Annotated in this window: 48 protein-coding genes, 7 pseudogenes and 1 other annotated feature (2 of these 56 running past the window's edge); of the genes and pseudogenes, 28 read left to right on the top strand and 27 right to left on the bottom strand. The window is 66.4% G+C overall.

The annotated features are described in order from the left end of the window. Positions 1-67 carry the 5' end (the start) of a hypothetical protein gene (locus tag AZL_RS37655; protein WP_162471001.1) on the bottom strand. Its footprint begins 77 nt before the window's first position, so only the first 67 of its 144 coding nucleotides appear in the window; it begins with the start codon at positions 65-67; the stop codon falls past the left edge of the window. A gap of 406 nt (positions 68-473) precedes the next feature. Between AZL_RS37655 and AZL_RS19330 the strand changes: the two genes are divergently transcribed. Further along, entirely contained in the window at positions 474-761 is a 288-nt protein-coding gene (locus tag AZL_RS19330) for a hypothetical protein (RefSeq protein WP_042444273.1), read from the top strand. A 155-nt stretch (positions 762-916) separates the two neighbouring features. Here AZL_RS19330 and AZL_RS34520 read toward each other — a convergent pair. Continuing rightward, positions 917-1,135, bottom strand: a pseudogene (locus tag AZL_RS34520) (IS701 family transposase); the annotation flags it as partial. A gap of 84 nt (positions 1,136-1,219) precedes the next feature. Here AZL_RS34520 and AZL_RS19325 point away from each other — a divergent pair. Beyond that, entirely contained in the window at positions 1,220-2,041 is an 822-nt protein-coding gene (locus AZL_RS19325) for an IS5-like element ISAli1 family transposase (protein WP_012976163.1), read from the top strand. A 102-nt stretch (positions 2,042-2,143) separates the two neighbouring features. Here AZL_RS19325 and AZL_RS19320 read toward each other — a convergent pair whose 3' ends face one another. Continuing rightward, entirely contained in the window at positions 2,144-2,374 is a 231-nt protein-coding gene (locus AZL_RS19320; RefSeq protein WP_148219497.1) for a hypothetical protein, read from the bottom strand. Between the two features lie 116 nt (positions 2,375-2,490). On the opposite strand from AZL_RS19320, the gene AZL_RS19315 reads away from it, so the two are divergent. Together AZL_RS19315 and AZL_RS37080 are read left to right on the top strand one after the other, a co-directional pair. Then, positions 2,491-3,003 (top strand): winged helix-turn-helix domain-containing protein, encoded by a 513-nt coding sequence (locus AZL_RS19315; protein WP_012976161.1) that lies wholly within the window; start codon positions 2,491-2,493, stop codon positions 3,001-3,003. Beyond that, positions 2,988-3,368 carry a transposase gene (locus tag AZL_RS37080; RefSeq protein ID WP_247894420.1) on the top strand — a complete coding sequence of 127 codons (381 nt, stop codon included), beginning with the start codon at positions 2,988-2,990 and terminating at the stop codon, positions 3,366-3,368. The genes AZL_RS19315 and AZL_RS37080 overlap by 16 nt, the downstream gene beginning before the upstream one ends. Positions 3,369-3,517: 149 nt before the next feature. On the opposite strand, the gene AZL_RS19305 is transcribed toward AZL_RS37080, so the two are convergent. Both AZL_RS19305 and AZL_RS19300 read right to left on the bottom strand, forming a co-directional pair. Continuing rightward, on the bottom strand, positions 3,518-4,594 hold the full coding sequence (locus tag AZL_RS19305; RefSeq protein ID WP_012973766.1) for an IS5-like element ISAzs10 family transposase: 1,077 nt from the start codon (positions 4,592-4,594) through the stop codon (positions 3,518-3,520). Between the two features lie 303 nt (positions 4,595-4,897). Then, a pseudogene (locus AZL_RS19300) lies at positions 4,898-5,278 on the bottom strand (IS256 family transposase); the annotation flags it as partial. 216 nt (positions 5,279-5,494) lie between these two features. On the opposite strand from AZL_RS19300, the gene AZL_RS19295 reads away from it, so the two are divergent. After that, positions 5,495-6,280 carry an FkbM family methyltransferase gene (locus AZL_RS19295; RefSeq protein ID WP_012975321.1) on the top strand — a complete coding sequence of 262 codons (786 nt, stop codon included), beginning with the start codon at positions 5,495-5,497 and terminating at the stop codon, positions 6,278-6,280. A gap of 123 nt (positions 6,281-6,403) precedes the next feature. Further along, a complete protein-coding gene (locus AZL_RS33525) occupies positions 6,404-7,084 on the top strand; it encodes a class I SAM-dependent methyltransferase (protein WP_052293677.1) in 681 nt (226 codons plus the stop codon). Positions 7,085-7,125: 41 nt separating this feature from the next. Here the strand turns inward: AZL_RS33525 and AZL_RS19285 are convergent. After that, positions 7,126-7,272 (bottom strand): annotated as a pseudogene (locus AZL_RS19285) (ISAs1 family transposase); the annotation flags it as partial. 217 nt (positions 7,273-7,489) lie between these two features. Here AZL_RS19285 and AZL_RS19280 point away from each other — a divergent pair. The 3 genes and pseudogenes from AZL_RS19280 (at position 7,490) to AZL_RS34510 (ending at position 9,581) form a co-directional block, all read left to right on the top strand. Further along, a complete protein-coding gene (locus AZL_RS19280; protein WP_148219333.1) occupies positions 7,490-7,864 on the top strand; it encodes a hypothetical protein in 375 nt (124 codons plus the stop codon). Positions 7,865-7,914: 50 nt separating this feature from the next. Continuing rightward, positions 7,915-8,285 (top strand): annotated as a pseudogene (locus AZL_RS19275) (transposase); the annotation flags it as partial. After that, positions 8,199-8,291 (top strand) — a sequence feature (AL1L pseudoknot). It overlaps the preceding pseudogene by 87 nt. Before the next feature lie 63 nt (positions 8,292-8,354). Beyond that, positions 8,355-9,581 (top strand): IS110 family transposase, encoded by a 1,227-nt coding sequence (locus tag AZL_RS34510; protein ID WP_012976159.1) that lies wholly within the window; start codon positions 8,355-8,357, stop codon positions 9,579-9,581. Here the strand turns inward: AZL_RS34510 and AZL_RS19265 are convergent. Continuing rightward, positions 9,520-10,596 (bottom strand): IS5-like element ISAzs10 family transposase, encoded by a 1,077-nt coding sequence (locus AZL_RS19265; protein ID WP_012973766.1) that lies wholly within the window; start codon positions 10,594-10,596, stop codon positions 9,520-9,522. The genes AZL_RS34510 and AZL_RS19265 overlap by 62 nt on opposite strands. A gap of 80 nt (positions 10,597-10,676) precedes the next feature. Here AZL_RS19265 and AZL_RS33880 point away from each other — a divergent pair. Continuing rightward, positions 10,677-10,817: pseudogene (locus tag AZL_RS33880) on the top strand (IS110 family transposase); the annotation flags it as partial. A 302-nt stretch (positions 10,818-11,119) separates the two neighbouring features. After that, positions 11,120-11,980 (top strand): annotated as a pseudogene (locus AZL_RS19255) (IS3 family transposase); the annotation flags it as partial. Positions 11,981-12,085: 105 nt separating this feature from the next. Here the strand turns inward: AZL_RS19255 and AZL_RS19250 are convergent. From AZL_RS19250 to benA, 5 genes are all read right to left on the bottom strand, one after another. Further along, entirely contained in the window at positions 12,086-13,486 is a 1,401-nt protein-coding gene (locus AZL_RS19250; protein WP_012976156.1) for an MFS transporter, read from the bottom strand. Between the two features lie 138 nt (positions 13,487-13,624). Next, positions 13,625-14,410 (bottom strand): 1,6-dihydroxycyclohexa-2,4-diene-1-carboxylate dehydrogenase, encoded by a 786-nt coding sequence (locus tag AZL_RS19245; protein WP_012976155.1) that lies wholly within the window; start codon positions 14,408-14,410, stop codon positions 13,625-13,627. Further along, positions 14,407-15,432 carry a benzoate 1,2-dioxygenase electron transfer component BenC gene (benC, locus tag AZL_RS19240; RefSeq protein WP_042444269.1) on the bottom strand — a complete coding sequence of 342 codons (1,026 nt, stop codon included), beginning with the start codon at positions 15,430-15,432 and terminating at the stop codon, positions 14,407-14,409. The genes AZL_RS19245 and benC overlap by 4 nt, the downstream gene beginning before the upstream one ends. Before the next feature lie 115 nt (positions 15,433-15,547). After that, positions 15,548-16,039 carry a benzoate 1,2-dioxygenase small subunit gene (benB, locus tag AZL_RS19235; RefSeq protein ID WP_012976153.1) on the bottom strand — a complete coding sequence of 164 codons (492 nt, stop codon included), beginning with the start codon at positions 16,037-16,039 and terminating at the stop codon, positions 15,548-15,550. A 14-nt stretch (positions 16,040-16,053) separates the two neighbouring features. Then, positions 16,054-17,412, bottom strand: a complete 1,359-nt coding sequence (benA, locus tag AZL_RS19230; protein ID WP_042444266.1) for a benzoate 1,2-dioxygenase large subunit — start codon at positions 17,410-17,412, stop codon at positions 16,054-16,056. A gap of 259 nt (positions 17,413-17,671) precedes the next feature. Here benA and AZL_RS19225 point away from each other — a divergent pair, with 259 nt between their 5' ends. Further along, positions 17,672-18,586: a LysR family transcriptional regulator gene (locus AZL_RS19225; protein ID WP_012976151.1), complete on the top strand. Its 915-nt coding sequence runs from the start codon at positions 17,672-17,674 to the stop codon at positions 18,584-18,586. Between the two features lie 93 nt (positions 18,587-18,679). Here AZL_RS19225 and AZL_RS34505 read toward each other — a convergent pair whose 3' ends face one another. From AZL_RS34505 to AZL_RS36370, 7 genes and pseudogenes are all read right to left on the bottom strand, one after another. Next, positions 18,680-19,003, bottom strand: coding sequence for a TnsA endonuclease C-terminal domain-containing protein (locus tag AZL_RS34505; RefSeq protein WP_012976150.1), 324 nt, complete (start codon positions 19,001-19,003; stop codon positions 18,680-18,682). 10 nt (positions 19,004-19,013) lie between these two features. Further along, a protein-coding gene (locus AZL_RS34500) for an IS630-like element ISAzs14 family transposase (protein ID WP_148219284.1) occupies positions 19,014-20,110 on the bottom strand; the annotation gives its coding sequence in 2 pieces (ribosomal slippage) (positions 19,014-19,594 and positions 19,594-20,110; 1,098 coding nt in all). Between the two features lie 9 nt (positions 20,111-20,119). Then, positions 20,120-20,467, bottom strand: a pseudogene (locus tag AZL_RS37075) (TnsA endonuclease N-terminal domain-containing protein); the annotation flags it as partial. A 15-nt stretch (positions 20,468-20,482) separates the two neighbouring features. Continuing rightward, positions 20,483-20,698: a hypothetical protein gene (locus AZL_RS37070; protein WP_012976148.1), complete on the bottom strand. Its 216-nt coding sequence runs from the start codon at positions 20,696-20,698 to the stop codon at positions 20,483-20,485. Positions 20,699-20,857: 159 nt separating this feature from the next. Continuing rightward, a complete protein-coding gene (gene glmS / locus AZL_RS19205; RefSeq protein ID WP_012976147.1) occupies positions 20,858-22,684 on the bottom strand; it encodes a glutamine--fructose-6-phosphate transaminase (isomerizing) in 1,827 nt (608 codons plus the stop codon). A 52-nt stretch (positions 22,685-22,736) separates the two neighbouring features. Then, on the bottom strand, positions 22,737-24,089 hold the full coding sequence (gene glmU, locus AZL_RS19200; protein ID WP_012976146.1) for a bifunctional UDP-N-acetylglucosamine diphosphorylase/glucosamine-1-phosphate N-acetyltransferase GlmU: 1,353 nt from the start codon (positions 24,087-24,089) through the stop codon (positions 22,737-22,739). Between the two features lie 629 nt (positions 24,090-24,718). Next, a complete protein-coding gene (locus AZL_RS36370; protein WP_158305996.1) occupies positions 24,719-24,889 on the bottom strand; it encodes a hypothetical protein in 171 nt (56 codons plus the stop codon). Between the two features lie 238 nt (positions 24,890-25,127). On the opposite strand from AZL_RS36370, the gene AZL_RS19195 reads away from it, so the two are divergent. After that, positions 25,128-26,474 carry a nitrate regulatory protein gene (locus AZL_RS19195; protein ID WP_042444264.1) on the top strand — a complete coding sequence of 449 codons (1,347 nt, stop codon included), beginning with the start codon at positions 25,128-25,130 and terminating at the stop codon, positions 26,472-26,474. A 52-nt stretch (positions 26,475-26,526) separates the two neighbouring features. Here the strand turns inward: AZL_RS19195 and AZL_RS19190 are convergent, their stop codons facing one another. After that, positions 26,527-28,026, bottom strand: coding sequence for a CoA-acylating methylmalonate-semialdehyde dehydrogenase (locus AZL_RS19190; RefSeq protein WP_012976144.1), 1,500 nt, complete (start codon positions 28,024-28,026; stop codon positions 26,527-26,529). A gap of 117 nt (positions 28,027-28,143) precedes the next feature. Beyond that, a complete protein-coding gene (locus tag AZL_RS19185; protein WP_042444261.1) occupies positions 28,144-29,520 on the bottom strand; it encodes an aspartate aminotransferase family protein in 1,377 nt (458 codons plus the stop codon). Positions 29,521-29,644: 124 nt separating this feature from the next. On the opposite strand from AZL_RS19185, the gene AZL_RS19180 reads away from it, so the two are divergent. Beyond that, positions 29,645-30,544, top strand: coding sequence for a LysR family transcriptional regulator (locus tag AZL_RS19180; protein WP_012976142.1), 900 nt, complete (start codon positions 29,645-29,647; stop codon positions 30,542-30,544). Between the two features lie 3 nt (positions 30,545-30,547). Here the strand turns inward: AZL_RS19180 and AZL_RS19175 are convergent, their stop codons facing one another. The 3 genes from AZL_RS19175 to galE are packed head-to-tail and all read right to left on the bottom strand — an operon-like array spanning position 30,548 to position 33,447. Beyond that, positions 30,548-31,753: a DUF2336 domain-containing protein gene (locus AZL_RS19175; RefSeq protein WP_012976141.1), complete on the bottom strand. Its 1,206-nt coding sequence runs from the start codon at positions 31,751-31,753 to the stop codon at positions 30,548-30,550. A gap of 53 nt (positions 31,754-31,806) precedes the next feature. Next, positions 31,807-32,367, bottom strand: coding sequence for a winged helix DNA-binding protein (locus tag AZL_RS19170; protein ID WP_247894355.1), 561 nt, complete (start codon positions 32,365-32,367; stop codon positions 31,807-31,809). Between the two features lie 51 nt (positions 32,368-32,418). Beyond that, a complete protein-coding gene (galE, locus tag AZL_RS19165) occupies positions 32,419-33,447 on the bottom strand; it encodes a UDP-glucose 4-epimerase GalE (RefSeq protein WP_012976139.1) in 1,029 nt (342 codons plus the stop codon). Between the two features lie 589 nt (positions 33,448-34,036). On the opposite strand from galE, the gene AZL_RS19160 reads away from it, so the two are divergent. Then, a complete protein-coding gene (locus AZL_RS19160; RefSeq protein ID WP_012976138.1) occupies positions 34,037-35,761 on the top strand; it encodes a type I secretion system permease/ATPase in 1,725 nt (574 codons plus the stop codon). Beyond that, positions 35,758-37,113, top strand: a complete 1,356-nt coding sequence (locus tag AZL_RS19155) for an HlyD family type I secretion periplasmic adaptor subunit (protein ID WP_012976137.1) — start codon at positions 35,758-35,760, stop codon at positions 37,111-37,113. Before AZL_RS19160 ends, AZL_RS19155 begins: the two co-directional genes overlap by 4 nt. A gap of 454 nt (positions 37,114-37,567) precedes the next feature. On the opposite strand, the gene AZL_RS19150 is transcribed toward AZL_RS19155, so the two are convergent. Beyond that, positions 37,568-38,908 (bottom strand): IS1380-like element ISAzs3 family transposase, encoded by a 1,341-nt coding sequence (locus AZL_RS19150; protein ID WP_012973088.1) that lies wholly within the window; start codon positions 38,906-38,908, stop codon positions 37,568-37,570. Between the two features lie 475 nt (positions 38,909-39,383). Here AZL_RS19150 and AZL_RS19145 point away from each other — a divergent pair, with 475 nt between their 5' ends. The 8 genes from AZL_RS19145 (at position 39,384) to AZL_RS19110 (ending at position 50,531) form a co-directional block, all read left to right on the top strand. Further along, positions 39,384-40,202, top strand: a complete 819-nt coding sequence (locus tag AZL_RS19145) for a calcium-binding protein (protein WP_012976136.1) — start codon at positions 39,384-39,386, stop codon at positions 40,200-40,202. 129 nt (positions 40,203-40,331) lie between these two features. Continuing rightward, positions 40,332-42,674 carry a glycosyltransferase family 2 protein gene (locus AZL_RS19140; RefSeq protein WP_148219496.1) on the top strand — a complete coding sequence of 781 codons (2,343 nt, stop codon included), beginning with the start codon at positions 40,332-40,334 and terminating at the stop codon, positions 42,672-42,674. Further along, complete coding sequence (locus AZL_RS19135) at positions 42,671-43,498, top strand: class I SAM-dependent methyltransferase (protein ID WP_012976134.1); 828 nt, start codon at positions 42,671-42,673, stop codon at positions 43,496-43,498. The genes AZL_RS19140 and AZL_RS19135 overlap by 4 nt, the downstream gene beginning before the upstream one ends. Continuing rightward, positions 43,495-44,877 carry a glycosyltransferase family 4 protein gene (locus AZL_RS19130; protein WP_148219495.1) on the top strand — a complete coding sequence of 461 codons (1,383 nt, stop codon included), beginning with the start codon at positions 43,495-43,497 and terminating at the stop codon, positions 44,875-44,877. Before AZL_RS19135 ends, AZL_RS19130 begins: the two co-directional genes overlap by 4 nt. Continuing rightward, positions 44,874-47,060, top strand: coding sequence for a hypothetical protein (locus tag AZL_RS19125; RefSeq protein WP_042444259.1), 2,187 nt, complete (start codon positions 44,874-44,876; stop codon positions 47,058-47,060). The genes AZL_RS19130 and AZL_RS19125 overlap by 4 nt, the downstream gene beginning before the upstream one ends. A gap of 54 nt (positions 47,061-47,114) precedes the next feature. Further along, positions 47,115-48,428 carry a glycosyltransferase family 4 protein gene (locus AZL_RS19120; protein ID WP_012976131.1) on the top strand — a complete coding sequence of 438 codons (1,314 nt, stop codon included), beginning with the start codon at positions 47,115-47,117 and terminating at the stop codon, positions 48,426-48,428. 68 nt (positions 48,429-48,496) lie between these two features. Continuing rightward, a complete protein-coding gene (locus AZL_RS19115; RefSeq protein WP_012976130.1) occupies positions 48,497-49,684 on the top strand; it encodes a polysaccharide pyruvyl transferase family protein in 1,188 nt (395 codons plus the stop codon). 40 nt (positions 49,685-49,724) lie between these two features. Next, positions 49,725-50,531 (top strand): hypothetical protein, encoded by an 807-nt coding sequence (locus AZL_RS19110; RefSeq protein WP_012976129.1) that lies wholly within the window; start codon positions 49,725-49,727, stop codon positions 50,529-50,531. Positions 50,532-50,695: 164 nt separating this feature from the next. Here the strand turns inward: AZL_RS19110 and AZL_RS36365 are convergent, their stop codons facing one another. After that, positions 50,696-50,836 carry a hypothetical protein gene (locus tag AZL_RS36365; protein ID WP_158305995.1) on the bottom strand — a complete coding sequence of 47 codons (141 nt, stop codon included), beginning with the start codon at positions 50,834-50,836 and terminating at the stop codon, positions 50,696-50,698. 311 nt (positions 50,837-51,147) lie between these two features. On the opposite strand from AZL_RS36365, the gene AZL_RS19105 reads away from it, so the two are divergent. Genes AZL_RS19105 through AZL_RS19090 form a run of 4 tightly spaced genes read left to right on the top strand, consistent with a single transcriptional unit; the run spans position 51,148 to position 55,006 of the window. Further along, complete coding sequence (locus AZL_RS19105) at positions 51,148-52,155, top strand: sulfate ABC transporter substrate-binding protein (RefSeq protein ID WP_012976128.1); 1,008 nt, start codon at positions 51,148-51,150, stop codon at positions 52,153-52,155. A gap of 3 nt (positions 52,156-52,158) precedes the next feature. Further along, entirely contained in the window at positions 52,159-53,061 is a 903-nt protein-coding gene (gene cysT, locus AZL_RS19100) for a sulfate ABC transporter permease subunit CysT (protein WP_012976127.1), read from the top strand. Next, positions 53,051-53,938 (top strand): sulfate ABC transporter permease subunit CysW, encoded by an 888-nt coding sequence (gene cysW, locus AZL_RS19095; RefSeq protein WP_012976126.1) that lies wholly within the window; start codon positions 53,051-53,053, stop codon positions 53,936-53,938. The genes cysT and cysW overlap by 11 nt, the downstream gene beginning before the upstream one ends. A gap of 30 nt (positions 53,939-53,968) precedes the next feature. Continuing rightward, a complete protein-coding gene (locus AZL_RS19090) occupies positions 53,969-55,006 on the top strand; it encodes a sulfate/molybdate ABC transporter ATP-binding protein (protein WP_012976125.1) in 1,038 nt (345 codons plus the stop codon). Between the two features lie 6 nt (positions 55,007-55,012). Here AZL_RS19090 and AZL_RS19085 read toward each other — a convergent pair whose 3' ends face one another. Next, on the bottom strand, positions 55,013-56,010 hold the 3' portion of the coding sequence (locus AZL_RS19085) for a monovalent cation:proton antiporter-2 (CPA2) family protein (RefSeq protein ID WP_012976124.1). Its footprint extends 700 nt past the window's final position; only the last 998 of its 1,698 coding nucleotides appear in the window; the start codon falls outside the window, past its right edge; it ends in the stop codon at positions 55,013-55,015.

Genomic DNA, 56,010 nt, shown 5'->3' with positions numbered 1-56,010 from the left:
CGACGAGACCCTGCGGCGCCCGCTGCGCCAGTTCCGGCATCCGCGGCGTCACATTCCGTGACGGCATCAAGGTCACCGATGCCGTGTCACAGCACGCCGCCTGATCGGCCTATCACCCATTTCCCCTTATGCCCCGGCCAGCCCGAACTTGACGGTATCGCTCAAACCTCATTTTTCCTTGGGTCCAGCGGTGTTCACACATGACGGTTTCCACGGCAACGGACAAAACAAGCAAATGATAAATCTCATCCGTTCAACAGAACGGTAAATATAATTTTGACCGCTATATAATATATGTGCTGCAACGGATCAAAATCCTTTGAAAATTCTCCGCCGGTCCACTATGATTTACGAGAGCTAATAGGGGTGTTCTGCGGTTGACGTGCCTTGGCTTCGTTATTATCATTCCTCACCAACTATGCCATTTGCCATCACGCCTTAAACCCGTAAACGATTCGCTGTGGAGAAGACGTATGCAGAAGATTTCGTGGCGCCGGTACAGGCTGGATGCGCTTGATGGCCTTCGCTGCCGACGCGCCACCATCCATGGCGTCGAAGCAGAAGTGGTTGAGATGGATTACCACGAGGGTTGCGGCTGGATCTGGTCCGTCGTGGTGCCGCTGGATCCGGATCGCGTCCCGCGGGAAAGCGGGATCGCGGCCACGGAGGAGCAAGCTATGGCCGAGGCCGTTTCGGCGGCGGACCGCTGCGTCAGCGCGCATGAACGTGCCGTGCTCGTTGCGGCTAAACCTCGGTCTTAACATTACAGTTGCGATGGATTGACCTCCCGCCTGTTGAGCAGGCTTTGGGCATTACAGTTGCGCTTTTTTACGGTGAGCTTGGCAGGCGAGTGCTTGATGGCATCGCCTCGCAGTTGACCATGCGATGACGTCGGCGGGCTCGATCCGCCGTTGGGTCAGGCGGTCGGCAACACGACGGATCTCCTGCATCGACCAATGGACCATGAGCGAGGAACTTTCCTCATCGTTTTTGGGGGCGTTGCAAGGGTATCGGCCTTGTGTCGGACCACGACCAGCAGGGCGAAGGCGAGCATGACCAGTGAAACGTGTCGGTGCCAGCCGTGCCAACTCCGCGTCTCGTTGTGATCCAACTCCAGCCCGGTCTTCGCCGTCTCTAAGAGCCTGACCCGAAAAGAATTGAGTGATTTCAGTCTCTTGTGATTCGATCGATGTTGCGAAGCATGACGAATGACAAGACAATGTGGACTGAAATCACCCGAGCGCAGTATCAGCGAAAAGGATTGAGGTATTCAAGCGACACGACGGACGCGGAGTGGGCGGTGCTCGAACCACTCCTCCCGGCGGCTCGACGCTTGGGACGGCCGCGAACGGTCAACGTGCGCGAGATCGTGAACGGCATCCTCTTTCTGGCGACCTCCGGGTGCCAGTGGCGGCAACTGCCGAAGGATTTCCCGCCGATGACGACGGTCCAGCGCTATTTCTACCGCTGGCGCGACGATGGGACCTGGGAGACGATCAATCACGCCTTGGTGGCGATGGTTCGGGAAAGCATGGGACGGGAGGCCAGCCCGACAGCGGGGGTGATCGACAGCCAGTCGGTCAAGACGACGGAAGCAGGTGGCCCCCGTGGCTACGACGCGGGCAAGTGCATCAAGGGGCGCAAGCGGCATGTGTTGACCGACACCAATGGCTTGCTGGTCGCCGCCATCGTTCATGCCGCCGACATCCAGGACCGTGATGGCGCCCCGGCGCTCCTCGCCTCCGTTCGCACGCTCTTCCCCTGGCTTCGCCACGTCTTCGCGGACGGCGGCTACGCTGGACCCAAGCTGGAAACCGCTTTGGCTCAGATCGGGACATGGACTCTGGAGATCGTCAAGCGGTCCGACGCCGCCAAAGGCTTTGAACTGCTGCCTCGGCGGTGGGTCGTTGAGCGTACAATCGCTTGGCTTAACCGCAATCGCCGCCTCGCCAAGGACTTCGAGGCCACCGTCGAGAGTGCCGTCGCATGGGTCTTCATCGCCAGCGTCAAACTGCTCTCAAGACGGGTGGCTCGAACATAGACACAGCTTTGCCGATTCCGAGTCGGACTCTAAGGCGTCCTCGATCAACCAGCGTTGTCCCTCGACTCGGACTAATGTGTCCACCGGCGTACCGTGCCGGCACTAGGTTGTGAAGAATGAAAGTTTTTCATCAACGGGGCGTCGCATCAACAGCAGGTCGCGCGTCGAGAGGACAAAACTGGTCGGCACTACAACTATCTCAGGATCGAAATCGGCCAATTCCAGGTAGGGCCAGTCATAAAGCCGCAGCCCCTTGGTGCCGTTGCCCGCCGACAAGCGAATCCAGCTCTCCGCCGGCAGCTCCCTGGCGACCTTCTCGGCGGTGCCAGACACCGACAATGTCGGGCTCCAGGAATTGATACCGGTGAGCGGAGCCGCTGACTCACTGAGAGGGATTCCCAAGGCCGGCAATCCGTGATTCGATACCCCATCGCGATGGGGAGGAGCGAATGCCAGCGGCGTTGCCGATCCGGGAAGACTTGAGCGCGAGCGAATTGCGTGCCTTGGCGCGGCGGGAGCACAAAGGGCGGGTGGCGGCCCGGATGTTCGCCATCGCCCATGCGCTCGACGGGGTGAGCCGGGCGGAAGCGGCGCGGTTGGCCGGCATGGACCGCCAAGCCCTGCGCGATGCGGTGGTGCGTTACAACGCCGAAGGCGTCGCCGGGCTCTATGATCGTCCACTGCCCGGCCGGCCGGAATGGCTGAGCGAGGGCGAACAGGCGACGCTCAAGGCCATCATCCTGGCCGGCCCCGATCCGAGACGGCACGGCTGCGTGGAATGGACCCTGCCGATCCTGTGCGAGGTGATCGCCGAACGCTTCGCCAAGACGCTGCATCCGGCCAGTCTGTCGCGCATCGTGCGTCGGCTGAACCTGTCGAAGCAGAAGACGCGGCCCCGCCATCCGCAGTCCAACGCCAAGGCCCAGGCCGCCTTCCAAAAAAGGGGCTGCGCGAAGCGCTGAAGGCCGCGGCCGCTGCGCATCCGGAGCGTCGCCTCCAACTCTGGTTCCAGGACGAAGCGCGCATCGGCCAGAAGGGCCGCACCGCGCACCGCTGGTGGGAGCGCGGGCAGCGTCCGGCCGGGCTGTGCGACAAGCGCTTCACCTCGGCCTACCTCTACGCCGCTGTCTGCCCGGCCAGCGGCGCCGACTTCGCGCTGGTCATGCCGACCGTCTCCACCACCGCCATGAGCCTGTTCCTGGGCGGCTTCTCCCGCAGCCTGGAACCGGACGTCCAGGCGGTGCTCGTGCTCGACCAGGCCGGCTGGCATGGATCGCGGGCGCTCGTCGTGCCGGGCAACATCACGCTGGTGCCGCTGCCGCCCTAACAGGACGCGGAAAAAGGCTCGTGTATGGCGTCCTTGCCTCTGCGGAGGCTCGAAATTTGGGCCTTTTGCACCCGCTTTGGTCGAAATCAGCGGGTGCACCCCCGGCCTGGAGCGCCCAAGGCCGCCTTTTGGGCGGACTCCGGGCGTGATTATGCCGCCGCCAGTAGCTTTGGCAGGCGGATCAGGTTGTAGGCGGCGGCGGTCAGGGTGAACATCCAGCCGACACGGGCCGTGCCGCGATGGCGGGTCTTGCGTAGCCCGGCCCCTTTGATCCAGCCGAACACCTCCTCGATGCGCTTGCGGATTCGTAGGCTGACTGCATAGCCGGGGTGGCGGGTGGTTCGGCCGTCGATGGCCGAGCGGCGGTTGCGGGTGTTCTGGGCGACGTGCGGGGCGGCGCCCAACTCGCGCATGTTCGCCACGAAATCCTTGGTGTCGTAGGCCTTGTCGGCGCCCACCGTGATGCGGTGGCGGCCGGGGATGGCCTCGACCATGGACACCGCCGCCTCGCGCTCGGCCAAGCCGGTCGCCGCGGTGAGCCGGACATTGACCACCAGGGCGTTCCGGTTCTCCATCAACGCATGACCCATGAAGGCCAGCTTCGCCGGCTGCCCGTTGCCCTTGCGGTACAGCCGCGCCTCGGGGTCGCTGGTCGAGGCATGGGTCTCGTTGGACCGCTTCTCGCCGTGAAAGTCGCGTTCGCCGTTGCGTCCCGGCCCCGGCGGCTCACCGCTGCCATCTTTGGGCCGGAAGCTCTTCACGCTGGCCCAGGCTTCGATCAGCGTCCCGTCCACCGAGAAGTGCTCGTCCGACAGCAGCGCTTTCACCTTCGGCTGGCCCAGCACGGTGGCCAGGAACTTGGCCGCCACATCCCCGGCCAGCAGACGCTCCCGGTTCTTGGTGAACACCGTCACGTCCCACACCGGAGCGTCCATCGACAAGCCGACGAACCAGCGGAACAGCAGGTTATAGTCGAGCTGTTCCATCAGCTGGCGTTCCGAGCGCACCGAGTAGAAGGCCTGGAGCAGCAGCGCCCGCAGCAGCTTTTCCGGCGGGATCGACGGCCGGCCGATCTTGGAGTACAGCCCCTCGAACGCCGGTGACATCACCTCCAGCGCTTCGTCCACGATGGCCCGGATCGGCCGCAATGGATGGGTCGCCGGAACCCGTGCCTCGCAGCTCACGTAGCTGAAAAGACCTTCGCTGCGTTCGTCCGAGCCCCGCATCATTCCCTCAACGGTCGCCTTTGCCCTCACTGGAGGGAATCACGACACGACAGCCGTGCACAGCCCTTTTTCCGCGGCCTGCTAATTCATAACTCGGGCTGTCTCACAGTCGTTGACACGTTCCGCACCCGATCAGCGTCGACGGAAACCCGGTCGACGACAAGGCCGGCTGGGAGCAACGAAAGCAGTGATTTGGACAAGGAAACCGGAACTCTGGAGGGAAAAGTGTTCCCTCTATGTGCTCATCCTCGCGTCGATCTGCACCGAGAATGCGGATGGGCCAAACTTCATTCGGCCTTTACAGGTGGAGACGCCGCGCAGATAGAGCACCGGCAGCAGCGCGTCCAGGCTCTTGGTCCGCCGCGCCCAGCGGGGCAGGATCGCCGAGGTGAAGCGGACCCGCTCGCCAGCCTCGGCGCCGCCACGGTCGCGCACCTTGGCGCGACGGACCGGCACTGGACCGATGCCGGTCTGGATCGTCCATTCAGGACCATGGCCGTGCCGCACGACCCGCTCGCGGCCGTCCGGCAACGTGACGGCCTTCATGGAGGCCAGAAAGCTTTCCACCTCCGCCTCGATCGTCTGCTCCAGCAGCCGGCGGGCACCAGCCCGTAAGATGGCGGTCAGCGGGTCGTCGATCTCCTCCGGCTGACGCAGCCAAACAACCTTGCTATTCTCATCCATGGCGTATCGCTGCCTCGTGGAGGTTCGGGCAGGTTTCGTCACCAACCTCGATACGCCGCCCTCTTCAGACCGTCATCACCCAGTTTCCCGCATAGCTCAGCGGTGATCCTTGAGCTTTTTGCGTAGCGTCCATGACAGGGTGGTTGAGCGGCGTGGCGCGATGGGATAAGAAGGCGGAAGCCTGAACTTTCATGCGTCTTGACGCGGAATTTCAAAATGAACTCCTATAAAAAAATCCAGTTCCCGCATAATGGTGATGTGGCATCGTTTCTTTTGTCGCCCCCACTGGGACGGGCGTTGGAGTCCGGATTTTTCCATGAGCAATTTACATCCTTGACCTTTCTTGAGCTTCTTCGCCCCGGCGACACGGTGATCGATGTCGGGGCTTGCGTTGGCTACTACTCCCTCCTGTCCTTTGCGGCCATGCGCGGCCAGGGGCGGATTTTGGCATTCGAGCCGAATCCCCAGACCTATGTCCGTCTGGCCCGCCATATTGCCGCCAATGGCGCCTCCTGCATCATGGCCTTCAATGCCGCATTATCGGACAAGGTTGGTGCCGGCCGCATCCTGGCCAACAGCCAGGACATTGGGCTGTCCCGCGTTTTGGGAGCGGAGGACACGGTGGGGCAGGAGGACGCCGTCTTCCCCTGCACGTCCCTGTGTCTGGACGATCTTGTCGAGGATTTGCAGCTCACCACAATCCGTCTCATGAAGATCGATGCCGAGGGCCATGAGCAGCATGTGATGAAGGGAGCCCACCGCACCTTGTCGCGCCGCCTGCCCGATTACGTCGTGTGCGAGATCAACCGGGGGGAGCTGCTGCGCAATGGGTTCGGCGAGATCCCGCTCCGCAAGACCTTTGAGGAGTATGGGTATCAGACGGAGCTGATCAACAACGTCGGTGTCGACCTGTGTGGCGGGCGGAACCGCAAGCCCTATCCGCTGCCTGAGGTTGTTGAAACTAACACTGTTTTCAATCTCTTGTTCCGCCGTGTTCCATGATCGCTGGGATTTCTGCTTTCTCTTCGATGAAATCCGCTTCCGTATGGCCGGTGATTCTCTTGTGGACCGGCTGTGCCGCCATGATGGCGGACGGCGTCCAAGATCGCGCTGAGTGGGGTGGTGATGGACGCGGTTGTCCTTGACGGCGAGCGCGGCGATACCGCCTCGTGCCTGACCTACGTCCAGTCGCTCGGGATCGATCCAGGCGCCCGGATCCTTGATGTCGGCTGCCGTCATGGCAGCTTTCTTGAAAATCTGCGCCGGCGTGGGTATGGCGACGTCTATGGGGTGGAGGTGGACGCCGCCGCCCTCGCCAAGGGAGAGGCCGCCTACCCCGCGTTGAAGGGGCGGATGCAGGCCTATGACGGTACGACCCTGCCTTTTCCCGACCAGAGCTTCGACGTCATCACCATGTTCGATGTCATCGAGCACATCCCCGAGGTGGAAGCCTATCTGGCCGGGCTGCGCAGGGTGTTGCGGCCGGGGGGACGCCTTGTTTTCCAGACGCCGAACCTGCTGATCGATGCGCCCTATTGGATCCTGGCGCTGCGCGCCTTCAATCGCGAGAAGTTGGCCCTGATCTTTCGTGAGCATTGCTCGCTCCAGACCTATGGCAGCCTGCACCGGCTGCTCAAGCGCTCCGGATTCCATGACGTGACCATCGAGCGCAACCACAGTGACACCGAATTCAAGAAGGATTTGGTGCGGGAATCGCTGGGCTGGCCCGGTCTGCTTATCCTCCAGGCCTCCAACCATTTCCCGATGGTGCTTTGCCCAAACTTCTGGGGCCATGCCCGAGCATAGGGGACTGTCGGAGTTTCCGCTATCCTCAGGGCAATCGCATATCAGATTTGGGCGAGCAGTTTTCGGAGGAAGGCGGAATTCCAGGCGGCTCGCAGCAGCTTGACGCGGGTGGCCCCCTTGGAAGCATCCTTTGAGACGAGGTTGATGGCGAGCCGGAGGACGGCAAGGTTTTCGGGGCCGTTGTCCTTGTGTGCATCGGCGTGGAACAGTAGGCCAGTTTCGGGGGTGATCGGCGTCCCAAACCCATCCACCTCCTGATCTGGCAGACTTCCACTCTGGGTTGTGCGACAGGGTGGCCAAGCGAGGATGCTGACGGTGGAGACGATAGCGCGGATCCGACGGGAGCACGCAAAGGGGAAGAGTGAGCGGGCGATCGCCCGGTCGCTGAAGGTGTCGCGGGAGACGGTGAGCAAGTACCTGCGCTCGGGGGAGACGGCGCCGCGGTATGAGCGGCAGGTGCAACCCTATCCGCAGTTGGGAGCCTTCCAGAAGGAGTTGGAACGGCTGGTCGAGGAGAACGATCGTCAGCCGGCGCGGGACCGGCTCGATTACCTGGGCCTCTTCAAGCGCCTGCAGGCGGCGGGCTTTCCGGGCGGCTATGATGCGGTGCGCCGCTACATCAAGCGCTTCCGGCAGCGCCAGCCGGTAACCACGCCGGCGCAGGCCTTTGTGCCGCTGACCTTCGCGCCGGGTGAGGCCTATCAGTTCGACTGGGCCGAGGACTGGATCGTCCTGGACGGCGTCACCACCAAGGTGCAGGTGGCGCACGTCCGGCTGTGAACCGCACCGGGTTTGCTGGAGGCCCCGTTTCTTGAGAGACTGGGTTCAACATGACGAAGCAAGCATCACCCAAATACGCCCCTGAAGTGCGCGAACGCGCGGTTCGCATGGTGTTTGACCACGAAGGCGAACACGCGTCGCAGTGGGCGGCGATCAGTTCGATCGCTGCGAAGATCGGCTGCAATCCCGAGACGCTGCGGAACTGGGTCCGGCAGGCCGAGCGTGACCAGGGCAAGCGGCCCGGTCCGACGACGGACGAGCAGGAAAAGATCAAGGCGCTGGAGCGTGAGGTGCGGGAGCTACGCCAGGCGAACGAGATTCTGCGCAAGGCGTCGGCGTATTTTGCTCAGGCGGAGCTCGACCGCCCGTTCAAGCGATGATCGCCTTCATCGACGCGCACCGCGCTGTCCACGGGGTCGAGATCCTATGAGGTGAAGAGCGACTGGAACCGGGTCAGAGTTCTGGTCCAGCACTGAACCCGGAGGCCGTCATGTCCAGCACATCCAATTCCACCGCCATTCGTGTCGATCTCGGCGCGATCTTCGTTTCGCTTGAGCTGAGCCAGTCGAAATGGCTGGTCACATCACTGACGCCGGGTGGTGGCGAGAAGATGTCGAAACATCTGGTCAAGGCAGGGGATATTGGTGACCTGCTTTTGCGATTTGCGGAATTACGACGCAAGGCTCTGGTTCGGACTGGGCAAATCTTTCCAATTGTTGTGATCCAGGAAGCAGGGTTGGACGGCTTCTGGATTCATCGGGTCCTACTCCAGGAAGGGATCGAAAGTCACGTTGTCGACCCGGCATCGGTAGCGATTTCGCGCCGCCGTCGTCGGGCAAAGACCGACAGGATTGACGGCGAGGCGCTCGTCCGAACGTTGCTGGCCTACAAGCGGGGCGAGCCTCGCGTTTGTGCAATGGTAAGGCCGCCAACGCCTGAAGAGGAAGACCGGCGGCGGATCGCGCGGGAACGCAAGGTACTGGTCAATGAACGGGTAGCGCACGTCAATCGGATCAAGGGGCTGCTCTACAGTCATGGCGTCGGAGCTTATGAACCGCTGCGGCGCGATCGCCGGGAGCGGCTTGATGAGCTCCGTACCGGAGATGGCCGCCCATTGCCACCCCACCTGCAGGCGCAGATTTCGCGGGAGCTTGACCGCCTTGAACTGGTGCTTGCACAGATAAAGGACATCGAGCGGGCGAGTACCGACATGCTTACCGCAGAGGCGCTCGCATTTCCCGGCGCCGCTCTGTTGCTGGGCCTGAAAGGGATTGGAGCGGCGGCCGCGGCCGTGTTGTGGGGCGAAGGGCTTTGCCGGCATTTCGACAACCGCAGACAGGTCGCCGCCTACGCGGGCCTCGCGCCGACACCCTGGCAGAGTGGCCAGGTGGATCACGAGCAGGGAGTTTCAAAATCAGGTAATCCACGTCTGCGCACGACGTTGATCCAGATCGCCTGGCTGTGGAACCGCCACCAGCCGGATTCCGCACTGACGCTTTGGTTTAACAGGACGCGGAAAAAGGCTCGTGTATGGCGTCCTTGCCTCTGCGGAGGCTCGAAATTTGGGCCTTTTGCACCCGCTTTGGTCGAAATCAGCGGGTGCACCCCCGGCCTGGAGCGCCCAAGGCCGCCTTTTGGGCGGACTCCGGGCGTGATTATGCCGCCGCCAGTAGCTTTGGCAGGCGGATCAGGTTGTAGGCGGCGGCGGTCAGGGTGAACATCCAGCCGACACGGGCCGTGCCGCGATGGCGGGTCTTGCGTAGCCCGGCCCCTTTGATCCAGCCGAACACCTCCTCGATGCGCTTGCGGATTCGTAGGCTGACTGCATAGCCGGGGTGGCGGGTGGTTCGGCCGTCGATGGCCGAGCGGCGGTTGCGGGTGTTCTGGGCGACGTGCGGGGCGGCGCCCAACTCGCGCATGTTCGCCACGAAATCCTTGGTGTCGTAGGCCTTGTCGGCGCCCACCGTGATGCGGTGGCGGCCGGGGATGGCCTCGACCATGGACACCGCCGCCTCGCGCTCGGCCAAGCCGGTCGCCGCGGTGAGCCGGACATTGACCACCAGGGCGTTCCGGTTCTCCATCAACGCATGACCCATGAAGGCCAGCTTCGCCGGCTGCCCGTTGCCCTTGCGGTACAGCCGCGCCTCGGGGTCGCTGGTCGAGGCATGGGTCTCGTTGGACCGCTTCTCGCCGTGAAAGTCGCGTTCGCCGTTGCGTCCCGGCCCCGGCGGCTCACCGCTGCCATCTTTGGGCCGGAAGCTCTTCACGCTGGCCCAGGCTTCGATCAGCGTCCCGTCCACCGAGAAGTGCTCGTCCGACAGCAGCGCTTTCACCTTCGGCTGGCCCAGCACGGTGGCCAGGAACTTGGCCGCCACATCCCCGGCCAGCAGACGCTCCCGGTTCTTGGTGAACACCGTCACGTCCCACACCGGAGCGTCCATCGACAAGCCGACGAACCAGCGGAACAGCAGGTTATAGTCGAGCTGTTCCATCAGCTGGCGTTCCGAGCGCACCGAGTAGAAGGCCTGGAGCAGCAGCGCCCGCAGCAGCTTTTCCGGCGGGATCGACGGCCGGCCGATCTTGGAGTACAGCCCCTCGAACGCCGGTGACATCACCTCCAGCGCTTCGTCCACGATGGCCCGGATCGGCCGCAATGGATGGGTCGCCGGAACCCGTGCCTCGCAGCTCACGTAGCTGAAAAGACCTTCGCTGCGTTCGTCCGAGCCCCGCATCATTCCCTCAACGGTCGCCTTTGCCCTCACTGGAGGGAATCACGACACGACAGCCGTGCACAGCCCTTTTTCCGCGGCCTGCTAAGGATCAGGTGGCTAGGAATGGGGGACGGCTCAAGAAGACGATGATCGTCGCCGTTGCCCGAAAACTGTTCGTCGCGCTTTGGAAATATACCCGTGCGGGCGTCGTCATTGAAGGTGCCGTGCTGAAGGCCGCCTGACGTTCCGAGCGCTCATCAATTTCTCCGGGGAAAACCTTCCCGCTGGAGCCCGTACGGGCGAACCGAAGATCGGCATGGCTGTCAAACAGCCGCGGTTTGAGAATGGTCTCGCCCAATTGAGCCTTGCCCGCCGCATGCGGGATGTTGGTGCAGTCGCCCCAGTCGACTGACCGTATATAAGTTGGATCAGGCCCGGTTTCCGGGCCGCGTCATTGAAGCAGGCTCACGCCGTGGATACCAGATAGCGCTACAGGAGCATAAAATGAAAAGCTGACGAACATTTCCGTTGATTCTCCTCATATAAGCCGATCTGCAAAGCGCTGCCGATCGCCCCGTCCAGGGTGCGCCGGCATGTCGCCCGTCAGGCCGATCCGGCCAAGCTACCGGAACGGGTCCGTCGGGATGCCGGGTTGAGAGCCGACATCCGGCGGGTGTTTGACGAGAATTTTCAGGTTTATGGGGTCCGTAAAGTATGGCGGCAATTGCAGCGGGAGGGTCGGAAGGTGGCCCGTTGCACGGTCGGACGGCTGATGCGCGGGATAGGCCTGCGGGGTATCATTCGCGGCAAGCCGGTGAAAACAACCATTCAGGACAAGGGCTTGCCCTGTCCTCTGGATCATGTGAACCGGCAGTTCCGAGCCGAACGGATGGACACGTTATGGTTGTTCGATTTCACCTATGTCCCCACCTGGAACGGCTTTGTCTATGTGGCCCTCATCATCGACGCCTTCGCCTGCAAGATCGTTGGCTGGCGGGTTTCCCGGACGGCCGATGCCGGTTTCGTCCCGGATGCCCTGGAACAGGCCCTGCATCAGCGCCGGCCGGTCGGCAAATCCGGGCTGGTTCACCACTCGGACAGGGGCAGTCAATATGTGTCCATCAAGTACACCGAGCGTCTGCTCCAGGCTGGCATTGAACCCTCCGTCGGCAGCGTCGGCGATTCCTATGACAACGCCTTGGCCGAAACCGTCAACGGGCTCTACAAGGCCGAGATCATCCACAGGCGAGGACCTTGGAAATCCTTCGAGGCCGTTGAATAGGCCACCCTCGAATGGGGCGACTGGTTCAACAACAGGCGCCTGCTCGAACCCATCGGAAATATTCCGCCAGCAGAAGCCGAGCGACGTTACTATGCTGACCGGGAGGCCATGCCCATAGCGGCATGGCTCACGAACAATGGCCGCCGACAATCCCGCTGCGGTTCAAAAGGGCGGGGCGTTCCTGCCGATGACGACGTGGAACAGCGGCTTTGTCAGTTCATGCCGGTGTCAGTCGATGGCCGTCGTGGCCGGCAATCGAGCTGCGAAGGACGGTGGGGCCGTGCCGGCCTGATGGCTCGGTTGCGGAGCGAGGTTGCCCTTCAGGACCATGAACAGCCCGGCCAGGATCACCGGAACGCCGACGATGGCGAAGGCGATCGGCAAGCCGAGACCGCTGGACAGGATGGTGCCGCCCACCATCGACCCGAGAACCGATCCGCTGCGCCCCACCGCGTTGGCCCAGGCCACTCCGGTCGCCCGGTTCGCCGTTGGGTAGAAGCCGGCCGCCAAAGCATTCACACCGACCTGCGCGCCGGCCAGGCAGAAGCCCGCACCAAACACCGCGGCGGCGAGCAGAGCGGGGGAGGCGGCGGCGCTGCCGATCAGCGCGATGAACAGCGCGGCGGTCGCATAGGCGACGCCCAGCACCTTGTGCGGATCGAGGCGGTCCATCAGGGCGCCGATCACCAGCGCTCCGACCGTGCCGCCCAATTGCAGCATCATGGTCATCAGCGAGGCATCCTTCAGGGTCATCCCGGCGCTGCTGATCACCGTCGGCAGCCAGCTCGACAGCAGGTAAAAGACCAGCAGGCTCATGAAGAAGGTCGACCACAGCAGCAGCGTGCCGGTGATCAGGCCGGGCTGGAACAACTGCCCGACCGGGGAGCCGGCCGGCCGGTGGACGCCGACGAAGCGCGCGCCGGCAAGGTCGGGCTCCGGCGCGATCCGGGCCAGGATGGCGGCCACCCGCTCCGCCGGGGCGTTGCGCAGGACAAGGAAGCGCACCGATTCCGGCAGGGCCAGCAGCAACACCGGCACCAGCAGCAGCGGCGCCAGTCCTCCCAGCAGCAGCACCGACGACCAGCCATAGTCGGTCACCAGCTGCGCCGCCGCCAGCCCGCCCAGCGCCGAGCCGAGCGTGAAGCCGCAGAACATCAGGGTGGTCAGGAAGGATCGGCGCTTGTCGGGACAGAATTCCGAGGTCAGGGTGATCGCGTTCGGCATCGCCCCGCCCAGCCCCATGCCGGTCAGGAAGCGCAGCACGGTCAGCTCGGTGAGGTTGGTTGTCCAGGCCGATGCCAGGCTGGTCAGTCCGAAGAACAGGACGGTGAGAATCAGCGCGCGCTTGCGCCCGATCATGTCGGCCAGCGGCCCGAAGATGAGGGCGCCGATCATCAGCCCGAACAGGCCGGCGCCGAACAGCGGCGCCAGTTGTGCCGGGGCCAGCTGCCATTCGGCGCGGAGCGCCGGGGCGATGAAGCCGATCGCCGCGGTGTCGAAGCCGTCGATGGCGACGATCAGGAAGCACAGCGCGATCAGCGTGCTCTGGAAGCCGGAGACTCGATGGGAATTGATGAAATCCTGGACGTCGATGACCCGTTGTGTCGGTGACCCGTCGTATCGATTCACGGGCTTGCCTCCCTGTTGATGTGATGAACGGAAATGACCGCAACGGTGCGCGGTTCGGCCCGGTTCGCCTGCCATCGCGTCGGAACGCTCGGCGGTCTTCCGGGGTTTTTCTTGGTGGCGGAGTTTCCCGGCCGGCGGTCAGCCGATGCTGCCGCCGGCGACGAAACAGGTCTGGCCGGTGATGTAGGAGGCCTCGTCCGACGCGAAGAAGCAGATGGCGGCGGCAATCTCGTCCTGGGTGCCCATGCGCCCCATCGGCGTGTCGCGCATCACCTGCCCGTAGGTCTCGCGCTGCCAGACCGTCTCCTGCTCGCTCATCGGCTTTGGATTGCGCGGAATCGCCCGCTCGCCGTTGTTGACCGCGCCGGGGGAGACGGCGTTGACCCGCACGCCCTTGTCGGCCAGCTCCATCGCCATGCAGGCGGTCATCGCATGCACGCCGCCCTTCGCGGCGGAGTAGGGGACGCGGTAAATTCCGCGGGTGGCGTTGCTGCCGACATTGACGATGCTGCCACGCCCCTGCGCGATCATGACGGGGATCACCGCGCGGCAGGACCACAGGGTCGGCCACAGGGATCGGCCGATCTCCTTCACCATCTCCTCCTCCCGGTATTCCCAGAAGGGCTTCATCCAGATGGTGCCGCCGACATTGTGGACCGAGATGTCGATGCGCCCGAACGCCTCCAGCGCGGCGTCGACCATCGCCTGGGCACCGGCATAGCTTTCCAGATCGGCGGTGAGCGACAACGCCGACGCTCCCCGGCCCACCAACTCCTCCGCCACCCCGTGCACCAGATCGGAGCGGTCGACCAGCAGCAGTTTGGCTCCCTCGCCGGCCGCTCTTGCGGCCACCGCCCGCCCGATGCCCTGGGCGGCGCCGGTGACGATCATCACCCGATCCTCGAACCGTCCATGCGTGGTCATCGGCCGGTCCCCTCGCTGGCGCTGAACTTTTCGTAATGGAAGCTGGCCGGGGTGATCCCCTGGTCGCGGAAATGACCGCGCACCGCCTCCACCATCGGCGGCGGGCCGCAGAGATAGACATCCACGTCGCCGCCGTTCAGATGCTCGGGCCGGAGATGGTGGGTGACGTAGCCCTTCAGCTGATGGCGGCTGTCCGGATCGGCCACGCAGGTGGCGAAGGTAAAGCCGGGGCAGCGGTCGGCAAGGCGTCGCAGGGTCTCAACCTCCACCAGATCGCGGTCCAGCGTGACGCCGTAGACGAGATGGATCGGCTGGGGACTGCCGCCCTCCATCGCCGCGATGCGGCCCAGCATCGACAGGAAGGGCGCCAGCCCGGTTCCGCCGGCCAGCATCAGCACCGGCCGCCGCAGGTCGCGCAGATAGAAGCTGCCGAGCGGGCCGGTCAGGGTCAGCCGGTCGCCCGGTTTGGCCCGCCCGGTCAGATAGCCGCTCATCAGCCCGCCCGGAACATTGCGGATCAGGAAGGTCGCCACCTCCGCCCCGGGCGGCGAGCTGAAGGAATAGGAGCGCGTCTGCCCACTGCCGGGGACCTCGATATTGACGTACTGGCCGGGCAGGAAGGACAGCCGGGCGCCTCCCTCCAGCCGCAGCGCGAGGGAGAGGGCACTGTCGGACAGGCGTTCGACCGACACCAATTCGGCGGTGACGGCCATCGCCTTGGTCTTGCACAGATCCGACGAGGCGGCGATGCGCAGCGCCAGGTCCGATGCCGGGCGCATCTGGCAGGTCAGGCAATAGCCTTCCGCCGCCTCCGCTTCGGATAGTGCATCCTCGATGTAGGAGCCGCCGTCATAGCGTCCGGCCTCGCAGAAACTCTTGCAGGTGCCGCAGGCGCCGTCGCGGCAATCCAGCGGAATGTTGATGCCCTGGCGATAGGCGGCGTCTGCCACCGTCTCGCCGGGATGGGCTTCGATGAAACGGGTCGGCCCGTCCTCGAAGGTCAGAGCGATTTGAAAGCTCATGGCTGGTCTCCCCGGCCCGGCGGGCATGATCGGGCATGCCGGGCCGGTTTTCTGCGGTCCTGGCTGATCGGAGCCGGTGATGGCTGATCGGGTGCGGCCGATCAGATGTGGCCGATCAGATGTGATAGATGTCAATGACGTGGTGGATGTAGTCGTTCTTCAGAACCACCGTCTTTTCCTTGATCAGCGGCGTCTCGCCCGAAACATCCAGCGTGTAGAAGGACGTGCCGAAATAGCTGTCGGTCGTCTTGTAGCGGAAGCTCAGCGTGAACCAGTTGAAGCGGAGCTTGCACAGGCCGCCGGCTTGCTCCAGCACTTCGAGGTTGCTGATGTTGTGGGAGGTGCGCGGCTCCGGCAGGCTGGTGGCGCTCGACCGTTCGGTCTTGATGCGGAAGACGCGATCCTCCAGACCGCCGCGGTTGCCGTAGTAGATCAGCGAGATTTCCCGCTGCGGATCGGTGGTCAGGGCGCCGTCATCGTCCCAGGCCGGCATCCAGAACACGGCGTCGGCGGCGTAGAGGCCGAGCCACTCGTCCCACTGCTTCTCGTCGAGCAGGCGCGCTTCGCGGTGAAGAAAAGCTTGCAGGGAGTCGAAGGTGATGGTCATGAATCTGCCCTCCCTCAACCCTGCGTCCGCGGAGCGCCGGACGGATCCGCTGCGGCGCGGCGCATGGTGTCGAGCCAATGCTGATGCTGGACGACGAACAGCCCCTCGTCCTCGGTGCGCACGCCGCTCATCAGCGGGTGCAGGTCGATGGCCTTTGCGGCCTCGTCGGCCCCCTCCACCCAATGGGCCGCCCCGCGCGACAGGTCGTTCCACGGGGCGGCGCCAGCCAGATAGCCGGTCTGGCAGGAGCGGAACTCCTCCAGGTCGTCGGGGGTCGCCATGCCGCTGGCGTTGAAGAAATCCTCATATTGCCGGATGCGGCGGGCGCGGGCCTGGGCGCTTTCGTTCTTCGGCGCGATGCAATAGATCGTCACCTCGGTCTTGTCGACGGACAGCGGCCGGTAGGTGCGGATCTGCGAGCTGAACTGATCCATCAGATAGACGTTGGGATAGAGGCACAGGTTGCGCGAATTGCCGATCATCCAGTCGGCCCGCTCGGCGCCGAACTGGGCCGCCAGCTCGTCCCGGCGCTCGTACAGCGGCCGGTCCTCGGGATTGGCCCAGCGGGTCCACAGCAGCAGATGCCCGTTCTCGAAGGAATAGAAGCCGCCGCCTTGCTTGGCCCAGCTTCCGGCATCCATCGCCCGCACGCTGTCGCCGGCGGCGGCCATCTTGCGGTGGTTGGTGGTCGCCGCATAGTTCCAGTGGACGGCGGTGACGTGGTAGCCGTCGGCGCCATTCTCTGTCTGGAGCTTCCAGTTGCCGTCATAGATGTAGGTCGAGGAACCGCGCAGCACCTCCAACCCGTCCGGCGACTGGTCGACGATCATGTCGATGATCTTCGCCGCCTCGCCCAGATGCTCGACCAGTGGAACCACGTCGGCGTTCAGGCTGCCGAACAGGAAACCGCGGTAGGAGTCGAAGCGGGCGACCTTGGTCAGATTGTGCGATCCCTCGCGGTTGAAGCTTTCGGGATAGCCAGCGCTGTCGGGATCCTTGACCTTCAGCAGCTTTCCGGAATTGTTGAAGGTCCAGCCATGGAACGGGCAGGTGTAGGTCGCCTTGTTGCCGCGCTTGTGCCGGCACAGCATGGCGCCGCGGTGGCTGCACGTGTTGATGAAGGCGTTGAGTTCGTTGTCCTTGTTGCGGGCGATGACGATCGGCTGCCGGCCGATGAAGGTGGTGAAATAGTCGTTCCTGTTGGGAATCTGACTTTCGTGGGCGAGATAGATCCAGTTCCCTTCGAAGATGTGCGTCATCTCCAGCTCGAACAACTCCGGGTCGGTGAAGATGTCGCGCCGACAGCGATAGAGTCCTCGCTCCTTATCCTCGACGACGGCGTCGTCCAGACGTGCCAACAGGTCGGCGGTCATGATCCTGGTCTCCACAAGAAGGGGGCGATGAGCGGTGGCAGCCGTTCGGTGGCCGGCGTCGCGGACGGCGGCCGGGGCCGCCGCGCGGGTCGGCGCGCCGTTTCGATGTCTTCGGGAAGATTTTGTTGCAAAGCCAAGCTATCCGTTGCCGGGCGTATTGTGAAAGACTGTGTTGGTCTGGTTTGATACCATGCAGGTATGACGCGCTGCGGCAACTCACCCCATGCCCGCAGCGTCCAAACACCGAAGAGGCCGGCCCATGGAACTTCGCCACCTGCGCTACTTCCTGGCGGTCGTGGCCGAGCGGAACTTCACACGCGCGGCGGAGCGTCTGAACATGGCGCAGCCGCCGCTGAGCCGGCAAATCCAGCAGTTGGAGGAGGAGCTTGGCCTTCAGCTCATCGAACGGGACAGCCGTCCCCTGCGTCTGACGGAGGCGGGCCGGCTGATCTACGAACAGGCGGTCCAGGTGCTGGAGCGGGTGGACGAGATCAAGGCGCTGGCCCGCCGCCTGCGGCATGCCGAACACAGCCGCTTCACCATCGGCTTCGTGGCATCGACCCTGTATGGCTGGCTGCCGGAGATGATCCGCCGGTATCGCTCGATCCGTCCGGATGTGGAGGTCTCGCTGGTGGAACTGACGACGGTGGAGCAGGTCGCGGCGCTCAAAGATGGGCGCATCGACGTCGGCTTCGGCCGCATTCCGCTGGAGGATCCGGCCATCACGCGCACCCTGCTGCGCTATGAGGCGATTATCGCCGCCATTCCGTCGGGCCATCCGCTGCTGGAGCAGCAGCGCCCCTTGCGTCTTGACGACTTGGCGTCGGGGACACTGGTTGTTTATCCAAAGTCGCCGCGGCCGAGCTTCGCAGATCAGGTTCTCGCCCTCTATCGGGCCCGTGGACTGAAGCCGGATGCCATTCTGGAGGTGCGGGATGTCCAGACAGCTTTGGGGTTGGTGGCGGCGGACGTCGGGGTCAGCTTGGTCACGGCATCCGTTCGGCACCTGCGCCGGGACAAGGTCGAGTATCGTGAAATACAAGAAGAACAGGCGCTCTCACCGCTTTTCATGAGTTATCGGAACAATGATCTATCTCCAGAGATTGTAATGATGCTGGAGGCGATCCGGCATGTTTATCGCGCCAATGACGTGAAGAACGAACTTGGTGTTTAGGGCATTCTCCGCTCGACACGGCCTTATCCGCCGGCTGTGAATCCTCCGTGAATTGGGTCAAGGATTCCATCGACCAACAGCGGACCGGCCTGATCACCCTCCTGGTTTGGGCGAAGAAGTGGAAGGCGGTCGCCTGACATCGAGCGATACCGTGTTGTCGAGTGGTTCGCGCATGTCGCAGCGCAGGCGTTTGGTGGCGAGCAGGTGGTGTGTCAGGAACAGAGCCATTCCAGTCTCCAAATCCAGCAGGTCGTCCATGTCCTGGCAGTACTGCCGAAGGGACAATCCGCTTGGCTGGAATTCTACTTCCCGCAAGAACAGACGGGCCTTTTCTTCGAAATAGCCGGGATAAGGCTGGCTCAAATTGTCGAGATAGCCGTATTGATGGACCCAGAGGATGGCGGAGACCGGTGTCATACCAAAGCCGTTAAATTTTGACCTGTAAGGCCCACGGGTAACCGCATGTGGAGCGGATGCGGCCGGGTTCGGCGAGGATGCGGTTCCAGACGCGACAGCAGACGTCGAGGATGGCGTTGAGGTCGGTGAAGAGCCGGTGGGACAGCAGGGTGTCGCGCATGACCTGCCAGAGCCTTTCGATGGCGTTGAGTTCCGGGCTGTAGGGCGGGAGCGGCACGAGGGTGATGTTGGCCGGCACGGCGAGATCGCCGCTGGTGTGCCATCCCGCCCCGTCGATCACCACGGCGGCATGGGCGCCGGGGGTGACGGTGCGGCTGATCTCCTCCAGCATGAGGTTCATCGCCTCGGTGTTGGCGCGCGTCATGACGATGGCGGCTCCGGTGTCGCGCTCAGGACAGACCGCGCCGAAGAGATAGGCCGACTTGAAACGATGATCGCGCACGGCGCGCGGCCGGCTGCCGCGCGGCGCCCAGCGCCGGGTCAGGGTGCCTTTCTGGCCGATGCGGGCCTCGTCCTGGAACCAGACCTCCACGGCGCTCGCCTCGGGGTGGTCCTCTCCGATGGCGGCGAGGCGTTCGGCGAAGTTTTTTTAAACGCCTCCTGGGCCGGTGCGTCGGCCTTGGGATGGATCGGGCGCGGCGTCAGGAAGGACAGCTTCATGCGGTGCAAGCGGTCCTGCATGCCGGTGCGGCTGTAGTCCGCCCCGAAATGCCGCAGGGCCAAGTCGCGGATGTGGCGAACCCGGTACTCGACGACGCCGTCCCGTTCGACCTCGGGGCCGGCGGCGATCAGGTCAGCCAATTCCGGCTCCAGGGCGTCGGCGAGCAGCGGCGGCCGGCCGCAGCGCGCCCGATCCCGCAAGCCGTCCACCCCTTCGGCGTTGTAGCGCACGACCCAGTCGCGCAGCGCTTGCCGGTCCATGCCGGCTTGCCGCGCCGCTTCCGCCCGGCTGACGCCGTCCAGCGCCATGGCGATCGCCAGCAGGCGCCGGCACACCCGCCCATCGCTCTCGCCGCGGGCGAGGCGGCGCAGGTCTTCCGAGCTCAGGTCGGGGCGGATCGGCAGGGCGGACATGGCTGTGCTTCGCTCAATGGTGAGACCTGGCACAGGGAATCACTACCGGCGCTGAACCGCAAGCCACAGACCCGGCGAGTCAGAAGTTTCCGGCTCTGGTATCATCGGCACGTCCCGCTCGGTCAGGACACCCCATTCGACATTTTGAGCGAGCCAGTAACGGCGCTCGATCTCCAGCTTTTCCAGAATGCGTGGCTTCGACAGTTCGGCCGCCGGCTTGATGGCGCGAGCCAGCGTGACCAGCCGGCCGCCAACGATCACGTCCACCACCAGATCGGTGGTCATTACCAACGGAACTTTGGTCTTTGGGTCGAGTGGATGACGAATGCCGAGGTCTCCGGCAATCCGCTGGGTGAGGGCACGATCGAGGGGGAATTGCTCCCGGATGTCCTCCGTATCATCGGCTCAGTCGAACAGCAGGAAGTGGCGCCATTCGATGTCGGACAGCAAGTGATGCTGCCGTCCGGTCTTTAGCCCTCGTACGCGATGAACCCGGCCGGACGACGGCACATCCTGCACGGTCAGCCACGGCTTGTAACTGTCGCCTCGTCCCGTGCCGCGCCCTTCCTTGTGGAAGAGGGCGATCCTGTCCTCGTAGAAAGCGTAACGGCGGCGAGCCATGACACCTCCGGGGTGCGGCCACCTCTTTCGAGGATGCGCCGATTCCCCGGACGGTGCAAGGTCGCTGAGGATGAGGCTTTATTATTCAGTATGATGGTTTATTCTTTAGTATGAGACTTTATTCTCCGCAAACAACAGCGCGAATAAGCAAATCCCGGCTCATTCCACCGTTACGCTCTTTGCCAGGTTGCGCGGCTGGTCCACGTCGGTTCCCTTCAGAACCGCCGTGTGATAGGCCAGCAACTGCACCGGAATGGCATAGAGCAGCGGGGCGACCAGCGGGTCGCAGGCTGGCAGTTCCACCGACCAGCGGACCTTGTCCTTCAACTTGTCGATGCCCTTGCGGTCGGCCAGCAGCAGCACCTTGCCGGAGCGGGCGCAGACCTCCTGCACGTTCGACACCACTTTCTCGAACAGGGCGTCGGACGGCACCAGCACGATCACCGGCACATTGTCGTCGATCAGCGCGATCGGACCGTGCTTCAATTCCCCGGCGGCATAACCCTCGGCGTGGATGTAGCTGATCTCCTTCAGCTTCAGCGCGCCTTCCAGGGCCAGCGGGTACATGGCGCCACGACCGAGATAAAGGACGTCGCGGGCCTCGGACACCTCCTGCGCCAGTTCCTTCAGGCGCCCGTCATGGGCCAGCACGTCGGCGGCACGGGCCGGGACTTCGCGGAGCGCATGGGCGATCTGCTGCATCCGCTCCTGGTCGATGGCGCCACGGGCACGGCCGACGGTGACGGCGAGGCAGGCCAGCGTCGTCAACTGGGTGGTGAAGGCCTTGGTCGAGGCGACGCCGATTTCGGGGCCCGCCATGGTGTAGAGCACGGCGTCGGATTCGCGCGCGATGGTGCTTTCCGTGGCATTGACGATCGATAGAATCTTCTGGCCCTGGCGCTTGCAGTAGCGCAGCGCCTCCAGCGTATCCAGCGTCTCGCCCGACTGCGAGATGAACAGGGCGATGCCGCCCGGCGGCAAAGGCGCCTCGCGGTAACGGAACTCCGACGCGATGTCGACCTCGACCGGGATGCGGGCCAGCGTCTCGAACCAGTATTTCGCGACGAAACCGGCGTAATAGGCCGTGCCGCAGGCGACGATGGTCAACTTGCTGGCGCCGGCCAGATCGAAGGGGAAATCCGGCAGGGTGAAGCTGCCGGTTTCCGGGTTGATGTAGGCGTTCAGCGTATCACCGATGACCTGCGGCTGCTCGTAGATTTCCTTCAGCATGTAATGGCGGTAGCCGTCCTTGCCGATCAGCGCGCCGGAGACCGCCGTGGTCTTCACCGGCCGCTCGACCACCGCGTCACTGGCGTCATGGACGATGGCGGCGGTACGGCCGACCTCGACCCAGTCGCCATCCTCCAGATAGCAGATGCGGTTGGTCAGCGGCGCCAGCGCGAAGGCGTCCGACGCCAGATACATCTCTCCCTCGCCATAGCCGACGGCGAGCGGCGTGCCGTGGCGGGCGCCGATCATCAGCTCATGCTCGCCGGCGAAGATCAGCACAAGGGCGAACGCCCCGGTGAAGCGCTTGAAGGCGGCGGCCGACGCCTGGACCGGCGTCATGCCATGCTTTTCCAGGTAATAGGTGACGAGGTGGACGATCACCTCGGTGTCGGTCGCGCTTTCGAAGACGTAGCCCTGGCCGGTCAGCTCGTCCTTCAACTCCTGGTAATTCTCGATGATGCCGTTGTGGACGACGGCAACGCGTTTGGTGGCGTGGGGGTGGGCATTGTTCTCGGTGGGGCCGCCATGGGTGGCCCAGCGGGTGTGGCCGATGCCGACCGTGCCGGCCAGCGGCTGGTCGCGCAGCCGCATGTCCAGGTTGTTCAGCTTGCCCTCGGCGCGGCGGCGTTCGATGTGGCCGTTTACCAGCGTGGCGACGCCGGCGCTGTCATAGCCGCGGTATTCGAGGCGGCGCAGACCCTCCACCAGCCGGGGGGACGCGTCGTGAATGCCGTTGATGCCGATGATGCCGCACATGGACCTGATGCTCCTGAAAAGATGCCGATCGGAGAGAAGACCCGAACCGACCTTACGCCTTTTTCGCTTTCTCGTTTTGCTTCCGTTCGCGGAACCGCTTCGCCCAGCCGGCGTACGCCTTCTGGTTGCCGCGGGCGACCACCAGCGCATCCGCCTCCACCGCGCTCGTCACCACGCTGCCGGCGCCGACGATGGCGCCGTCGCCGATCACCACCGGGGCGACCAGCGCGCTGTTGGAGCCGATGAAGGCCCCGGCGCCGATCTCGGTCCGGAATTTGCCGAAGCCATCGTAATTGCAGGTGATGGTTCCGGCGCCGATGTTCGCCTTGGCGCCGACATGGGCGTCGCCGATGTAGGTCAGGTGGTTGGCCTTGGCCCCGGGCTCGATCACCGCGTTCTTGACCTCGACGAAATTGCCGATATGGGCGTCGGCGCCGATCTCGGCGCCCGGACGCAGGCGGGCATAGGGGCCGATGACGGCGCCGCTGTCGATGCGCACGCCCTCCAGATGGCAGTAGGGCTTGATCTCCACCCGGTCGCCGATGGTGACGCCGGCACCGAAGAAGCAGCCGGGGCCGACCACCACGTCGCGGCCGAGCCGGGTGTCGACGCTGAGAAAGACGCTATCGGGATCGATCAGCGTGGCGCCATTGTCCATGGCCGCCTTGCGCAGCCGGCGCTGCAACAGCTTCTCGACCTCGGCCAGTTCGGCGCGGGAATTGACGCCGACCACCTCGGCCGGGGCGGCCTCCACCACGGCGCAGGCCATGCCGGCGCGGCGCGCGATCTGGACCACGTCGGTCAGGTAATATTCCGACTTGGCGTTGTCGTTGCCGACGCTGCCGATCAGGTCGAACATGCGCGCGCCGTCGAACGCCATCAGGCCGGCATTGCACAGGGTGACCGCGCGCTCCTGCTCGCTGGCGTCGAGATACTCGACGATCTTCTCCAGCCCGCCGCGGGCGTTCAGGATCAGGCGGCCATAGGCGCCGGGATCGTCGGGCCGCATGCCCAGCACCACGACCGCCGGGTCGGCGGCCTGCCGGCGGGCCTGGACCAGCGCCCGCAACGTGTCCGGAGTGACCAGCGGGGTGTCGCCATACAGAATGATGACGTCGCCGGTGAAGCCTTCCAACAGGCCGAAGGCCGCCCGCACGGCGTCGGCGGTTCCGCGCTGCTCATGCTGGACCGCGGTGGGGTAGGGGGCGACGGCGGCGGCGACGCTGTCCATGCCGGGGCCGACCACGACGACGACATGGTCGGGGTCGAGCGCCTTCACCGCGGCCAGCACATGCCCGACCATCGGTCGGCCGGCCACCCGGTGCAGCACCTTGGGCAGATCGGATTTCATGCGCGTGCCCTTGCCGGCGGCAAGGATCACGCAGGCGAGCGGACGATGGGCCATGCTACGATTCCTGGGGTGATGTTCCTGATCGGACCTTGGTGCGCCAAAGAAAACGGGTGTCGTGGGTAGGACGGTTGGTCAGAAGCCGTAGATGGGCCGGCAAAGGTTAAGACATCACTATTCCCCCGGGCGATGCTACTTTCGGAGCGCGCACCACACCATCGGCAATTCCGAGCATTGTGTGCCACAGCCGGCGGGGAAAGCCCAACTCAACTTTTGTTTCAGTTTGCAATAAATGAATATTTCCAACAGGTTGGGGGATTCCACGAGTCCTGCGGGACCACTGGCCGGTGATCGCCGCTAGTTTCGGTATATCCAGCCGGCCTCGGACGGCCGCGGGGTGGAGAATTTGCGCGGTCCCTGGAAAACATATCCGCATGATCTTCGCTCGCTAAGCATACGGTGTTGGAGACCCGCGGTCTGTTCCAGAGTTGTCCGGAAGCGGAGGCGACCAGTATTGTCACCGAAGTAGCGTTTCGCTTCGGTGGCGTCAACTCGGCCATTAGGTCCGCGTGGTATCGCCCCCACGGCCGAGCGCAGGTCCCTTTGCGGGTAATCAGGATCGCGGAGCCGTCATGGCCGCCCCGCCGCATCGAGGCGGTGTCCGAGACCTCCGGCCGGCGGGAGGCTCAGCGTTTGGGCTTGCGCTTGGTCGGCTTGCGCTTCGGCGGCGTCATCATGGCTTTCAGCATCTCCGACTGGTTGCGCTTGGCGGCCGACATGGCGGCGGCGGTCATCATCCCGGTGGCGCGGTTCGCCCAGGACAGCCATACGCTCATGAAGGGATTCTTGGTCATCATGGGACTGACTCCGAAGCGGTTGGTGGCAGGTGGAACAACAGGAATCGAGCCATGGATGTTGCGTTGCACATAAGATCATCAGAGAACTGCCTGGATTTACGGCGCTTCCGCTCAATTCCTGGGCAATCCCATGCGGTCCGGGCGGCCTTTCCGCGTCACGAAAGCCCCATCCTTCCGCTGGCATATCCATTGCTTGGACGCCGCCAAGCGGGTGGAGATGTCGGGAGGAACGGGCCGCATGGGCGAGGAGCGTGACAGCGGGAAAATTGGTGCCGGCACCGCCGCGGCACGGTTCCTGCGCGCCGCCAAGCTGTGCCGCATCCGCGACGTCGAACAGCTGCTGGCGGTCAGCACCCTGGTCCGCGATCTCAGCGCCTTGATCCATGCCCTGCAGAAGGAGCGCGGCGCCTCGTCGATCTATCTAGGCTCCGGCGGTGCCCGCTTCGCCGAGGACCGCGCCCGATGGCAGGCCGACGCCAAGGCGTTGGAGGCCGTGCTGCGCGACCGCCTGGACCATGTCGACGAACAGCTCGACCGGCCGGGATCCGGGGCGCAGTTCTACACCCGCGTCGCCATAGCGCTCCATGCGCTGGATGGGTTGGCAGCCCTGCGCGCGCAGGTCTCGTCGCTGGCGCTGGTGCCGCAGGATTCGGTCAAGGCCTTCACCGACATCGTCGGCCATCTCCTGGCCGTGGTGTTCGAGGCGGCCGACATCGCCGCCGATCCGGCGATCTCCCGCGCCCTGGTGGCTCTGTTCAACATCGTGCAGGGCAAGGAATTCGCCGGGCAGGAGCGGGCGACCGCGAGCGCCGGCTTTTCGCGCGGACGTTTCGACGGGGCGGAGCATGCGCGGCTCGTCCAACTGATCGAGGTCCAGAACCGCGCATTCCGCATTTTCGCCGAATTCGCCGACCCGGCCCATGCCGACGCCTTCCGCACCATCCTGGCCGATCCGGCGATGGCCGAGGTGGAGCGGATGCGGGCGGTGGCCCTCAGCGCCGATGCCCGCCATGGCGAGTTGTCAGGCATCACGCCGGAGGTCTGGTTCGAGCAGGCCACCCGCCGGATCGAGCTGCTGAAGCGGGTGGAGGACCGGCTGACCGAGGATCTGCGCTGTCTGTGCGAGACGAAGCTGGCCCAGGCCCGCGCCGATCTGGGGCGGGCTGACGGTTGCGGTCCCGATGCGGTGATGCCTGTCGCCATGGTGCTGGTCGACGCCGATCCCGGCCTGACGGGGCAGGTCGGGCTGGGACAGGGACGGGAGGGCGCAGGGCTCTATGCCCCGGACGGGTTGCGGCCGAAGCTGATGCGCTCCGTCCTCGATCTCATGCAAGCGCAATCCCAGCGTCTGCGCGATGTGAGCCTGGAGTTGGAGACGGCCAAGGCGGCGCTCAACGAACGCAAGGTGATCGACCGCGCCAAGGGCCTGCTGATGTCCACCCGCAACCTGTCGGAGGACGAGGCCTACAAGCTGATCCGCAAGACGGCGATGAACCAGAACAAGCGGATCATCGAGGTGGCGGAGGCGATCCTCAGCATGTCCGACATCCTGCGCGGCAGCGCAGGCGGCGGCGCGGGGGCCTGATCGACGACCTGCGGCCCCTCTCCCTCGGAGGAGAAGGGCCGCAGGCCGCCGTTCACTTCATCGACGGGAAGGCGAACTGGGCGCCTTCGCGGACTCCGCCGGTCGGCCAGCGCTGGGTGACGGTCTTGCGCCGGGTGTAGAAGCGGACCCCGTCCGGACCATAGGCCGACAGGTCGCCGAACAGCGACCGCTTCCAGCCGCCGAAGCTGTGATAGGCGACCGGCACCGGCAGCGGCACGTTGATGCCGACCATGCCGACCTTGATCATGTCGCTGAAATAGCGGGCGGCCTCGCCGTCGCGGGTGAACAGGCAGGTGCCGTTGCCATATTCGTGGGCGTCGATCAGGTCCATGCCCTCCTGCATCGACTTGACCCGGACGAGGCACAGCACCGGCCCGAAGATCTCCTCGCGGTAGATGGCCATGTCCGGGGTCACGCGGTCGAACAGGCAGCCGCCCAGGAAATTGCCGCTCTCATGGCCGGGCACCACGAGGCCCCGGCCGTCCACCACCAGCTCGGCGCCCTCGGCGACGCCCTGGTCGACATAGGCCTTCACCTTGTCGTAATGGGCGCGGGTGACCAGGGGCCCCATCTCGCAGCCGGCCGAGGTGCCGGCGCCGATCTTCAGGTCGCGCAGAGCCGCCGACAGCTTGTCCTTCAGCCGCTCCGCCACCTCGTCGCCCACCGCCACCACGACGGAGATCGCCATGCAGCGCTCGCCGCAGGAGCCGTAGGCCGCCCCCATCAGCGCGCTGACCGCGTTGTCGAGGTCGGCGTCCGGCATGACGATGGCGTGGTTCTTGGCCCCGCCCAGCGCCTGCACCCGCTTCCCGCGGGCGCTGGCGGTGGCATAGACATATTCGGCGATCGGGGTGGAGCCGACGAAGCTGACGCCCTGCACCCTTGGGTCGGTCAGCAGCGTGTCCACCGCCTCCTTGTCGCCGTTGACGACGTTCAGCACGCCCGGCGGCAGCCCCGCCTCCTCGGCCAGTTGGGCGACAAGGAGGGCGGCGCTGGGGTCGCGTTCCGACGGCTTCAGGATGAAGGTGTTCCCGCAGGCGATGGCGATCGGGTACATCCACAGCGGCACCATCGCCGGGAAATTGAAGGGGGTGATGCCGGCGACGACGCCCAGCGGCTGGAATTCCGACCAGCTGTCGATGCTGGGGCCGACATTCTTGGAGAATTCGCCCTTCAGCAGTTCCGGCACGCCGCAGGCATATTCGACATTCTCGATGCCGCGGGTCAGCTCGCCGAAGGCGTCGTCCAGGACCTTGCCATGCTCCTGGGTGATGAGCGCGCAGACGCGCTGGGCGTTCTCCTCCAGCAGCTGCTTGAAGCGGTACATGACGCGGGCGCGCTTGGCCGGCGGGGTGGCGCGCCAGCCGGGGAAGGCGGCCTCGGCGGCGGATATCGCCTCCTCGACCGTCTTGCGGCTGGCGAGCGCCACCTGTCCCGTCACCTCGCCGGTGGCGGGGTTGACGATGTCGGCGGTGCGGCTGTCGGCGGGAGCGTCGGTCTTGCCGCCGATCAGGTGCGGAACGATGGGCATGGGGCGGTTCCTGGGGGTGTTTGTCTTTGCAAGGTTAGCCCCCCACCCTGCCCCTCCCCGCCGGGCGGGGGCGGGGCGGGGCGGGGAGGGGTGGGGGCGGTGCGCGGGCCGGCGCCCTTACGCCGTGGCCTGGATCGCGTCGGCGACGACGTTGAACAGCCGGTCGAGATCCTCGCGTTCGCTGATGAAATGCGGGCCGAACTGCAAGGTGTCGCCGCCATAGCGCACGTAATAGCCGGCGTCCCAGCACTTCATGGCGATCTCATAGGGCCGCCGCGCCGGCTCGCCGGGCAGGGCCGCGATCTGCACGGCGCCGGCAAGGCCGCAGTTGCGGATGTCGGCGACGTTCCTCAAGCCCTTCAGCCCGTGGATCAGCCCCTCGAAATGCGGCATCAGGGCGGCGGCCTTGTCGGCCAGCTTCTCGCGCTCGAACAGATCCAGCGCGGCGAGGCCGGCGGCGCAGGCGACCGGGTGGGCGGAATAGGTGTAGCCATGCGGGAACTCCACCAGATACTCGGGCCCGCCATTATCCATGAAGGTTTGGTAGATCTCGCGGCTGGCGACCACCGCACCCATCGGCACCGCGCCGTTGGTCAGCCCCTTGGCGACATTCATGATGTCCGGGGTCACGCCGAAATAATCGGCGCCGAAGGCGGTGCCCATGCGGCCGAAGCCGGTGATGACCTCGTCGAAGATCAGCAGGATGCCATGCTTGGTGCAGATCTCGCGCAGGCGCTGGAGATAGCCCTTGGGCGGTGGCAGCACGCCGGCCGACCCGGCCATCGGCTCCACCACCACCGCGGCGATGTTGGAGGCGTCATGCAGCGCCACCAACTCCTCCAGCGCGTCGGCCAGATGGGCGCCTTCCTCCGGCATGCCCTTGGTGAACACATTCTGCGGCAGCAGGGTGTGCGGCAAATGGTCGGCATCGACGCCGATGCCGAACAGCTTGCGGTTGCCGACGATGCCGCCCAGGCTGGTGCCGCCGAAATTGACGCCGTGATAGCCCTTGACCCGGCCGATCAGCTTGGTCTTGGCCGGCTGCCCCTTCATCCGCCAATAGGCCCGCGCCATCTTCAGCGCGGTGTCGGCGGCCTCCGACCCGGAATTGACGAAGAAGACATGGTCGAGCCCGGCCGGCGTCATCGAGGCCAGCTTGTGCGCCAGCTTGAAGGCGGCGGTGTGGCCGTACTGGAAGGCGGGGCTGTAGTCGAGCGTGGCGATCTGCCGCGCCACCGCGTCGGCGATCTCGCGGCGGCAATGGCCGGCGCCGCTGCACCACAGGCCGGACAGGCTGTCGTAAATCTTGCGGCCCTGGGCGTCCCAGTACCAGGCCCCCTCCGCCTTCACCATGACGCGCGGGTTCTTCTTGAACTCGCGGTTGGCGGTGAAGGGCATCCAATGGGCGTCGAGTTCCTCGCGGGTCAGGCCGCCGGCCCGGTCGAGGGCGCTGTCGGTGGGGGCGCTGCCGATCTCGTTGTCCAGGGGGGCCATGCCGCCGCTCTCCTCATCTGGTGTGGGGGTGATGAGGGGCAGTGTGCCGTCAGGTTCGCTGTGCTTAAATCCAAACCATGCGAACTTCACGTAAGCAATAGCTTACCAAAATCCGAGTGCCCCCATGAGCAAGCCGACCCGCCCGTTGCCCGCCGTCACCGATGCCGACATCCGCCTTCTGCGCGTCTTCACTACGGTGGTGGAGTGCGGCGGCTTCTCCGCGGCGGAGGTCGAGCTGAACATCAGCCGGGCCGCGATCAGCCAGCATATGGCCGACCTGGAACGGCGGCTCGGTCTGTCGCTGTGCCGGCGGGGGCGGGCCGGATTCCTGCTGACGGAGGAGGGGCGGCTCGCCCATGAGGCGGCGCTCCGGCTGCTGGCCGGGCTGGAGAGTTTCCGCAGCGAGATCAACGCGGCGCATGGGCGGTTGCGCGGCGAACTCAGCATCGGCATCACCGACAGCCTCGTCACCATGCCGCGGATGCGGGTGACCAACGCGCTGCGCGGGCTGAAGCGCGAGGCGCCGGAGGTGCGCGTCAACATCCGCATGATCCCGCCCAACGAGATCGAGCGCGGCGTGCTCGACGGCCGGCTGCATGTCGGGGTGGTGCCGGAACGCCGCGCCCTGCCGGGGCTGGCCCGCGTCACCCTCTATGAGGAGGAATCCCGGCTCTATTGCGGGCGCGGCCACCCGTTGTTCGACGCGGACAAGGCAACCCGCGAGGCGGTGGAGGCGGCCGACGCCGTCGCCCCCACCCAGTCGCAGCCGCCGCATGCCCTGAACGCCACCGCCACCGCCACCGACCGTGAGGGGGTGGCCTTCCTGTTGCTGACCGGCTGCTATGTCGGATTCCTGCCGGTGCATTACGCCGCCCATTGGGTGGAGCGCGGCGACATGCGCGCCCTGCTGCCCGACAGCCACCATTACCGGGTGCAGTTCAGCGCCGTCACCAAGAAGGGGGTTCCTCCCAATCTGGTGCTGGAGCGCTTCATGCAATTGCTGGAACGGACGGACGAGGCCTGACGGCTATTGCACCGTGCGCAGCGGGGAGAAGGGCAGGCCCGCCTGATCGAGCGCCCGGTCGATCACCTCGTCGGACTTCTGGTCGAACAGTTGCAGCAGCAGGTCGTCGACCATCCAGTCGTTGGTCGGGGTGCAGGCGGTGAACAGCTCGCTGATGACCTCCGACTGGAAATCCTCTCGCCGCCCGTCGCCGCCTTCATAATCCATGAGCTTGGCGACGCCGACCGCGACCTGGAACGGCTGGGTCAGGCCGGGAGCCACGCCCGCCTTCTTCAACAACGCCGCCATGCCCAGCTCGCCATCGTCCCAGGCGAGGCGGCGGGCATTCTCCGGCGGGATGCCGGCGCGGGTGGCCATGCCGGCGACGAACAGGGCGAGGTCGCCGGCGCACAGCGCGCGGAACAGCAGGACCGGCGTCAGGCGGCGGTTGGTGTGCAGCCACTGGATCACCGCGTCGATGTCCTCGGCTCCGCGCAGCACCGGGCGCAGCATGCGCATCGTCGCCGCTTCCCGTCCACGCTCCACCAGCCGTTCGACCAGTTCGCGCGACAGGCCGTGGGCCTGCATCAGCGTGGTGCGCATGCTGTCGGAGACGAAGGCGACCACCCGTTCCACCATCGCCAGCGACAGGCCGGGACGGGTCGCCGCCGCCTCGCTGACCATGCGGACGCGGCCGAAGCGATCGAGCGCGCGGCTCATGGCCCCGTCGGGAAGCTCGGCGCCGTCATTGCGCAGCAGGGCGGTCACCGCGATGACGTTGCCGCGCTCGGCGATCGCGCCGGACACGCGGGCGGAAACCTTGGAGCGGCTGGCGACCGCCACATGCTTGCCGGCCTCGGGGTCGGACAGCACGTCCAGCAGCAGATCGTCGGTCAGGCCGGCGGCATCGCGCAGGATGGGAAAGGCGACCCGGCCGACGTCGCGCACCAGCCGTTCCGCCAGATCTCCGGTCAGCAACGGGCTGTTGCGCAGCTGCCAGGCCACGGCTTCCCGCACCGCGACCTGGGCGTCGCCGGCGAAGCAATGAACCACTTCGATCGCCAGCGAGCGTTCGGCCGGGCTCAGCGTTCCCGCCTCAAGGTCGTGGAACAGCTTGTTCATCGTCTCGATCCGCGTTTCCGCGTCGGGCGAGGCCAGCAGCCGGTCCACATCCTTGGATGTCAGGGCGTTGGGGTGGGGGATGTCGGGTTCGGGGGCGGGGTATGGCATCGGGGTGCCCGGCTGTGGAATCGGACGAGACTCTTCAATCGGCATCGGGGGGCTCAATCGAAATCGAGGCAGGAATAGCGCACCATGTCGCCCCACAGCCGGTCGAGCCGGCGGAGCGTGCGGTAGCTGGCCTTCAGGTCGCGGACCTCGGTCTCGTTGCGCACCAGCGCTTCGGCCTGAGTCCGCTCCATCCGCCGCAGCCCTTCCCACAGCTCCCGTCCCTTGTCGGTCAGCTGGAGCCGCGCGGTGCGGCGGTCGCGCTGGTTGGCCGCCCGGCTGATATAGCCGGCATCGACCAGGATCTTCAGGCTGTAGGAGGCGTTCGAGCCGAGGTAATAGCCGCGCTCCATCAGGTCGCGGACCGACAGCTCGTCCTCGCCGATCAGCATGACCATCAGCGCCTGCACCGGGCCGATGTCGTCGACGCCCTGCTTCGACAGGCCGACGCGGACGACGTCGAGATAGCGGCGGTGCATCCGCTCGATCAGGCGGGCCATGCCGTGGAAGTCGGCAAGGTCCAGCTCCTCATCCGGCTTGCCGCCGCTCCGCTCCGTCGTCTTGTCGTCCGCTCCCGCTTCGGGCGCGTCGTCATCGTCCCAGCTCAGGTTGCTCATCGCGTCCATAATCCCCCCGGCTCACCCATAAGCGTATCCTTTCCTTTCAAATCACTCGGCGGCGGCGGCGAGGCCGCGGAAGCCGTTGGGATGGGCGCTCCGCCATGCCCAGGCGCTGCCGATGATGCTGTCGAGATCCGGGAAGCGCGGCCGCCAGCCGAGATCGCGGCGGATGCGCTCCGACGACGCGATCAGCACCGGCAGGTCGCCGGGGCGGCGCGGGCCGATCTTCACCGGAACGCTCCGTCCGGTGATGCGCTCGACCGACGCGATGACCTCGCGCACGCTGTAGCCGGTGCCGTTGCCGAGATTGTAGCGGACCGACCGCTCCTCCAGCGCGTCCAGCACCCGCAGATGGGCGTCGGCCAGATCGCAGACATGGATGTAGTCGCGGATGCAGGTGCCGTCGCGCGTGTCGTAATCGTCGCCGAAGATCTCGATGTGCGGACGCTTGCCGGTGGCGGCGTCGAGCACCAGCGGGATCAGGTGGGTTTCCGGGCTGTGATCCTCGCCCAGCTTGCCGTTGGGATGCGCGCCGGCGGCGTTGAAGTAACGCAGGCAGGCGGAGCGCAGACCATGGCAGCGGTCGGCCCAATGCAGGGCGCGTTCGATGATGAACTTCGATTCGCCATAGGGGCTGCCGGGATCGATCGCCTCGTCCTCGTCGATGGGAATCCGCTTGGGCGCGCCGAACAGGTTGGCGGTGGAGGAGAAGACCAGCTTCATCACTCCCGCCTTGACCGCCGCCCGGATCAGGTTCAGCGAGGTGACGCTGTTGCCGTGCAGGTAGGCATGCGGGTCGCGCATCGATTCGCCGACCACCGACAGCGCGGCGAAGTGGAACACCGCGTCGAAGCGCCACTGCCCGAACAGGCGGGCCAGCGCCGCCTCGTCGGCGAGATCGCCCCGGACGAAGGCCGCCTCCGGCGGAACGGCGGCGGCGTGGCCCTGGCGCAGATTGTCGAACACCACGACCCGGTGGCCATGGTCGAGAAGCTCGGCCACGCAGTGGCTGCCGACATAGCCGGCGCCGCCGGTGACGAGAATGGTTTTGGCCTGGGCGGCCTTGGACATCGTCATGACTGGAGTTTCCTTGAACCGCATTTCAGGGAACCGGAATTCAGGCCGCAGCCGGAATCGGGTGGCCGGCGTGGTGGAAGGAAAGCGGGGGGGCGGGGCGGGGGGCCGGATTGGGGGGAGATCACGGCGCCTTGCGCAAATCCATCGCGTCGCAGCATGCCCGATGTCGGGGCCGTCTGACCAGATGGCTGTAACACTCTCGCCTAAGTGCCTAACACCTTCGGTGAATGACAGAAAATTCATTATGTTTCAATGGATTACCCATTGAAAAACATAAATCTCCACGGAGCGTTGACGGAAGGGGCCGGCATTTGTCACACATCTCTAAAATATATTCAGTGTAAAGCTTAACCGTGACACGTTAGATGGCGCCTCCCCCCCCGCGCCGATCTGTCCTCAGACATAGGCGTGCATCCCGTGATGGGCCATCCCATCAAGGGCTGACCGCACCGGCATCCCCCCAAGCCGGTTCCCTGTCCAGCGATCGTCGCTGCCGGCAGCTTTTCGCGTTTCCCCGGCTCTTCCCCGAATTTCGGCGCCGCGCGAGCCGGCGACTCCTCCTTCAGGCCCACATTGGGAAGGATCGAAGATGAGTTCCGTGGATCGGCCCCTGCTGACCCAAGCCTACCGGAAGATCGGACAGGGCCTGCTGCTGGCGGGTATTCTCAGCCTGTTCGTGAATGTGCTGATGCTGGTGCTGCCGCTCTTCACCATGCAGGTCTATGACCGGGTGATGAGCAGCCGCAGCCTGGAAACGCTGACGATGCTGGCGATCATCGCGGTGGGGGCGCTGGCGCTCTATGGCGTGCTGGACTTCATCCGCGCCCGCGCCTTCCTGGTCACCAGCGCGGTGATCGCCCACCGCTTCAACGTCCCGGCGCTGGAGGCGTCGATCGTCGACGCGCTGTCGGGCGGTCCGCGCAACGCCGCCCAGACCATGCGCGACCTGAACGACCTGCGCGGCTTCATGACCAGCAGTGCCGTGACCGCGCCGCTGGAACTGGCCTGGGCGCCGATCTTCCTGGCGATCCTGTTCCTGCTGCATCCGGTCTATGGCGTGCTCGCCATCGTGTCCGCCCTGGTCCTGCTGGCGATGGGCGTGCTGACCGACATGCTGACCCGCCACCCGATGGCCCAGGCGAACGAGGCCTCGGCCCGCGTGTTCGCCGACATCGCCAGCACCGTGCGCCATGCCGAAGCCATCGAGGCGATGGGCATGCTGCCGGCGCTGGCCCGGCGCTGGCAGTCGGCGCAGAGCGGATCGGCCGGGATGATCGACCGCGGCGCCACCCTGTCGCGCGGCCTGTCGGCGGCTTCGCGGTCGCTGCGGATGATGTTGCAGGTCGGCGTCATCGCGGCGGGCGCCACGCTGGTGATCGACAATCTGGTGACGCCCGGCAGCATGATGGCAGCCGGCCTGATCACCGGCCGGCTGCTGCACCCGTTCGAGCAGCTTGTGGACGGCTGGCGCCAGTGGGTCAAGGCGCTGGAGGCGCATCGCCGCATCCGCGACCTGCTGAACAACGGCGCCTCGGCCCGATCGACCATGCCGTTGCCGCAGCCGCAGGGGGTGCTGTCGGTGGACCGGGTCACCCATGTCCCGGCCGGGTTGAACCGCCCGATCCTTCGCAATGTCACCTTCGCGGTGCGGGCGGGGGAGGTGCTGGGCGTCATCGGCCCGTCGGGCGCCGGCAAATCGACGCTGGCCCGGCTGCTGGTCGGCGTCTGGCAGCCGACCGCCGGCGGCATCTATCTCGACGGCACCAGCACCTATCTGTGGGAGCGCGAGAGCTTCGGCCGCTATGTCGGTTACGTGCCGCAAGCGGTCGCCCTGCTGGACGGCACCATCGGCGAGAACATCGCCCGCATGGCCAAGGCCGACCCGGCGGAGATCGTGCGCGCCGCCCGGCTGGCCGGGGTGCATGAAATGATCGGCCGGCTTCCCTTCGGCTATGACACGCCGGTCGGCGACAGCGCCTTTTCGCTGTCCGGCGGCCAGCGGCAGCGCATCGCGCTCGCCCGCGCCCTGTTCGGCCGTCCTCGCCTGCTGGTGCTGGACGAGCCCAACTCCAACCTCGACCATGAGGGCGAACAGGCCTTGTTGGGGGCCGTGCGGAAGGTGAAGGCCGAGGGCACCACGGTGGTGATGATCGCCCACCGTCCCTCCATCGTCGCCATCGCCGACACGCTGCTCGTCATGAAGGACGGCGCCGTCGAACATTTCGGCGCCCGAAGCGACGTCCTGAAACTGGTTCAGCCCGGCGGCGTGCCCGCAGGCGTGACCCGCCTCGTCCGCAGCGGAGAACAGCGATGACCGGTGAAACCCACCTTCCGTCGTCACGAACGGTCTGGACCGCCACCATCGACGCGGTGCCGGCCGAGCCGTCGCTGCGCGGCACCGCCCTGGCGGGGACGCTGGCGGTTCTGGTCGGCTTCGGCGGCTTCCTGCTGTGGGGCTTCACCGCCAGTCTGGACAGCGCGGCGCTCGCCGCCGGCACGGTGATGGTGGAGAGCCACCGCAAGACCGTCTCGCACCTGGAGGGCGGCATCCTGCGCGACCTGCTGGTCAAGGACGGCGATCTTGTCCAGGCCGGGCAGGTGCTGTTGCGGATGGATTCCACGCAGAGCCAGGCGGTGGTGGCGCAGTTGCAGGGGCAATATTGGACGGCGCTCGCCCGGTTGGGCCGGCTGCGCGCCGAGCAATCGGAGGCGCCGAAACCGCTGTTCGCCGATGAGCTGGTGAAGGCCGCGCGGGACAATCCGGTGGCGGCCGAGGCTCTGGCGGTGGAGGAGCGGCTGTTCCGGTCCCGCACCGACAGTTACGAGGCGCAGCTCGGCATCCAGCGCCGCCAGATCTCCCAGCTGCGGGACGAGATCGCGGCGCTCGACTCCCAGCGCGTCGCCACGTCGGACCGGCTGCGCTACACCCAGGACGAATTGCGGGTGGTGCGGGACCTGTTGGCCAAGGGGTATGAGCGCAAGCCGCGCCTGCTGGAGCTTCAGCGCAACGTCGCCGATTCGGAAGGCCGGCTGGGCGAGCTGATGGCCAACAAATCCAAGGCGGAACAGGCCATCGCCGCCGCCGAATTGACCATGATCAACATCGGCAACACCCGCCGGTCGGAGGTGGCGACCGACCTGCAGACCGCCCAGGCCAGCGTCGCCGACCTGTCGGAACGGCTGCGCGGCGCCGATGATGTCCTGCTGCGCCAGGCGGTCACCGCCCCCCAGGCCGGGCGGGTGACCGGCCTGAAATTCTTCACGCCGGGCGGCGTGATCCCGGCCGGCGCCGGCATCCTCGACATCGTGCCGCAGGACGACGCGATGATCGTCGAGGCGCGGGTCTCGCCCCATGATGTCCAAAATGTCGAGGTCGGCAGCAAGGCGATGGTGAAGTTCACCGGCTACCGCCAGCGCGCCGTGCCGCCGGTGGCCGGGCAGGTGGTGTCGCTGTCGGCCGACCAGTTGGAGGATGACCGCACCGGCACCTTCTACTTCGCCGCCCGGATCAGCATGGATGCGGCGGAGCTGAAGGCGCTGCCGTCCGTCGAGCTGCATCCCGGCATGCCGGCCGAGGTGATGATCCACGGCCATGCCCGCCGGGCCATCGACTATTTCCTGACGCCGCTGACCGATGGCCTGCAAAGAGCTTTCCGCGAGAAGTGAGCGGATCCGGTGTCCTCCCGGCCCTCCCCCTTCGGGCCGGTGCGGACCGGGGGCCCCGCACGGGCGTCCATTCCCTGGCAGGGCTCTTCTGGAAGGGCCGGCGTCCCCCACGCCGGCCCTTTCGCAGCATTTCAGAACGGATTCCGTGGCTTTATTGCGGCGGAGTCAGTCATTGTTTTCATACCGGAGTATAAAATTCACGATTCCGAGGATTGCCGCCTGCGGGATCTGTTCTCATCCGGTTTTCGTTGCGGCGCACAGGGCGCATCCGTGCCGTTCGGCTCTAGCCGCCTTTATTCACCAGGGTGGCGAGCGGTCTGGTCGCCGCGTTGAGATGATCAACGTTGGGCTGTATGGGCGCGCGTCGTCGGCCGCCGCGCTGACGGCGGCGTGACGGTGTCGGAGTTGGTGGTGGAGGGGATTGGGTGACGGCTGGGGCACGCTGCCCCGGTGCTCAGCAGATGAGCCGGGGCATGCGGCCGAGGGCGAGGTGGATGATCGCCTGATCAGGCGCGCTGGTCGGCAGGTGCACCTTGATCTGCGTCTTCATCTCCACGATACGCGCGGCGGTCTTCACCAAGCGCAGCCGCAAGGTGTCGAATTGCACCGTGCGCCAGCGGGAGCGTTTCGGCATCAGCGAGCGCAGGCTCCACAGCAGCCAGTACGCCCCGGCGTGCAGGAACAGGCGGAACTGGTTGGCCGTCGCCTTGGTGCAGGAGGTCCGGTCTGCGGCAAGGTGGGATTTCCAGGCTTTTATATGATTTTCCGCCTGTCCCCTCGCGCAATACAGGCCGGCATACAGCCAGCGACCCGTGCCGTGGCGTAGGTTGGTGACGATGAAGCGGCTGTCGGTGCCCTGGTCTCCTGCCTCGACGCGCGCGACGATGCGGCGGACCCGGCTCCAGGTGCTGGCCCCGTCATAGAATTCCTTGAAGCGGCGCACCTTGTCGGCTCCGGGCATGGCCTGGAAGCGCGCCGCGGTGCTGGCCTCCAGCGTGGTGACGTGACGGCGCAGTGTGCTGCTGGTCGGCAGACCGAGCACGTAGTCGAGCCCCTCCGCCTCGCACCAGTCCAGCACCTCCGGGCAGGCGTAATGGCCGTCGGCGCGCAGCAGGATCTCGGTCTTGGGCCAGTTTGCCCGAATGGCGCGGAGCAGGCGACGCAGGAAGGTCCGGATCTCCGTCCCCTTGGGCCGCTTGGCTGGGCGCAGCACAGCGGTGACAAAGCGGCCGTTGCCGTCGAAGACAACGATGGGCTGGAAGCCGTACTCGTCATAATGGGCGTTGAACAGGCGCAACTGCTGACCGCCATGCACCGTGTCGAAGGTGTCGTCTACATCCAGCACGATGCGCTTGGGCACCTGGCGAAAGGACGCGCAGTAGAGATCGACCATGGCTCGGCCCATGCGCAGCAGTGCGCGGGTATCCGGCAGGTTCTCCAGGCGCGAGATGGTGGCTTGCGAGCAAAGGTCACGCTCGGACGGCAGGCGTTCCAGGGCCATCTTGAACAGCGGGTCGGAGCGTAGGCTGCCGGCGTCGTTGCCGTCCTCGTAGCCCGCCGCGATGGCCAGCAGGCGAAAGCCGATGATGTCGGCCAGCGAATGCACGGTGCGCGTTGGATCGCGCGGGTCCTCAATACAGGCGGCCAGCCGATCGGCAATCCGCAGCCGCTTCGCCACCTCCCGCAGCACCAGCAGCCCGCCATCGGAGGACAGGCGGCCGCCATCAAAGCGCCCGATCACCGGCTTTCCAGCAACGGGTGACAGGCCGGGCAGCGGCAGGGTATGATCAACCATGGCGGGTGGGCGCTCCGGAAACGGCAGGAGTTGGCGTCAGCACCCAAATCCTACGGCCGCTCAACGGATGCCGCTACACCCGCCAACCCTCATGAATTTTCCCGGCTAGGTCCGTGGCGGTGGTCGGGGCGGCGGATTTTTAAAAACTTCTTTAAATCGGCAAGGCGTCTTTTCAACGATTCCCAGGGTTTCCAGCGATTTCAGGACATTAAATGCTGGACATGCAATCATTTTATAAGGAGAAAACTGCTTAGAAATTCGATGTAAATCACAATAACTCTCTTTTTGAAAATAACAACAATGCATTATACTGAGATAATCATCTTCTTGGACTCAAGTTTCTCTTTCATGTTTCCGCGTTTTATCACATGATGCCCCCGATAGATTTGGTTACACCGAATGGCGCGTTCAGCGCTTTCGAACGAGGCCGGGAGCGGCCCAAAAATCCCAATCACATCGCAAGGAGACACCTACGATGGCTACGGTTCCAGGGGGTAGCTACGACGTGCATGTCGGCACGAATCACGATGACCTTATTGTTGGTGGGCAGGGGAACGATCTGTCGCTGGGGGGCAACGGAAACGACACTCTGCTTGGCGGCGATGGGCACGACGTCCTTTCCGGGGGGAATGGGGCGGATGTGATCCATGGCGGAACGGGTGCCGATGTGCTGCTGGGGGGCAGCGGCAGCGACATCATCGACGGCGGTTCGGGCGACGACATCATCCTGGGGGGGAATGGTGACGACGTGCTGATCGGCGGCGCCGGGCGCGACGTGCTCGACGGCGGCAACGGCGACGACGTTCTGTCCGGGGGGGATGGAAACGACGTGCTGACCGGCGGCAAGGGCGACGACACGCTGATGGGCGGCGGCCATGACGACATCCTGGATGGCGGCAAGGGCGACGACATCCTGCATGGCGGCACCGGCAATGACATCCTGAAGGGTGGCGACGGCGACGACACGCTGTTCGGCGACGACGGCGACGACCGGCTGGAAGGCGGCAAGGGCGACGACATCCTGTCCGGCGGCGCCGGCCACGACGTCTTCATCTTCTCCGGCGGCGGTGGCCAGGACATGGTCCTGGACTTCAAGGCCGGCGAGGACATTCTTCAGATCGCCCGCAACATCAACGGCCTGAAGGTGAGCGACGCCGCCGATCTGGCCGCCCGCGTCACCGACCAGCACGGCGACGCGGTGATCGACCTCGGCCATGGCGACAGCATCACGCTGAAGGGTGTCTCGGCCGCCGACATCCACAACCACCCCAACGACTTCTTCGTCATCCACTGATCATCCGCCGCCTTTCCAGGCGGTGCATGAGAAGGACGGACCGGTGGTGTGAGACCGCCGCCGGTCCCCCTTTGCCCGAACTCCGCCCATCCGACCCTCACCCTTATCGACGCTGCCGGGATACCGCCCATGACCGTCATCGCCGTTCTGCCGAATTCGGTGTCGATCGCACCCGCCCAGCGCCTGACGCTGGGGCGCCGCTTCCTTCTCGTCTCCTGGACAATTGAGGGGACGATGGAGGGGACGATGGAGGACGCGGCCGCCTCCGTCGGCTCCATCACGCCGAACGTCAACGGCGAACCGGTGCGTCCGCCCTTCACCACCCTGACCATCGACACCGGCTGGGGCGGGCGGCGGGTGCTGTCGATTTTGCCGGCGCCGCGCGATCCGCGGATGCCGATCCATTTCGTGGCCAACAACCGGGTGGTCGCCGAACTCCGGCCCGACCTTCACCTGGGTGCCGGCGGGGCCGACCTCGACCCGACCGGCCTGCTCGGCAGTCTGGACGGTGCCGCGCGGCTGCGGGTGTTCCGCTTCCTGTTCGATTTCGCCTGTTCCACCCCCGCCCTTCGTCGCGATCCGGCCTTCGCCACGCTGTGCCGCCGGCTGGTCCTGGACCGTGCGGCGGAGCCGCCGGCCCTGACCATACGCGCCAAGGCCGGTGGTGACCTTCTTCTGTGCGCCGGTGCCTTGTCCGGCCGCTTCGGCGCCATCGGCGGGCTGGTGGTGCTGTCGCCGGGCGCCGCGCTGCGGGCTCCCTTCGATGCCTGCACCGGTCCCGATCCGGCGGGCCGGGGGCGCATCGCCTTCGACCTGCTGGTCGACCGCGCTTTGTGCGCGCCGGGCAATCTGCTGGTGGTGCTGGGGGCGAACGGTGTCGCCTGCCGGCGTTTTCCGGCCGAGCCGACGGTCTTGCCGACGCTGACCGACCGGCTGAACGCCCGTCCCGACACGCCGGCGTCCCTGCGCGATTATCTGTTGAGCTGTCTCGCCCAGCGCGGGCGGCGCGATCCTTCGGCGGCGGCGTCGGTCGGCGAGTTGCAGGCGCTGGCCCCGCTGCCGCGCCGGCAGGCCGTCGATGCCCGGCGGCCGATCGGCGCCTCTCTCGACCTCGCGGTTCCCACGGCCGATGGCGGGCTGTTCCTGGCCGGCTGGCTGCATGATCCGCATGGCCTGGCCTCGGATCTGGCGGTGCGCACCCCCTTCGGCGGTGAACGCCGGGTGGAGCGCTTCGCCCATCGCTTCCCGCGCGAGGATGTCGCCAAGCTCTATGGCACCGGCGCCATCGACCGCAGCGGCTTCGTCCTGCATCTGCCGGGGGCGCCGGAACCGGCGGAGGCGCTCCAGGTGACGGCGGAGCTTCGGCTGGCTTCGGGCGGGGCGCTGCGCCTAGTGCCGCCGCCGCGTCCGCGCGCCGATGCCGACGCCCGTGCCGCCGTGCTCGGCAGCCTGCCGCCACGCTTCGCCACGCCGGAGGTGCTGGAGAGCGTCATCGGCCCGGCGGTGGCCCCGCTGCATGCGGCCCATCTCGCCAGCCGCGGCGAGCCGGAACTGGTTGTTTTTGGCGCGCGCAGGGCGAAGCCCGAGGTTTCGGTCATCATCCCGCTCTACCGCACGCTGGAGTTCCTGCGCTTCCAGATAGCCAGCTTCGCCACCGACTCCGCGATGGCCGAGGCCGAGCTGGTCTTCGTGCTCGACAGTCCGGAGCAGCGCGACGAGGTGGTTCATCTGCTGCGCGGCTTCCACGGCCTTTACGGGCTGCCGATGCTGCTGCTGGTCCAGAGCGCCAACTATGGCTACTCGGCCGCCAACAATGCCGGCGTCGCGGTGGCCGCCGCCGAGCGCCTGCTGTTCCTCAATTCCGACGTGGTACCCGACCGTGCCGGCTGGCTGCCGAAGCTGGTCGCGGCGCTGGAGCGGTGTGCGGGCATCGGGGCGGTGGGGCCGAAACTGCTGTTCGACGACGACAGCCTTCAGCATGCCGGGCTGTATTTCGAACGCGACCTCCAGGGCGTCTGGTACAACCATCACTATTTCAAGGGTCTGCCGCGCGACTTCGCCGCCGCCTGCCGGGCGCGGCCGGTACCGGGTGTGACCGGCGCCTGCCTGCTGACGACGCGGGACGCCTACGCCGCCGCCGGCGGTTTTTGCGAAGACTACGTCATCGGCGATTTCGAGGATTCGGACCTGTGCCTGCGCATCCGCGGCCAGGGGCTCGACATCCGCTATGTCCCGTCGGTGGAGCTGTACCATCTGGAACGCCGCTCCATCGGGCGGCACCAGGGCTACACCCGCGGCGTCGCCTCCGAATACAACCGCTGGCTCCATGGCCGCCGCTGGGCCGACCGCATGGCCGAGCTGATGGACCGGGACTGGCGCGACGACGAGGCGCCAGCCTCCGAGGCGCCATCCTCCCAGGCCCGCCCCGCCGCGACGCGGGACGCCGGCAAGACCGCACAGGTGATCCGATGAACGCCGTTCTGCCGTCTCCCCAGCTTGCCGTCCTGCGCCGCCGGACCGATCCGCGGCTGGAATGGCTCTGCGCCCAGATCGCGGCCAACCGCTTCCTGCCGGTGCCGCCGCCCGAGCTGCATTTCATCGGCGACGGCGATTTCCGCGCCATCGGTGCGGAGTTCCTGCGCCATTTCGTCCGGCTGGGCGGCCTGCGCCCCGACCACAGGGTGCTGGAGATCGGCTGCGGCGTCGGCCGCATGGCGCTGCCGCTGACCCAGTATCTCGATGGGGCCTACGACGGCATCGACATCGTGCTGGACGGCATCCGCTGGTGCGCCTCGACCATCACCCCGGCCTATCCGGAGTTCCGCTTCCACCATCTCGACGTCGCCAACGGCCTCTACAATCCCGACGGCCGGATCGAGGGAGGCACGGCGACGTTGCCGTTCCAGGCGGGACGCTATGATTTCGTGATCCTGACCTCCGTCATCACCCACCTTCGCACCGCCGACACCGAGCGCTACGCGGCGGAGATCGCACGGGTGCTGAAGCCGGGCGGGCGCTGCTTCCTCAGCCTGTTCCTGGCCGACGCCACCGCGCGCGCCGGCATCGCCAAGGGCACCGCCCGCCCTCCCTTCGGCGACGGGCCGGGGGTGGAGCTGCTGGCCGATCCGGACCATCCGAACGCCGCCGTCGCCTATGACGAGGCGTTCCTGCTCGGCCTTTTCGCCGCCCAGGGCCTGCACGTCTCCCGCGCCATCATGCGCGGCCATTGGAGCGGCCAGCGCAGCGCTGAGAATTTCCAGGATCTGCTGATTCTGGAGAAGGAGCGCGGACGATGAGCCGCCGCCACAAGCCCCTGCCGTCCCCCGGCCATCCGCCGGCCCGCGCCGCCGTGCGCCAACCGGCATCCCCGCCGGTGACGGCGAAACCGCCGCGTGTGCTGGTGATCGCCCACAATCATCCAAGTCTGCATCCCGGCGGCACCGAGATTTTCGCGCATGAGCTGTTCGGCGGTTTGAAGGCGGCCGGGGCGGAGTGCCTGTTCCTGGCCTGCACCAACGACGTCCACCGGACGCCGCGTCCGGGCACCGGATTCCAGACGCTCGGCCGCAGCGCCGACGAGGTTCTGCTGTGGGCCGGGCATTTCGACCATTTCCACCAGAGCCAGATCGACCTGCATGGGCTGGTCCCCGACCTGTCCAATCTGCTGCGCGCCTTCCGACCGGATATCGTGCATGTGCATCACACGCTGTTGCTCGGCGTGGAGATGCTGTTCCTGATCCGCCGCGTCTGTCCGGAGGCCAGGATCGTCTACACCCTGCACGACTATTACCCGATCTGCGCCAATGACGGGCAGATGGTCACCCCGCCGCGCGGCGAGGAGGGGCGGGCGCTCTGCGCCAAGGCGTCGCCGGATGCCTGCCACCGCTGCTTTCCCGACCGTCCCGCCGACCAGTTCCTGCTGCGCGAGAAGCACATCAAGGCGATGTTCGGGCTGGTCGACCGCTTCCTGGCCCCGAGCCGTTTCCTGCGCGACCGCTATGTCGCCTGGGGCCTCGATCCCGACCGCATCGAGGTGATGGGCAACAGCCGGCCCGCGGTGGAGCCCGCCCCGGCGCGCGGCCTCGCCCCCGGCGCCGCGCGCGACGCCTTCGCCTATTTCGGCAACCTGAACCCGTTCAAGGGCGTCACCGTGGCGCTGGACGCCGTCGCCCGCATGGCCCGGCGGGGGCTTGCCCCCTCGCTGGCCGTCCATGGCGGCAGCCTGTACCAGACGCCGGAGTTCCGACAGCGCGTGGCCGACGGCTTCGAGGCGGTGCGCGGCCTCGCCACCGCCCATGGCCCCTACCGGCCGCAGGAGATGCCGGCGCTGATGGCCGCCGCCGACTGGGTGGTGGTGCCGTCGGTCTGGTGGGAGAACGCGCCGCTGGTGATCCAGGAGGCGTTCCAACATCGCCGGCCGGTCATCGTCAGCGGCATCGGCGGCATGGCGGAGGCGGTGCGCGACGGCGTCGACGGCCTGCATGTCCGCCCCAACGATCCCGCCGACCTCGCCCGCGTCATGACCCGCGCCATGACCGAGGCCGGCCTGTGGGAGCGGCTGTCCGCCAACATCCCCGCCGTCCGCCCGACGGAGGAGGCCGCGTCGCTCCACCTCGCGCTTTACCGCCAATTGTCAAATCCGGCCAGTTCAACCCAGGGGAACCGCAACCGATGAAGGACCGCAGCACCAAGGCCGACGTCACCGCCGCCGTCCTGCTGGATGACGACACGCTGATGCTGTTCGGGGCGATCGACCAGCCCTTGCCGTCCGACAGCTCCGTGATGCTGGATGGTATGACCGAAGGGCGGTTCCGTGGCCGCTGCTGGGCCGATGGCGCGGGGGAGCGCTGGTTCCTGGGCGCCATCGATGTCGCCGGCCTTGCCCAACTGCGCCCGTCCCGCATCGAGATCGAGGACGGCCAGGGCCGGCATCTGTTGCTGCCGCGCCTGTCCAACGTCCGCACCAACCCGGCCCATCTGGTCGCGGCCCTGCGCGAGGCGCAGCCGCAATCGCTCGACATCGCGCTCGACATCGCCATCGCCCTGCTGCCGGAAGTCCGGAGCGGGGAGGGGGGCGCCGACCGCCGCACCCGCCTGCTGACCGGGCTGGCGCAGGAGGCATCGCGCCCCGACGGCTTCGCCGAGGTGCTGGGCCGCTTCCGCGACGGCGCGCTGATGGTCCAGGGCTGGTCGCACGGCTTCCCCGCCGGTGCCGCCGACCTGCTGGTCGAGGCGGAGGAGTTGCGCGCCCATGCCTGCGCCGCCGCCCCCTTCCATCGCCCCGATCTGCCGGAGGATGCCGCCGGCCTGCTGACGGTGCTGGAGGGGCCGGTCGCGCCGCCCGACACCATCCGGCGCATCCATTTCCGCGCCGCCGACGGCTGGCGTCATCTGGCGATCTTCGAGCGGCGGCAATTGCTGGCCGACGGCATCGCCTCCGCCCATGCCCGCGACATGCTGGGGCAGCTTCAGGGCGATGCGGCCCGCCGTGGCGTCTCCGCCGCCATAGCCGCCCGCTACAACGGGGTGGAGACGGTGTCGCAGGTGCAAGCCCCGATGCGCATCGGGCTCGACATGGCGCTGCGGGTACCGGGCGCCGGACTGTTCGTCTGCGGCTGGCTGCTCGACCCGACCCAGGCGGTGCGGGCGGTGACGGTCAAGGGCGGTGGCATGGCGGCGCGGCTGGATGGCGACTGGTCGCGGTCGGGGCGCAAGGACGTGTCGGACGCCTTCGCCCAGGACCCGCTGTTCGCCGGGCGGCTGCTGCCCGGTCACGACGGCCACGGCTTCACCGCCTTCGCCCGCGAGCCGGCGGGAATCGCCGCCGACACCGAGTTCCATCTGGAGCTGGCGCTGGCCGACGGCGTCGCCTTCCTGCCCTTGCCCTGCCAGCAGCCGACCGCCGGCACGCTGCGCCGGATGCTGGGGGCGGTCAATCCCGACAGCCCGACCATCGACCGGGTGGTCGCCACCCATCTCGGGCCGATGCTGCGCGGTGCGGCCTCGGGGCTGGCGACGGCGTCCTCCGTCCTGCATCCGATGGGGCGCGCGTTGAAGAGCCCGCGCGTGTCGGTCATCCTGCCGGTCTGCGACGGGCGCGAGGACATCGACTTGAATCTCGCCCGCATGGCGAACGATCCCGACTTCGCCGACGCGGAGATCCTGGTGGCGGCCGGCGCCGGCACCCACGAGCGGCTGGCCGGCATGGTCCGGCAGGCCGCCGGCTTCTATCGGCTGGCGGTCGGCTTCGTCGCCGCCCCCGAGGCGGCCGATCCGTTCGAGGCGGTGACGGCGGCTCTCGCCCATGCCCGTGCCGACCGCGTGCTGCTGCTGTCGCCGTCGGTGCTGCCGACCGAGCGTGGCTGGCTGTCGGCGCTGGAGCGGGCGATCCGCAAGCCGAACGCCGTCGGTTCCGCCGCGCTGGCGCCGGTGATGGCCAGCCCGACCCTGCTGTATGAGGACCATTCCATCCGCTTCGCCGGCATCGTCGCGGTGGAGGGGGCGGGCGGCGCCGTCACCTATCAACGCCGCTTCGCCGGCTACCCGCGCGACTGGTTGAAAGAGCAGGAGGCGTCGGCGGTGGACGCCGCCTCGGCCGACTGCGCCTTGCTGCCGCGCGAGCTGCTGGTCCGGGCCATGGCCGACGGCGGCCGGTATCTGGGGCCGGAGCCGAAGGGGCTCGACCTGTGCCTGCGGGTGCGGGCGGCCGGCGGATCCTGCCTGTGGTTGCCCAGGGTCCGGCTGGTGGCGGTCGACGAGCAGCCGCGCGGCGCCCGCGACCCCCGGCTGGAGCGCATCAGCGCCCTGGTCGATGGCTGGAGCTTCGCGGAGCGCTGGAAGGCGTCGATCGCGGCTTAACGCTTTGCCTTCACCCAACCACCCTCCACTCCGCCTCGCACGAACGGTCACACGATGAGCAAGACAAAGCGCGCACTGATCATCAGCCATGGCCATCCCTCCTTCTCGCTGGGCGGGGGGGAGGTCGCCTCCTACAACCTGCACAACGGCTTGCACGACCTGCCGGGCTGGGAGAGCCATTATCTGGCCCGCGTGGCGCCGCCCATCGCCCAGCATCGCGGTTCCGCCCTGATGACGCTGCGCCAGAAGGAGCGGGAGGTTCTGTATTACGCCAACGACTACGACCATTTCCGGCTGTCCAACCGCAATTTGCCGGGGCTGGAGAAGGATTTCGTCCGCTATGTCCGCGACCTTCAGCCGGATGTGGTGAATTTCCACCATTTCCTCGGGCTGGGGATCGAGACCATCCAGGCGGTGCGCCAGGCCTTGCCGCGCGTGCCCATCGTGGTGACGCTGCATGAATATCTGTCGATCTGCCACCATCACGGCCAGATGGTGAAGACCAGCCGCAACACGCTGTGCTACCGCGCCAGCCCGGCCGATTGCGCCGGCTGCTTCCCGCATATCGGCGAGGCGGAGTTCTTCAAGCGCGAGCTGTTCCTGAAGACCTTCCTGGAGCAGGCGGATTTCTACGTCAGCCCGTCGAATTTCCTGATCGAGCGTTATGTCGACTGGGGGTTGCCGCGCGAGAAATTCCGCATGATCGAAAACGGCCTGACCATCGAGGGCATCGCCCCGCCGCGTCCGGTCACCCGTGGCGGCAAGCGCAACCGCTTCGCCTTCTTCGGCCAGCTTACCGAGTTCAAGGGCGCCCATCTGCTGGTCGAGGCGGTGTCCCGCCTGTCCGACAAGGTCTGGGGCGAGGATGGCGCGCTGATGATCTTCGGCGGCAATCTCGAACGCCAGCCGGAAGCCTATCAGAAGCGCTTCAACGACGCGGTGGGGAAGGCCGGCGACCGGGTGCGCTTCTATGGCAGCTACCGGTCCGCCGAGCTGCCCGGGCTGATGAAGGATGTCGACTGGATGATCATCCCGTCGATCTGGTGGGAGAATTCCCCCGTCGTCATCCAGGAGGCCTTCCTGCATGGCCGCCCGATCATCGCCAGCAACATCGGCGGCATGGCCGAGAAGGTGACGCATGGGGTCGACGGCCTGCATTTCCGCAACGGCAGCGTCGAGGATCTGGTGGACCGCATGACCGAGGCGCTGACCACGCCCGACCTGTGGGATCGCCTGCGCCTGCGCATCCGCCGCCCCATCGACCGCGCCGAATGCGCCCGCCAGCATGCCGAGCTGTTCGACGCGCTGCTGGGCGCGGCGGGGGCCGCCGCCTCCCTGCCCGAACGCGCGGTGGCGCAGCGGGCTTGACCGACACCGCCGGGCTTCGGTCCGGCTTTCACCCCTTCCTCCGATCGCCCAACCCAGGGAGAGCCGCCGTGGCAAACATCCTCGTCATGATTCCGTCGGGCGAAGTCTATGATCACGACTGCGTGCGCTGGTACAGCCACCAGGACATCCAGCGCAGCATCAGCCACTACCACAACATCGGCGACGCCTTCGTCTTCGATTCCTCGTTGAAGCTGCTGGCCTACGACAAGCTGGATGTGCTGGAGATCCGCGAGTTCCGCCAGGAGGTCGTCGACCGCGTCAACGCCGAGTACGACTATGTCTTCCTGCGCGGCAGCAACTACATCCATGACACGATGGATTGGCCGGCGGCGACGGTCCAGGTTCTGGCGAAGCTGCGCATCCCCGTCATCGCCTTCGGCGTCGGCGCCCAGGCGCCGGCCACCGGCAAGCTGACGCTGACGGAGGAGAGCAAGCTCATCTGGCGGACCATCGCCGACAAATCGGCGACGCTCGGCGTGCGCGGCACCTACACCGCCGAGGTGCTGTGGGATCTGGGCATCAAGAACACCCGCATCGTCGGCTGCCCGACCGCCTTCCGCAACCGCGACCCGGAACTGCGCATCGACCTGCCGGCGCTCGACAGCGTGCGCAAGGTCGGCATCACCATGCGCCGCGAGGTGTCGAAGCATTATTCGCCGGACGTGCGCAAGTATCTGGAGCGTCACCGCGACTTCGTGAAGGACATTTCCCGCCGCTTCGACACCGTCCTGATGATGCAGGGCGAGGTCGAGGAGAAGAAGCTGCTGTGGGGCACCGACGAGCAGAAGGCGGAGGCCTGGACCCATCTGCATGACAGCGCCTGGCTGAAGCAATGGTATTTCGACGACGAGATGGACGCGCTGTACCGCGAACGCCTGTGGTATTCCGACGTGGTCGCCGACTATGAAAATCTCGTGCGGTCGAAGGATCTGGTTCTGGGCTATCGCCTGCATGGCAACCTGATGGCTCTGTCGAACGCCACGCCGTCGGTCTATTTCAGCTATGACAGCCGGACGGCGGAGTTCGCCGAGACCTTCGCGATCCCTTGCTACAACGTCTATTCGGACAAGCCCTTCGTGCTTGAGGAATATTGGGACCAGAGCCAGTTCGAGAAGTTCAACCGCACCTATTACCAGCGCTATCGCGACATGCGGGAATTCCTGGACGAGAACTACGTCCCCCACCGCATGCCCAGCCACACCCTGCGCCGCGCCGCCGATCGCAAGGCGGCGTGAGCGTAACAGACCCCTCTCCATCAACCGGAAGCCGGCCGCCATGTCCGCCACCGCCAAGATCGTCGAGCTTCGCGACTCCGCCCCCGTGGCCGATTCGATGGGCGATCCCTCCGACACGCCGCAAGCGGCGGCCATCGTCGGTCACATCGACGCCTTGCAGGGGGGGCGGGTTTTCGGCTGGGCCTGGGATGGCAACCATCCCGGAGACCGGTTGGAGGTGGAACTCCGGCTGGAGCGGGACGGCGGGCCGCCGGAAATTCTGGCGCGGGTGGCGGCCGACCGGCCGCGGCCCGATCTCGCCGGGGGTGGCATCGGCGATGGCTCCCATGCTTTCGAAGCCGAGGTGACCCTGCCGTCGGAGGCGGACCCGTCGCGTGTGGTCGCGGTTGTACGCTCGCCCTCGACCGGAGAAACCACGCTTTTCGTCCAGCCTCACCCGGAGGATCAGCGGCTCGACCGCCTGCTGGGGCCGCATCTGCGGCGTGTCGGCGAGCGGATCGACGCCGTTCGCCGCGACCAGCGCCAGCTTGCCGCCGCGCAGCAGGCCATCGGCCGCCTGCTGCGCGAGGCCGGGGAGGGGGTGACGGCGTTGCGCGCCGACACCTCCCGTCTGGAGGCGGCCCAGGGCGAGCGGATGGATGCCCTGGCCTTGTCCCTGCATGAGTTGAGCGAGCGGGTCGGCGGGCTGGAGGTCTTCCTGATGCGGATGGACCAGAGTCTGCGTGGCCTGGACGGCGCATCGGCGGAAAGGACCGGCGGCCCCGGCTGGTCACCATTGCTGACCGTTGTCGGCTCGACCACCGGCGCTTTCGCCGCGGTGCTGGTCGGCTGGCTCCTGCTGCACTGATCCGGAAAGTACCCGTCCGGAGTCGCCGCGCAAAAGCCGTCCAGACGGTGAAAGGCCCTTTCCCAGTGCGGGAAAGGGCCTTTCTGTTTCCAAAATCATGGACTTGCGCTGTTCCGGCCCATGCCATTGCCGGCCCCGGACGCGCGCATCGCTGTCGGCGGCTGTCACCATGTCGGGAAGAACAGCAAAAGCAGGGCCAGCACCGCGAGGATGCCGAGGACGCTCCACATGGCGGGGCGGCCGAGGCCCCGCGAGGTGCCGGGCTTCGGGGTTCCGGTGTCCAGTCCGCGGACGGGGCCAGCCATTCTGTTCGCTCCTCATACCGTTGGTTCGTCGCCATTCAACAAGCCGACTCTGCAAAAGTTTCCGCCTCCAGTCAGCGCCCATCCAGGCGGCGCGGGATGCGGATCATCGGGCGCTGAAGCGGCGGACCGAGAATTTCTATTCAATAACAATGCATTGGGTGGCTTCCGCGAATTTCCCGAACAATGCTGTCAAAAAACCACTTCCCAAGCGCATCACCCATGGGCAAACTCTACATAAGAAATAGAAAAGTTTGCGCGGGAATAACATTTCATCCCGTGTGAATCAGGAGCCACCGAAGGAGACCCCTGCCATGTCGCTTCGTCGCCTGACCCTTCTCGCCGCCGGCCTGACGCTGGCTTGGCTGGGTGTGGCCGCCGCCGATTCCAAGGACGCGCTGCTGAACGTGTCCTACGATCCCACCCGGGAATTCTATGTCGAGTTCAACAAGGCCTTCGCCAAGAAGTGGGAGGCGGAAACCGGCCGTGCCTTGACCGTGCGCCAGTCGCATGGCGGTTCCGGTAAGCAGGCGCGCTCGGTCATCGACGGCCTGGACGCCGACATCGTGACGCTGGCGCTGGGGTATGACATCGACGCCATCGCCGATACCGGCCTGCTGCCGAAGGATTGGCAGAGCCGGCTGCCCTACAACAGCTCTCCCTACACCTCGACCATCGTCTTCCTGGTGAAGAAGGGCAATCCGAAGGGAATCAAGGACTGGAGCGATCTGGTGAAGCCGGGCGTCCAGGTCATCACCCCCAATCCGAAAACCTCGGGCGGCGCGCGCTGGAACTATCTGGCCGCCTGGGCCTATGCCCTGAACGCCAATGGCGGCGACGAGGCCAAGGCCAAGGAATTCGTCTCGCAGCTGCTGAAGAATGTCCCGGTGCTGGACAGCGGCGCCCGCGGCGCCACCGTGACCTTCACCCAGCGCGAGATCGGCGACGTTCTGCTGGCCTGGGAGAACGAGGCCTACCTGTCGCTTCAGGAATTCGGCGCCGACAAGTTCGAGATCGTGGTGCCCAGCCTGTCGATCCTGGCCGAGCCGCCGGTCGCCGTCGTCGACAAGGTCGTCGACCGCAAGGGAACCCGCAAGGTGGCCGAGGCCTACCTGCAATTCCTCTACACCCGTGAAGGTCAGGAGATCGCGGCGAAGAACTTCTACCGCCCGCGTCTCCCGGAACTGGCGAGCCAGTATGCGGGACGCTTCGCCGATGTTAAGCTGGTCACCATCGACCAATTCGGGGGCTGGCGTGCCGCACAGGAGAAGCACTTCTCGGACGGTGGTGTCTTCGACCAGATCTTCCAGAAGGGGCGGTGACCGATGGTCGCCACTGTCGACAGCGACAGCCCTCTGGCGGGCAAGGGGGGCGCGGTGACACTCCGCGCCCCCGTCCCCCTCTTCCGCAAACCCAGCGTCCTCCCCGGTTTCGGGCTGACGCTGGGCTTCACGCTCAGCTATCTAAGCTGCCTCGTGCTGGTCCCGCTGGCGGTTCTGATCGTCAGGGCCGGCGGTCTGGGCTGGAGCGGATTCTGGTCGGCGGTGACGACGCCCCGCGTGCTCGCCGCCTTCGAGGTCAGCTTCGGCCTGTCCTTCGCCGCCGCGCTGACCAACGCCATTTTCGGCTTTCTGGTCGCCTGGGTGCTCGTCCGCTATGAGTTTCCCGGCAAGCGGCTGGTCGACGCGCTGGTCGATCTGCCCTTCGCCCTGCCGACGGCGGTGGCCGGCATCGCGCTCAGCGCGCTGTACGCTCCGAACGGCTGGGTGGGCAAGCCGCTGAACGAACTGTTCGGCCTGAAGGTCGCCTTCACCCCGCTCGGCATCGCGATCGCGCTGACCTTCATCGGTCTTCCCTTCGTCGTCCGCACCGTGCAGCCGATCCTCCAGGATCTGCCGCCGGAGGAGGAGGAGGCCGCGGCGTCGCTCGGCGCCTCGCGCCTGCAAACCTTCCGCACCGTCATCCTGCCGGCGATCCTGCCGGCGCTGGTCACCGGCTTCGCGCTGTCCTTCGCCCGTGGCATCGGCGAATACGGGTCGGTCATCTTCATCGCCGGCAACATGCCCGGCCTGACCGAGATCCTGCCGCTGCTGATCGTCATCAAGCTGGAGCAGTACGACTATGCCGGAGCCGCCGCCGTCGGTACGGCGATGCTGGCGGTCTCCTTCGTCATGCTGCTCGTTCTCAATCTTCTCCAGCATTGGATGAGGTCGCGCCATGCCCGCTGACGCCAGCATCGCCGCACCGGCCTCGATCCGGGTCCAGCCGGCGCGGGCCGCCCTGACCGAGCCGGCCTGGGTCCGCGTCGTCCTGATCGCCGGGGCCCTGGCGTTCCTCGCGCTGTTCCTGCTGCTGCCGTTGGTCGCCGTGTTCGTCGAGGCGCTGCGCCGTGGCGTCAATGCCTATTGGGCCGCCCTGACCGAGCCGGATGCGGTTGCCGCGATCAGGCTGACGCTGATCGTCGCCGCCATTTCGGTGCCGGCCAACCTGCTGTTCGGCGTCGCCGCCTCCTGGTGCATCGCGAAGTTCGATTTCCGCGGCAAGAATCTGCTGATCACCCTGATCGACCTGCCATTCTCGGTGTCGCCGGTGATCTCGGGCCTGATCTATGTCCTGCTGTTCGGCATGAACGGGCTGTTCGGCGCCCATCTGCGCGACATGGGCGTCCAGATCATCTTCGCCGTGCCGGGACTGGTGCTCGCCACCATCTTCGTGACCTTCCCCTTCGTGGCGCGCGAGCTGATCCCGCTGATGCAGGAGCAGGGCTCCGACGAGGAGGAGGCGGCGCTGGTGCTGGGCGCGTCGGGCTGGCAGACCTTCTGGCGGGTGACGATCCCCAACATCAAATGGGGCCTGCTCTATGGCGTGCTGCTGTGCAACGCCCGCGCGATGGGGGAGTTCGGCGCCGTCTCGGTCGTCTCCGGCCATATCCGCGGCGAGACCAACACGATGCCGCTGCATGTCGAGATTCTCTACAACGAATATAATTTCGTCGCCGCCTTCGCGGTCGCTTCGCTCCTGGCCATGCTGGCCCTGGTCACGCTGGTCGTGAAGACCGCGCTGGAGTGGCGCTTCGGAGACGAGCTGGCGGCGTCCCGGCACTGATCGCCGGACTCTGAAGAGGATAGAGGACCCATGGCGATCCAGGTTTCAGGCATCACCAAGCGTTTCAATGATTTCACCGCCCTCGATTCGGTCGATCTGGAGGTGAATTCGGGAGAGTTGCTGGCCCTGCTCGGCCCGTCCGGCTCGGGCAAGACCACGCTGCTGCGCATCATGGCCGGGCTGGAAAGCCCCGACGGCGGCGGCCTGCTGCTGAATGGGGAGGAGGCGCTGGGGCTGAAGCCGCGCGACCGTCAGGTCGGCTTCGTCTTCCAGCATTACGCCCTGTTCCGCCACATGACGGTGTTCGACAATGTCGCCTTCGGGCTGAAGGTCCGGCCGCGTGGCGAGCGTCCGGGCTCGGCCGAAATCCGGCGGCGGGTGACCGAGTTGCTGGAGCTGGTGCAGCTGTCGCCCTTCGCCGGCCGCTATCCGGCGCAGTTGTCGGGCGGCCAGCGTCAGCGCGTGGCGCTCGCCCGGGCGCTGGCCATCGAACCGAAGGTGCTGCTGCTGGACGAGCCGTTCGGCGCGCTCGACGCCAAGGTCCGCAAGGAGCTGCGGCGCTGGCTGCGCAAGCTGCATGACGACATCCACATCACCTCGGTCTTCGTCACCCATGACCAGGAGGAGGCGCTGGAACTGGCCGACCGCGTGGTGGTGATGAACCAGGGACGGATCGAGCAGATCGGCACCCCGGCGGAGGTCTATGACCACCCGGCTTCCGCCTTCGTCTACGAGTTCCTTGGACAGGTGAACCGCTTCGACTGCACGGTCGAGGGGGGCATCGCCCGCGTCGGCGGCGGCGCCCTGGCGATCCCGACCGAGGGCGGCGTGCAGGGGCCGGCGGTCGCCTATGTCCGCCCGCACGATCTCGGCGTGACCCCGGCCTCGGCCGGTCCGGCGCGCATCTCCGGCATCCATGTCGTCGGTCCCGATGCGCGGATCGAAATCGACCTCGCCGGCCTGACGTTGGAGGCCGAGATGGATCGCGAGCGTCTCGCCACGCTCGGCATCGTCGCCGGCGACCGTTGTGCCGTGCATATCGACCGGGCGCGCGTCTTTGCCCGGTGATGCGGTTCAGTTCGCCGTCCGCTGTTCGGCGAGCGTGCGGTAGTTGCCGTCGCGGTGGGCCTTCAGGCTGAGATCCACCGCGGCGCCATCGACGCCGGCACTGCGCAGCACCAGCCCGGCCAGTTGCAGGCTGGCCTCCATGGTTTCCGGAACGATGGCGCTGGCGCCTGCGCTTGCCAGTTCCGCACTCTGTCCCAGATCATGGGCGCGGGCGATGATCGGCAGCGACGGTGCCGTCGCGTGGATCGCCTCGACCGCCCGCTGAGCGGCCTCCGGACGGTTCAGCGTGATGACCGCCGCGCGCGCCCGTTCGATCCCGGCGGCCCGCAGGACGCTTCCCTGGCTGGCGTCGCCGTAATACACCGGCAGCCCGTCATGGCGCGCCGCGGCGATGCGCTGCGGCTCCAAGTCCAAAGCGACATAGGCGATGTTGTGCTCGGTCAGCAGCCTGGCGATCGCCTTGCCGACACGGCCATAGCCGCAGATCAGCACATGGCTTTTCAGATCGCCGGTCTCGATGCCGAAGGCTTCGGCTCCCAGGCGGCCCTCGATCATCTGGGCGAGACGCTGGGCGACGGCGCCGATGGCCGGCGTCACCGCCATGCTGAGCGCCACCGCCGAGGACAGCAGCAGACCGGTATGGCCGTCGAGCACCGACAGGCCGACCGCCTTGCCGATCAGGACGAAGGCGAACTCGCCGCCCTGCGACAGCAGCAGCCCGATGCGCAGCGAGGTCGCCAGTCCCAGCCCCGACAGCCGGCAGAGCAGGAACAGCAGCAGGCTCTTGCCGACCAGCAGGGCCGCCGTCACCGCCGCGATCGACTTGGCCTCCGCCGCCATTGCCGGCAAATCCAGCGACATGCCGACCGTCATGAAGAACAGGCCGAGCAGCAGGCCGCGGAAGGGTTCGATGTCCGCCTCCACCTGATGGCGGTAGGCGGTATCGGCCAGCAGCATCCCCGCCAGGAAGGCGCCCAGCGCCATCGACATGCCGGCCTCCGCCG

Origin of the sequence: Azospirillum sp. B510 (assembly GCF_000010725.1) — a bacterium.
GTDB lineage: Bacteria > Pseudomonadota > Alphaproteobacteria > Azospirillales > Azospirillaceae > Azospirillum > Azospirillum lipoferum_B.
The sequence above is the reverse complement of the archived record's forward strand: the minus strand, read 5'-3'. Positions and strand labels throughout refer to the sequence as shown.

What these genes read in the sequence shown, in the direction of transcription:
- AZL_RS19135 (WP_012976134.1), top strand. Translation starts at nt 42,671, where the DNA reads ATGAACGCCGTTCTGCCGTCTCCCCAGCTTGCCGTCCTGCGCCGCCGG.
- AZL_RS19145 (WP_012976136.1), top strand. Translation starts at nt 39,384, where the DNA reads ATGGCTACGGTTCCAGGGGGTAGCTACGACGTGCATGTCGGCACGAAT.
- AZL_RS19130 (WP_148219495.1), top strand. Translation starts at nt 43,495, where the DNA reads ATGAGCCGCCGCCACAAGCCCCTGCCGTCCCCCGGCCATCCGCCGGCC.
- AZL_RS36365 (WP_158305995.1), bottom strand. Translation starts at nt 50,836, where the DNA reads ATGGCTGGCCCCGTCCGCGGACTGGACACCGGAACCCCGAAGCCCGGC.
- AZL_RS19195 (WP_042444264.1), top strand. Translation starts at nt 25,128, where the DNA reads ATGGGCGAGGAGCGTGACAGCGGGAAAATTGGTGCCGGCACCGCCGCG.
- galE (WP_012976139.1), bottom strand. Translation starts at nt 33,447, where the DNA reads ATGACGATGTCCAAGGCCGCCCAGGCCAAAACCATTCTCGTCACCGGC.
- AZL_RS19160 (WP_012976138.1), top strand. Translation starts at nt 34,037, where the DNA reads ATGAGTTCCGTGGATCGGCCCCTGCTGACCCAAGCCTACCGGAAGATC.
- glmU (WP_012976146.1), bottom strand. Translation starts at nt 24,089, where the DNA reads ATGGCCCATCGTCCGCTCGCCTGCGTGATCCTTGCCGCCGGCAAGGGC.
- AZL_RS19155 (WP_012976137.1), top strand. Translation starts at nt 35,758, where the DNA reads ATGACCGGTGAAACCCACCTTCCGTCGTCACGAACGGTCTGGACCGCC.
- AZL_RS19190 (WP_012976144.1), bottom strand. Translation starts at nt 28,026, where the DNA reads ATGCCCATCGTTCCGCACCTGATCGGCGGCAAGACCGACGCTCCCGCC.
- AZL_RS19090 (WP_012976125.1), top strand. Translation starts at nt 53,969, where the DNA reads ATGGCGATCCAGGTTTCAGGCATCACCAAGCGTTTCAATGATTTCACC.
- benA (WP_042444266.1), bottom strand. Translation starts at nt 17,412, where the DNA reads ATGACCGCCGACCTGTTGGCACGTCTGGACGACGCCGTCGTCGAGGAT.
- glmS (WP_012976147.1), bottom strand. Translation starts at nt 22,684, where the DNA reads ATGTGCGGCATCATCGGCATCAACGGCATTCACGACGCGTCCCCCCGG.
- AZL_RS37070 (WP_012976148.1), bottom strand. Translation starts at nt 20,698, where the DNA reads ATGGCTCGCCGCCGTTACGCTTTCTACGAGGACAGGATCGCCCTCTTC.
- AZL_RS19180 (WP_012976142.1), top strand. Translation starts at nt 29,645, where the DNA reads ATGAGCAAGCCGACCCGCCCGTTGCCCGCCGTCACCGATGCCGACATC.
- AZL_RS19140 (WP_148219496.1), top strand. Translation starts at nt 40,332, where the DNA reads ATGACCGTCATCGCCGTTCTGCCGAATTCGGTGTCGATCGCACCCGCC.
- AZL_RS19125 (WP_042444259.1), top strand. Translation starts at nt 44,874, where the DNA reads ATGAAGGACCGCAGCACCAAGGCCGACGTCACCGCCGCCGTCCTGCTG.
- AZL_RS19245 (WP_012976155.1), bottom strand. Translation starts at nt 14,410, where the DNA reads ATGACCACGCATGGACGGTTCGAGGATCGGGTGATGATCGTCACCGGC.
- AZL_RS19175 (WP_012976141.1), bottom strand. Translation starts at nt 31,753, where the DNA reads ATGCCATACCCCGCCCCCGAACCCGACATCCCCCACCCCAACGCCCTG.
- cysT (WP_012976127.1), top strand. Translation starts at nt 52,159, where the DNA reads ATGGTCGCCACTGTCGACAGCGACAGCCCTCTGGCGGGCAAGGGGGGC.
- AZL_RS33525 (WP_052293677.1), top strand. Translation starts at nt 6,404, where the DNA reads ATGGACGCGGTTGTCCTTGACGGCGAGCGCGGCGATACCGCCTCGTGC.
- AZL_RS19120 (WP_012976131.1), top strand. Translation starts at nt 47,115, where the DNA reads ATGAGCAAGACAAAGCGCGCACTGATCATCAGCCATGGCCATCCCTCC.
- AZL_RS19305 (WP_012973766.1), bottom strand. Translation starts at nt 4,594, where the DNA reads ATGCGGGGCTCGGACGAACGCAGCGAAGGTCTTTTCAGCTACGTGAGC.
- AZL_RS19225 (WP_012976151.1), top strand. Translation starts at nt 17,672, where the DNA reads ATGGAACTTCGCCACCTGCGCTACTTCCTGGCGGTCGTGGCCGAGCGG.
- AZL_RS19295 (WP_012975321.1), top strand. Translation starts at nt 5,495, where the DNA reads ATGAACTCCTATAAAAAAATCCAGTTCCCGCATAATGGTGATGTGGCA.
- AZL_RS19185 (WP_042444261.1), bottom strand. Translation starts at nt 29,520, where the DNA reads ATGGCCCCCCTGGACAACGAGATCGGCAGCGCCCCCACCGACAGCGCC.
- benC (WP_042444269.1), bottom strand. Translation starts at nt 15,432, where the DNA reads ATGAGCTTTCAAATCGCTCTGACCTTCGAGGACGGGCCGACCCGTTTC.
- AZL_RS19325 (WP_012976163.1), top strand. Translation starts at nt 1,220, where the DNA reads ATGTGGACTGAAATCACCCGAGCGCAGTATCAGCGAAAAGGATTGAGG.
- AZL_RS34505 (WP_012976150.1), bottom strand. Translation starts at nt 19,003, where the DNA reads ATGACACCGGTCTCCGCCATCCTCTGGGTCCATCAATACGGCTATCTC.
- AZL_RS34510 (WP_012976159.1), top strand. Translation starts at nt 8,355, where the DNA reads ATGTCCAGCACATCCAATTCCACCGCCATTCGTGTCGATCTCGGCGCG.
- benB (WP_012976153.1), bottom strand. Translation starts at nt 16,039, where the DNA reads ATGACCATCACCTTCGACTCCCTGCAAGCTTTTCTTCACCGCGAAGCG.
- AZL_RS19315 (WP_012976161.1), top strand. Translation starts at nt 2,491, where the DNA reads ATGCCAGCGGCGTTGCCGATCCGGGAAGACTTGAGCGCGAGCGAATTG.
- cysW (WP_012976126.1), top strand. Translation starts at nt 53,051, where the DNA reads ATGCCCGCTGACGCCAGCATCGCCGCACCGGCCTCGATCCGGGTCCAG.
- AZL_RS19110 (WP_012976129.1), top strand. Translation starts at nt 49,725, where the DNA reads ATGTCCGCCACCGCCAAGATCGTCGAGCTTCGCGACTCCGCCCCCGTG.
- AZL_RS19150 (WP_012973088.1), bottom strand. Translation starts at nt 38,908, where the DNA reads ATGGTTGATCATACCCTGCCGCTGCCCGGCCTGTCACCCGTTGCTGGA.
- AZL_RS19170 (WP_247894355.1), bottom strand. Translation starts at nt 32,367, where the DNA reads ATGAGCAACCTGAGCTGGGACGATGACGACGCGCCCGAAGCGGGAGCG.
- AZL_RS19105 (WP_012976128.1), top strand. Translation starts at nt 51,148, where the DNA reads ATGTCGCTTCGTCGCCTGACCCTTCTCGCCGCCGGCCTGACGCTGGCT.
- AZL_RS19330 (WP_042444273.1), top strand. Translation starts at nt 474, where the DNA reads ATGCAGAAGATTTCGTGGCGCCGGTACAGGCTGGATGCGCTTGATGGC.
- AZL_RS19265 (WP_012973766.1), bottom strand. Translation starts at nt 10,596, where the DNA reads ATGCGGGGCTCGGACGAACGCAGCGAAGGTCTTTTCAGCTACGTGAGC.
- AZL_RS36370 (WP_158305996.1), bottom strand. Translation starts at nt 24,889, where the DNA reads ATGATGACCAAGAATCCCTTCATGAGCGTATGGCTGTCCTGGGCGAAC.